The 53,603-nt window shown below is 54.7% G+C and carries 49 protein-coding genes and 1 tRNA gene; 27 read left to right on the forward strand and 23 right to left on the reverse strand.

What is annotated here, in order from left to right:
- Window positions 1–164 precede the first annotated feature (164 nt).
- The 5 genes from ACN0RL_RS16670 (at window position 165) to ACN0RL_RS16690 (ending at window position 5,568) form a co-directional block, all read left to right on the forward strand.
- Window positions 165–932, forward strand: a complete 768-nt coding sequence (locus tag ACN0RL_RS16670) for an SDR family NAD(P)-dependent oxidoreductase (protein ID WP_417518850.1) — start codon at window positions 165–167, stop codon at window positions 930–932.
- Window positions 933–1,099: 167 nt separating this feature from the next.
- Window positions 1,100–2,164, forward strand: a complete 1,065-nt coding sequence (locus ACN0RL_RS16675; protein ID WP_417518852.1) for a phosphotransferase — start codon at window positions 1,100–1,102, stop codon at window positions 2,162–2,164.
- Complete coding sequence (gene surE / locus ACN0RL_RS16680; RefSeq protein ID WP_417518854.1) at window positions 2,161–2,940, forward strand: 5'/3'-nucleotidase SurE; 780 nt, start codon at window positions 2,161–2,163, stop codon at window positions 2,938–2,940. Before ACN0RL_RS16675 ends, surE begins: the two co-directional genes overlap by 4 nt.
- A 25-nt stretch (window positions 2,941–2,965) precedes the next feature.
- Window positions 2,966–4,636: a long-chain fatty acid--CoA ligase gene (locus ACN0RL_RS16685; protein ID WP_417518856.1), complete on the forward strand. Its 1,671-nt coding sequence runs from the start codon at window positions 2,966–2,968 to the stop codon at window positions 4,634–4,636.
- Complete coding sequence (locus tag ACN0RL_RS16690) at window positions 4,633–5,568, forward strand: ketopantoate reductase family protein (RefSeq protein WP_417518858.1); 936 nt, start codon at window positions 4,633–4,635, stop codon at window positions 5,566–5,568. The genes ACN0RL_RS16685 and ACN0RL_RS16690 overlap by 4 nt, the downstream gene beginning before the upstream one ends.
- 41 nt (window positions 5,569–5,609) lie before the next feature.
- Here ACN0RL_RS16690 and ACN0RL_RS16695 read toward each other — a convergent pair whose 3' ends face one another.
- The 4 genes from ACN0RL_RS16695 to ACN0RL_RS16710 all read right to left on the reverse strand — a co-directional run bounded on the left by ACN0RL_RS16695 (window position 5,610) and on the right by ACN0RL_RS16710 (window position 10,033).
- Window positions 5,610–6,371 carry a class II aldolase/adducin family protein gene (locus ACN0RL_RS16695; RefSeq protein ID WP_417518860.1) on the reverse strand — a complete coding sequence of 254 codons (762 nt, stop codon included), beginning with the start codon at window positions 6,369–6,371 and terminating at the stop codon, window positions 5,610–5,612.
- A 111-nt stretch (window positions 6,372–6,482) separates the two neighbouring features.
- Window positions 6,483–7,625 carry an acyl-CoA dehydrogenase family protein gene (locus ACN0RL_RS16700; protein WP_417518862.1) on the reverse strand — a complete coding sequence of 381 codons (1,143 nt, stop codon included), beginning with the start codon at window positions 7,623–7,625 and terminating at the stop codon, window positions 6,483–6,485.
- Between the two features lie 10 nt (window positions 7,626–7,635).
- Window positions 7,636–8,832 carry an acyl-CoA dehydrogenase family protein gene (locus tag ACN0RL_RS16705; RefSeq protein WP_417518864.1) on the reverse strand — a complete coding sequence of 399 codons (1,197 nt, stop codon included), beginning with the start codon at window positions 8,830–8,832 and terminating at the stop codon, window positions 7,636–7,638.
- Window positions 8,833–8,863: 31 nt separating this feature from the next.
- Window positions 8,864–10,033 carry an acyl-CoA dehydrogenase gene (locus tag ACN0RL_RS16710; RefSeq protein WP_417518866.1) on the reverse strand — a complete coding sequence of 390 codons (1,170 nt, stop codon included), beginning with the start codon at window positions 10,031–10,033 and terminating at the stop codon, window positions 8,864–8,866.
- Window positions 10,034–10,225: 192 nt separating this feature from the next.
- Here ACN0RL_RS16710 and ACN0RL_RS16715 point away from each other — a divergent pair, with 192 nt between their 5' ends.
- From ACN0RL_RS16715 to ACN0RL_RS16740, 6 genes are all read left to right on the forward strand, one after another.
- Window positions 10,226–11,587 carry a hypothetical protein gene (locus tag ACN0RL_RS16715; RefSeq protein ID WP_417518868.1) on the forward strand — a complete coding sequence of 454 codons (1,362 nt, stop codon included), beginning with the start codon at window positions 10,226–10,228 and terminating at the stop codon, window positions 11,585–11,587.
- 243 nt (window positions 11,588–11,830) lie between these two features.
- Window positions 11,831–12,658 carry an IclR family transcriptional regulator gene (locus tag ACN0RL_RS16720; protein ID WP_417518870.1) on the forward strand — a complete coding sequence of 276 codons (828 nt, stop codon included), beginning with the start codon at window positions 11,831–11,833 and terminating at the stop codon, window positions 12,656–12,658.
- A gap of 181 nt (window positions 12,659–12,839) precedes the next feature.
- Entirely contained in the window at window positions 12,840–14,933 is a 2,094-nt protein-coding gene (locus ACN0RL_RS16725; protein WP_417518872.1) for a 3-hydroxyacyl-CoA dehydrogenase NAD-binding domain-containing protein, read from the forward strand.
- A gap of 217 nt (window positions 14,934–15,150) precedes the next feature.
- Window positions 15,151–16,335: an acetyl-CoA C-acyltransferase gene (locus tag ACN0RL_RS16730; protein ID WP_417518874.1), complete on the forward strand. Its 1,185-nt coding sequence runs from the start codon at window positions 15,151–15,153 to the stop codon at window positions 16,333–16,335.
- A 158-nt stretch (window positions 16,336–16,493) separates the two neighbouring features.
- Entirely contained in the window at window positions 16,494–17,603 is a 1,110-nt protein-coding gene (locus ACN0RL_RS16735) for a zinc-binding dehydrogenase (RefSeq protein ID WP_417518876.1), read from the forward strand.
- A 1-nt stretch (window position 17,604) separates the two neighbouring features.
- Window positions 17,605–18,585 (forward strand): NAD(P)H-dependent flavin oxidoreductase, encoded by a 981-nt coding sequence (locus ACN0RL_RS16740; RefSeq protein ID WP_417518878.1) that lies wholly within the window; start codon window positions 17,605–17,607, stop codon window positions 18,583–18,585.
- A gap of 19 nt (window positions 18,586–18,604) precedes the next feature.
- On the opposite strand, the gene ACN0RL_RS16745 is transcribed toward ACN0RL_RS16740, so the two are convergent.
- From ACN0RL_RS16745 to ACN0RL_RS16755, 3 genes are all read right to left on the reverse strand, one after another.
- Complete coding sequence (locus ACN0RL_RS16745) at window positions 18,605–20,086, reverse strand: fibronectin type III domain-containing protein (RefSeq protein ID WP_417518880.1); 1,482 nt, start codon at window positions 20,084–20,086, stop codon at window positions 18,605–18,607.
- 177 nt (window positions 20,087–20,263) lie between these two features.
- Window positions 20,264–21,010, reverse strand: a complete 747-nt coding sequence (locus ACN0RL_RS16750) for an SDR family oxidoreductase (RefSeq protein WP_417518882.1) — start codon at window positions 21,008–21,010, stop codon at window positions 20,264–20,266.
- A 59-nt stretch (window positions 21,011–21,069) separates the two neighbouring features.
- Entirely contained in the window at window positions 21,070–21,423 is a 354-nt protein-coding gene (locus tag ACN0RL_RS16755; RefSeq protein ID WP_417518884.1) for a potassium channel family protein, read from the reverse strand.
- A 393-nt stretch (window positions 21,424–21,816) separates the two neighbouring features.
- Here ACN0RL_RS16755 and ACN0RL_RS16760 point away from each other — a divergent pair, with 393 nt between their 5' ends.
- The 4 genes from ACN0RL_RS16760 (at window position 21,817) to ACN0RL_RS16775 (ending at window position 27,240) form a co-directional block, all read left to right on the forward strand.
- Window positions 21,817–22,779: a polyamine ABC transporter substrate-binding protein gene (locus ACN0RL_RS16760; protein WP_417518886.1), complete on the forward strand. Its 963-nt coding sequence runs from the start codon at window positions 21,817–21,819 to the stop codon at window positions 22,777–22,779.
- Window positions 22,780–22,811: 32 nt separating this feature from the next.
- Window positions 22,812–23,879: a polyamine ABC transporter substrate-binding protein gene (locus ACN0RL_RS16765; RefSeq protein ID WP_417518888.1), complete on the forward strand. Its 1,068-nt coding sequence runs from the start codon at window positions 22,812–22,814 to the stop codon at window positions 23,877–23,879.
- Window positions 23,880–23,927: 48 nt separating this feature from the next.
- On the forward strand, window positions 23,928–26,375 hold the full coding sequence (locus tag ACN0RL_RS16770) for an EAL domain-containing protein (RefSeq protein ID WP_417518890.1): 2,448 nt from the start codon (window positions 23,928–23,930) through the stop codon (window positions 26,373–26,375).
- A gap of 100 nt (window positions 26,376–26,475) precedes the next feature.
- Window positions 26,476–27,240, forward strand: coding sequence for an IclR family transcriptional regulator (locus tag ACN0RL_RS16775; RefSeq protein WP_417518892.1), 765 nt, complete (start codon window positions 26,476–26,478; stop codon window positions 27,238–27,240).
- 169 nt (window positions 27,241–27,409) lie between these two features.
- Here ACN0RL_RS16775 and ACN0RL_RS16780 read toward each other — a convergent pair whose 3' ends face one another.
- From ACN0RL_RS16780 to ACN0RL_RS16845, 14 genes are all read right to left on the reverse strand, one after another.
- Window positions 27,410–28,048, reverse strand: coding sequence for a PASTA domain-containing protein (locus ACN0RL_RS16780; RefSeq protein WP_417518894.1), 639 nt, complete (start codon window positions 28,046–28,048; stop codon window positions 27,410–27,412).
- A 1-nt stretch (window position 28,049) separates the two neighbouring features.
- Window positions 28,050–29,192 (reverse strand): PASTA domain-containing protein, encoded by a 1,143-nt coding sequence (locus tag ACN0RL_RS16785; RefSeq protein ID WP_417518896.1) that lies wholly within the window; start codon window positions 29,190–29,192, stop codon window positions 28,050–28,052.
- 3 nt (window positions 29,193–29,195) lie between these two features.
- Window positions 29,196–29,819, reverse strand: a complete 624-nt coding sequence (locus tag ACN0RL_RS16790; RefSeq protein ID WP_417518898.1) for a hypothetical protein — start codon at window positions 29,817–29,819, stop codon at window positions 29,196–29,198.
- A complete protein-coding gene (locus ACN0RL_RS16795; protein ID WP_417518900.1) occupies window positions 29,812–30,549 on the reverse strand; it encodes a hypothetical protein in 738 nt (245 codons plus the stop codon). The genes ACN0RL_RS16790 and ACN0RL_RS16795 overlap by 8 nt, the downstream gene beginning before the upstream one ends.
- A gap of 3 nt (window positions 30,550–30,552) precedes the next feature.
- A complete protein-coding gene (locus ACN0RL_RS16800) occupies window positions 30,553–31,104 on the reverse strand; it encodes a hypothetical protein (protein WP_417518902.1) in 552 nt (183 codons plus the stop codon).
- Window positions 31,105–31,119: 15 nt separating this feature from the next.
- Complete coding sequence (locus ACN0RL_RS16805; RefSeq protein ID WP_417518904.1) at window positions 31,120–31,977, reverse strand: hypothetical protein; 858 nt, start codon at window positions 31,975–31,977, stop codon at window positions 31,120–31,122.
- 21 nt (window positions 31,978–31,998) lie between these two features.
- On the reverse strand, window positions 31,999–32,478 hold the full coding sequence (locus ACN0RL_RS16810; RefSeq protein ID WP_417518906.1) for a hypothetical protein: 480 nt from the start codon (window positions 32,476–32,478) through the stop codon (window positions 31,999–32,001).
- Complete coding sequence (locus ACN0RL_RS16815) at window positions 32,475–34,226, reverse strand: OmpA family protein (protein ID WP_417518908.1); 1,752 nt, start codon at window positions 34,224–34,226, stop codon at window positions 32,475–32,477. Before ACN0RL_RS16815 ends, ACN0RL_RS16810 begins: the two co-directional genes overlap by 4 nt.
- Window positions 34,213–34,746, reverse strand: coding sequence for a hypothetical protein (locus tag ACN0RL_RS16820; RefSeq protein WP_417518910.1), 534 nt, complete (start codon window positions 34,744–34,746; stop codon window positions 34,213–34,215). Before ACN0RL_RS16820 ends, ACN0RL_RS16815 begins: the two co-directional genes overlap by 14 nt.
- On the reverse strand, window positions 34,743–35,786 hold the full coding sequence (locus tag ACN0RL_RS16825; RefSeq protein WP_417518912.1) for a hypothetical protein: 1,044 nt from the start codon (window positions 35,784–35,786) through the stop codon (window positions 34,743–34,745). Before ACN0RL_RS16825 ends, ACN0RL_RS16820 begins: the two co-directional genes overlap by 4 nt.
- Window positions 35,787–36,042: 256 nt before the next feature.
- Complete coding sequence (locus tag ACN0RL_RS16830) at window positions 36,043–37,467, reverse strand: FG-GAP repeat domain-containing protein (RefSeq protein ID WP_417518914.1); 1,425 nt, start codon at window positions 37,465–37,467, stop codon at window positions 36,043–36,045.
- A gap of 435 nt (window positions 37,468–37,902) precedes the next feature.
- Entirely contained in the window at window positions 37,903–39,108 is a 1,206-nt protein-coding gene (locus tag ACN0RL_RS16835) for a Fic family protein (protein WP_417518916.1), read from the reverse strand.
- A 389-nt stretch (window positions 39,109–39,497) separates the two neighbouring features.
- Window positions 39,498–39,574, reverse strand: a tRNA-Arg gene (locus ACN0RL_RS16840).
- Window positions 39,575–39,662: 88 nt separating this feature from the next.
- Window positions 39,663–40,214 carry a YaeQ family protein gene (locus ACN0RL_RS16845; RefSeq protein WP_417518918.1) on the reverse strand — a complete coding sequence of 184 codons (552 nt, stop codon included), beginning with the start codon at window positions 40,212–40,214 and terminating at the stop codon, window positions 39,663–39,665.
- Window positions 40,215–40,289: 75 nt separating this feature from the next.
- On the opposite strand from ACN0RL_RS16845, the gene ACN0RL_RS16850 reads away from it, so the two are divergent.
- From ACN0RL_RS16850 to ACN0RL_RS16905, 12 genes are all read left to right on the forward strand, one after another.
- A complete protein-coding gene (locus ACN0RL_RS16850; RefSeq protein ID WP_417518920.1) occupies window positions 40,290–40,655 on the forward strand; it encodes a CidA/LrgA family protein in 366 nt (121 codons plus the stop codon).
- Window positions 40,648–41,370 carry an LrgB family protein gene (locus ACN0RL_RS16855; protein ID WP_417518922.1) on the forward strand — a complete coding sequence of 241 codons (723 nt, stop codon included), beginning with the start codon at window positions 40,648–40,650 and terminating at the stop codon, window positions 41,368–41,370. The genes ACN0RL_RS16850 and ACN0RL_RS16855 overlap by 8 nt, the downstream gene beginning before the upstream one ends.
- 168 nt (window positions 41,371–41,538) lie before the next feature.
- Complete coding sequence (locus ACN0RL_RS16860) at window positions 41,539–43,101, forward strand: ABC transporter substrate-binding protein (RefSeq protein ID WP_417518924.1); 1,563 nt, start codon at window positions 41,539–41,541, stop codon at window positions 43,099–43,101.
- A gap of 83 nt (window positions 43,102–43,184) precedes the next feature.
- On the forward strand, window positions 43,185–44,234 hold the full coding sequence (locus ACN0RL_RS16865) for an ABC transporter permease (protein WP_417518926.1): 1,050 nt from the start codon (window positions 43,185–43,187) through the stop codon (window positions 44,232–44,234).
- Complete coding sequence (locus ACN0RL_RS16870) at window positions 44,231–45,163, forward strand: ABC transporter permease (RefSeq protein ID WP_417518928.1); 933 nt, start codon at window positions 44,231–44,233, stop codon at window positions 45,161–45,163. The genes ACN0RL_RS16865 and ACN0RL_RS16870 overlap by 4 nt, the downstream gene beginning before the upstream one ends.
- Window positions 45,164–45,177: 14 nt before the next feature.
- Window positions 45,178–46,176, forward strand: a complete 999-nt coding sequence (locus tag ACN0RL_RS16875; RefSeq protein WP_417518946.1) for an ABC transporter ATP-binding protein — start codon at window positions 45,178–45,180, stop codon at window positions 46,174–46,176.
- Window positions 46,173–47,183, forward strand: coding sequence for an ABC transporter ATP-binding protein (locus tag ACN0RL_RS16880; protein ID WP_417518930.1), 1,011 nt, complete (start codon window positions 46,173–46,175; stop codon window positions 47,181–47,183). The genes ACN0RL_RS16875 and ACN0RL_RS16880 overlap by 4 nt, the downstream gene beginning before the upstream one ends.
- A gap of 85 nt (window positions 47,184–47,268) precedes the next feature.
- A complete protein-coding gene (locus ACN0RL_RS16885) occupies window positions 47,269–48,183 on the forward strand; it encodes a LysR family transcriptional regulator (RefSeq protein WP_417518932.1) in 915 nt (304 codons plus the stop codon).
- Window positions 48,176–49,468 (forward strand): Xaa-Pro dipeptidase, encoded by a 1,293-nt coding sequence (gene pepQ / locus ACN0RL_RS16890; protein ID WP_417518934.1) that lies wholly within the window; start codon window positions 48,176–48,178, stop codon window positions 49,466–49,468. Before ACN0RL_RS16885 ends, pepQ begins: the two co-directional genes overlap by 8 nt.
- A 98-nt stretch (window positions 49,469–49,566) precedes the next feature.
- Window positions 49,567–49,773 carry a bacterioferritin-associated ferredoxin gene (locus ACN0RL_RS16895; RefSeq protein WP_417518936.1) on the forward strand — a complete coding sequence of 69 codons (207 nt, stop codon included), beginning with the start codon at window positions 49,567–49,569 and terminating at the stop codon, window positions 49,771–49,773.
- Between the two features lie 180 nt (window positions 49,774–49,953).
- Window positions 49,954–50,430 (forward strand): bacterioferritin, encoded by a 477-nt coding sequence (gene bfr / locus ACN0RL_RS16900; protein ID WP_417518938.1) that lies wholly within the window; start codon window positions 49,954–49,956, stop codon window positions 50,428–50,430.
- 8 nt (window positions 50,431–50,438) lie between these two features.
- On the forward strand, window positions 50,439–51,791 hold the full coding sequence (locus tag ACN0RL_RS16905) for a phosphomannomutase (RefSeq protein ID WP_417518940.1): 1,353 nt from the start codon (window positions 50,439–50,441) through the stop codon (window positions 51,789–51,791).
- 184 nt (window positions 51,792–51,975) lie between these two features.
- Here ACN0RL_RS16905 and ACN0RL_RS16910 read toward each other — a convergent pair whose 3' ends face one another.
- Both ACN0RL_RS16910 and ACN0RL_RS16915 read right to left on the reverse strand, forming a co-directional pair.
- Window positions 51,976–53,103 (reverse strand): phospholipase A, encoded by a 1,128-nt coding sequence (locus ACN0RL_RS16910; protein ID WP_417518942.1) that lies wholly within the window; start codon window positions 53,101–53,103, stop codon window positions 51,976–51,978.
- 31 nt (window positions 53,104–53,134) lie between these two features.
- Entirely contained in the window at window positions 53,135–53,527 is a 393-nt protein-coding gene (locus ACN0RL_RS16915; RefSeq protein WP_417518944.1) for a hypothetical protein, read from the reverse strand.
- Between the last annotated feature and the right edge of the window lie 76 nt (window positions 53,528–53,603).

Consider the following 53,603-nt stretch of genomic DNA (forward strand, 5'->3'; position numbering starts at 1 on the left):
GATTCATCGGCCCGCTATGTCGGGTGCATGAACGAGCGGGGAGGTACCTGCCGGGACACGCCGTGAATACGTCCTTGTAGGCTTGAGCAAAACATCCATGTTTTGCACAGTCCCGTCAGGTACCTCCCCGCTCGTTTCTTAAGTTTTGTGAATGAGGTCCGAGTATGAATAACGCGCTGTTCGACATGACTGGAAAAGTTGCTCTGATCACTGGTTCGACCAAAGGTATCGGCCGTTCAATTGCTGAAGAAATGGCCCGGCTGGGAGCGAAAGTTGTTATCTCCAGCCGCAAAGCCGACGCCTGTGAACAGGTTGCGAATGAGCTGAAATCGCAGGGCTATGAGGCCATGGCTATACCCTGCCACGTCGGTAAAAAAGACGACCTCCAGAACCTGGTAAACAAAACCAACGAAGCCTGGGGCACTATCGACGTGCTCGTATGCAACGCAGCCACCAACCCCGTTTATGGCCCGACATCTGAAATGACCGACGAGGCCTGGGACAAGATCATGGACACCAACGTGAAGGGCACCTTTTGGCTCACCAACATGGTGCTGCCGCAGATGGCCGAAAAAGGTGAAGGTGCCGTGGTGTTGCTGTCCAGCATTGCGGGAATCCGCGGTAACACCACCATCGGAACCTACGGTGTATCCAAGGCCGCAGAAGCTGCACTGGCGAGAAACCTGGCTGTGGAATGGGGCCCGAAAGGCATACGCATCAACAGCATCGCCCCCGGCCTGATCAAAACCGATTTCGCCAAAGCGCTTTGGGAAGACCCCGTCCGTGTTAAACGTGCTGAAGACAAAACCCCTTTGCGCCGCATTGGTGACCCGGTAGACATCGCCGGCCTGGCAGTTTTTCTGTCAACCAAAGCCAGTGCCTACATAACCGGCCAAACCATCGTAGCCGACGGCGGCGAAACGATTTGTTAATCGAGTAAGCACCGAGTTCTGCCAAGGGCTGTGGGTGGTGACGCTTTTTTGCAGGAAAAAAATGTCTGAGCGCAGCGAGTTGTTTTTTCCGAAAGAAAAGCGTCACCGCCCGCAGACCGCTGCCCCCAAAACAAAGGCCGCCACCCGATCACTTAAGGCAACAAAAAATGAGCATAACCCCAGAGCTGGTAACCGTCCTCCCAGCCCACAAATTCGATGAAGTTAGGCTCCTTTCCTGGCTCCAGCAAGCCATGCCGGATTTCGGTAACCGCTTGGAGGTAAAACAATTCCAGGGCGGTCAGTCCAATCCCACGTATTTGTTGGACGCCGACAGTGGGCGTTATGTTCTGCGCAAAAAACCACCCGGGAAAACCCTTCCTTCCGCCCATATGGTGGAACGTGAATACAAGGTGATGCGTGCGTTGTCGGAGCACACCGAGGTGCCAGTCCCGAACGTTCGGGTACTTTGTGAGAGTAGTGACATTATTGGCACGCCTTTCTATGTGATGGACTATCTGGAGGGCCGCATCGTCAGCCATTCTGCATTGCGAGAGCTGGATCGTCAGGAGAGGCTGTCAGCGCATTACTCCGCTATCGATACACTGGCAAAGCTGCACGCTGTTGATGTGAACGCCGTTGGCCTTGGCGACTACGGGCGGCCAGAGGGTTACGTAGCACGACAGGTTTCGCGCTGGAGCAAACAGTATTTGGCCGCCAAAACCGACGACATGCCAGCCATGGACAAACTGATGGCCTGGCTGCCCGAAAACCTGCCTTCGACTGACGAGTGCGCCATCGCGCACGGTGACTACCGTTTCGGAAACCTGATGCTGGCGCCGGACAAGCCGGAGGTTATTGCCATTCTGGACTGGGAACTTTCCACCCTGGGGCACCCGCTGGCGGATCTGGCCTACTATTGCCTGCCATACCACCTGCCATCCGATCTGCCCGGAATGCGCGGACTTCTGGGAGAAGACCTTGAAGCATTGGGTATACCGGATGAGCAGGCAACCATCGCCCGCTACTGCGCGAAAACCGGCCGTGAAAGCATTGCAGACTGGCATGTGTATCTCGCGTTTTCGCTGTTCCGGTTGGCGTCTATCCTTCAGGGCATCTACAAGCGGGCGCTCGACGGTAACGCCGCCAACGCCAATGCCCTGGAAGTGGGTAAACGGGCGAGCATGTTGGCCGAAACCGGCTGGGCAATTGCCAGTGCAGGAGAGCGGATATGACGGCTCCCATGGTTCGGCGCATTCTTATTACCAACGATGACGGCATCAACGCCCCGGGATTGGCGCGGCTGGAAAAAATTGCCCGCAATCTGGCGGAAGAGGTCTGGATTGTTGCACCTGAGCACGATCGCAGCGGCGCCGGCCAGAGTATCTCGATACACCATCCATTACGGGTGTATGAAACCGGAGATAAACGCTACGCGGTTTCAGGCACACCAGCGGACTGCGTGCTCTACTCCCTGGCCCAGTGGTTTGGCGAAGCGCCTCCGGATCTGGTGTTGTCTGGTGTCAATTGCGGTGCCAACATCAGCGACTCGGTGCAGTATTCGGGCACGGTTGGCGCGGTGCTCAGTGCTCAGCACATGAATATCCCCGCTATTGCTCTGAGCCAGGCTTTTCTGTCTCGGGAAGGAATCGACTGGGCACCGGTTGAGCAATTGGGCGAAGGGATCATTCGTAAACTTTGGCAGCCGGGTGAAGCACTTGCCTGGAACGTGAATTTTCCTGCCTGTGAGGCTGGCGACATTGTTTCTGCGCGTTGGTGTAAGCAGTCAAGCGGTTCCATTCAGCAAGCCCGCCTGCAAGCAGGCCAGGATTCCCGAAGCCTGCCTTATTGGTGGCTGGGCTTTGATCGCAGCTCCCGGCATATCGTAGCACCGGATTCCGATGTGGCGGTGCTGAGAGACAAGGCGGTTGCCATTACACCCCTGCGGCACCAGGGCACCTTGCCCGGGGCTACCAAAGAGTTTGATCTGTCCGCAATGCTGGCAGGCTGATTTACATCTGGAGAGAACAACAATTATGTTCACACGTCATTATGCGGTCTGGCCGAAAGAGTTGCCCAAGACCATGACTCTGCCAAAAACCAGTGTTTTTACCAATCTGGAAATCTCGGCCCTGCGGTATCCCGACCACACCGCCATTATTTTCTATGACGCGCCCATCACATACCGTCGGTTGCTGGCGGAAGTGGAGGCCATGGCAGGGTATCTGCAGGCACAAGGTGTGAAAAAGGGTGATCGGGTGCTGTTGTACATGCAGAACTCGCCGCAGTATGTGATTTCTTATTATGCGATTCTGCGAGCGGATGCGGTGGTGATTCCGGTTAACCCCATGAACCGGGCCGCAGAACTCGAACACTTCATTGCGGATACCCGTTCAGCTGTCTGCCTGGCGGGCCAGGAGCTGGCTGAATACATTGCACCTATGCTGGAAAGCACCGACCTGGAGCAGGTCGTGGTGGCTTCATATAACACTTATATCAAGCCTGGCACCGACCTGGACCTGCCGGCAGAAGTGGCAAGCCCGGCATGGTCAGGCGAAGTTCCGGGTCTGGTGAGCTGGGAAAGCGCCATGGCGGCAGGCCATAGTCCTCAAGAACACACGGCTGGGCCGGAAGATCTGGCGGTGATTCCCTATAGCTCGGGCACAACCGGTGCACCAAAAGGCTGTATGCACACTCATCGCTCGGTGATGGCAACGGCCGTCCACCGTGTGTTCTGGAACCTGAGTACCTCAGACAGCGTGCAGTTGGCCACTTTGCCGTTTTTCCATGTAACCGGCATGACCGGCTCCATGAACGGACCGATTTTCGCCGGGTCCACATCCGTGATTATGACGCGCTGGGATCGTACCACTGCATCACGACTCATTGAGCGTTACAAGGTCACCGGCTGGACCAACATAGTTACCATGGCTGTGGACTTTCTTTCCAATCCGGATATTGGAAAATACGATCTCTCCAGCCTGAATATGATTGGTGGCGGAGGCGCCGCCATGCCGGTCGCCGTTGCGGAGAAGCTGAAAAAGCTGACGGGCCTGAACTACATCGAGGGCTATGGCCTGTCAGAAACCATGGCAGCAACCCATATCAATCCCAACGCGAAGCCCAAAGCCCAGTGTCTGGGTATTCCGGTGTTTGATGTGGACAGCCGGATTATTGATGTCGATACCCTGGAAGAAAAAGGCCCGGGTGAAACCGGTGAGATCGTTTCCTGTGGCCCGCAGGTAACCATCGGCTACTGGAACCGACCTGCCGAAACCGATGCAGCGTTTATCGAAATCGACGGCAAGCGCTTCTTCCGTACGGGTGATCTCGCCTATTACGACGAAGAGGGTTACTTCTTCATGGTCGATCGCCTCAAGCGAATGATCAACGCATCGGGCTATAAAGTGTGGCCATCGGAAGTGGAGGGCCTTATGTACCGGCACCCTGACATTCATGAGGTGTGCATTATCTCGGCGCCGGATCCCAAACGGGGTGAAACGGTGAAAGCTTGCATCGTGCTGACACCTGAGGCAGAAGGCAGCACCAGCGTTGAGGACATTACAGGTTGGTGCAAGGAGCAGATGGCTGTTTATAAAGTACCTACCATTGTTGAATTTGTGACTGCCCTGCCAAAGTCCCCCACGGGTAAGTTGATGTGGCGTGCGCTTCAGGATGAAGAATGGAAAGGAACGGAGAAATCATGAACGACAAACCCAGCATTCTGATTGTTGGCGCCGGCGCTATAGGCAGTTTCTACGGTGCTATTCTGAAGAAAGCCGGTTGCTCGGTGAGCACGGTATTGCGCTCAGACTATGAAGCGGTGAGAGCTCAGGGTGTTCGCATCACAAGCCCGCTCGGAGATTTGTCCTACGAGCCGGATCATGTATATCGTGATGGTGACTTGCCAGAGGAATCTCCGGACTTTCTTATCCTGTGCGTGAAGGTTTTGCCCGGTGTGGACCGGGTTGCACTGATCGCGTCCTGGATGGGCGAGAAAACCCGTCTGGTGCTGATTGAAAACGGCCTGGATATCGAGAAAGAGCTGGCCGATGCCTACCCGGATAATTCTCTTATAAGTTGCCTCGCCTTCATTGCCGTGAGCCGCACAGAATCCGGTGTTGTCGAGCATAAAGCTTACGGCAAGCTCGTGATGGGGAGCTACCCGGAAGGCATTGATCAGAGCTGCCGGATATTGTCTCAGCTGTTCATAGAGGGCGGTATCAAGGTTGACCTGACTGAGCGTGTGGTGGGTGAACGCTGGCGTAAGTGTCTCTGGAATACACCGTTCAACCCCTTGTCTGTTATTGCTAACGGCGCAGATACCCGAACCATTCTGGACACTGCGGGCGGTGAGGAGCTGATCGGGGCCATGATGCGTGAGGTCATGGCCGTGGCTGCGGCCGAAGGTTATCCAATGGATGAAGCATTAATCGAGCAGAACATCGAAGGCACGCGGAAAATGCCAGCCTACAAGAACAGTATGGCTCTGGATTATCTCAATGACCGCCCGATTGAACGGGAGGCTGTGTTGGGCAACGTGGTGGCCTTGGCGAGGCACCATGGCATTGCAGTGCCTCACCTGAATACGGTACTGGTAACTCTGAAAATGCGCGCAGCCCTGGAAGGGCGGGTATAAAAATTTCCTGAGACTACGCGCCTCTCAGCAGAAAGCCTGTCTTACACTGCGTAGCCGGGGTTTTTGCTGTCGAGCAATCTCAGCAGTGCCGGCCAGGTTAGCGCCGCTGCGCTGCCCAGGGCTTGTGACTGATCGGCAGTTGTCCGAATGGCTTGCTCCGAGGGCATATATACCGGGCCACAACTCTGTGCCTTGACCTGTATCTCGCAGGCTTTCATCAGGAAGTACAGGTATGTAAAGGTTTCCGGTACGTCTTTACCGGCGGTCAGAACACCATGATTGCGCAGCATCATCATGGACTTGTCACCCAGATCCCGTATCAGGCGCTCGCGCTCATCCAGGTTCAGGGCCACGCCTTCATAATCGTGGTAACTCAGGTGCGCGAGGCATAGCATGGCCGTCTGGCTCAGGGGCAGCAAGCCGTCCCTGTGGGCGGAAACTGCCACGCCATCGGGGGCATGCAAGTGCATAACGGCACCGGCATCATCGCGCCCCATGTGCACGGCGCTGTGGATGGTAAAGCCGGCAGGGTTCACCCGGCCAAGGCCGCCGGATTCGACCACTTGCCCGTCTCTGTCCACTTTCACCAGCGAGGAGGCCGTGATCTCGTGGAACAGCAAGCCATAGGGGTTAATCAGGAAATGATGTTCAGGGCCAGGCACCCGGGCGGAAAGGTGGGTGAACACCAGGTCATCCCACCCAAACAGGGCGACAAGACGATAGGCCGCAGCAAGCTGGCTACGTACCTGCCATTCTGCCTCTCTCAGGGCATTTTTTTCAGTACTTGAGGTGTTTGTTGTCATGCGTTGTTCACCTTGTTTTTCATTGCGCATAAAAAAGGGAGTGGCAAGCCACCCCCTGAAGAAGACCTCTTTCTGATCAGTCAGAGGTCTCAGGCTCACCGACCAACGAGTTTAGCTTGCCTGCAAAAGAGATGCGTAGCGCTCCAGATGAAAATCATCATCGCCCAGTTGGTGGTTGATCATGATCAGGCGCTTGGCGTAATGGGCAAAGTTGTATTCCCATGTCATGCCAATACCACCGTGGGACTGTATACCCTGTTCCGAAATGAACTGCCCGCTACGGCCGATAACGTTTTTCGCCGCAGATAGCACGCGACGGCGCTCATCACTCTGCTCTTCATCAGCCACGCTGGCGGCCAGAGTCGCCATGGAGCGAGCCTGCTCCAGTTCCGACATCATGTCGACCATGCGATGTTGCAGTACCTGAAACTTGCCGATGGGTACGCCAAACTGTTTGCGCTGCTTGAGGTAATCCAGAGTCAGCTCGTTAGCGACTTCCATAACCCCGATAGCTTCAGCACACAGTGCCGCAATGGCGCGGCCGGCCTGATACTCGATCACCTCGGCGGCCTTGCCTTCTTCGCCCAGCAGGGAATCGGCACTTACCTGAACGTTGCTCAGGGTAAGGTCGCAGCCTTTAGCACCGTCAATGGTTGGATAAACCCGGCGCTCAATTCCGGCGGTATCTGCCTTCAGTGCAAACAGGCTGATTCCGTCTGCATCGCAGGATTCACCGGAAGTGCGCGCTGACACCAGAATAACGTCAGCGCAATGCCCGCCAATGACCACAGCCTTGCGACCGTTGAGCAGGTAACCGCTGCCTTTCTTCTCGGCTCGGGTCTCTACATCGTTCAGATTGTAAAAGCTCTGGGGCTCCTGAAGCGCAACGGCAGCTTGCAGTTCGCCGCCGGCGATACCACCTAACCAGGCTTCTTTCTGGCTATCGTTTCCAGCCTGGCTGATAAGGCCTCCGGCGAAAATGACAGACTGCAGGTACGGCTCCAGGCACAGACCGCGCCCCAGTTCGGTCATGACCGACTGCACTTCTACACCGCCACCACCGAAGCCACCCAGCTCTTCCGGGAAGGGCACGGCTGTCAGACCCAGCCCGCTGAGCTGCTTCCAGAAATCCACGCTGAAACCGGCATCGGTTTCGCTGTATTCCAGGCGTTTTTCAAAACTGTATTCACCGCGCACAAGGCGGGCCACGGTGTCCTGCAGCATTTGCTGCTCTTCGTTGAGTCGGAAATCCATGGTCGCCTCCTTAAAGCCCGAGAATCATTTTCGACACGATATTTTTCTGGATCTCATTGGATCCGCCGAAAATCGAGAGCTTGCGGTTGTTGAAATACTGAGCTGACAGGGGTGCAGCGTTCTCGTCTGACAGGAACTCGCCGTCGTAATCGAGGTTCAGCTCCTCTTCCACAAACGGAATGGCATAGGGCCCGATGGCTCTGCGTGCCAGGTCGTTAATGGCCTGTCGAATCTCTGTGCCTTTTACCTTCAGCATGGAGCTTTCCGCACCTGGCATGCCGCCGCCTTCAACCGATGCAATAATCCGCAGGTTGCTTATTCCTGCGGCCATCAGGTCGATCTCAACCTTGGCGATACGCTGGCTGAATGTTGTGTCCTCAATCAGCGGTCGGCCATTCTTGATGCGGCGTGAGGCCAGAGCTTTCAGGTGAGACAGTGCAGCTTTGGACAGGCCAATGCCGGCCAGCCCTGTGCGCTCGTAGGTCAGCAGGAATTTTGCGTAGGTCCAGCCTTTGTCTTCCTCACCCACCAGGTTTTCGACCGGCACTTTTACATCTTCGAAGAAGACTTCGTTCACCTCATGCTCGCCGTCAAGCGTAATGATCGGGCGCACGGTAATGCCTGGCGTATTCATGTCGATCAGCAGGAAGGAAATGCCTTCCTGAGCTTTCACCTCGGTGTTGGTGCGCACCAGACAGAAAATCATGTTGGCGTGCTGGCCAAGGGTGGTCCAGGTTTTCTGGCCACTTACAATGTAGTGGTCGCCCTGCCTGACGGCCCGGGTCTTGAGGGAGGCCAGATCAGAACCGGCGCCCGGCTCGGAATAGCCCTGGCACCACCAGTCTTCACCGCTGAGGATGCGGGGCAGATAGGTCTGCTTCTGTTCTTCGTTACCGAACCTGATGATAACCGGCGCCACCATGTTCACGCCGAACGGGACAGAACGGGGCACGCCGTAGCGGCAGGATTCTTCATCCCAGATGTGCTTCTGGACCGGTGTCCATTTCACGCCGCCATACTCTTCCGGCCAGTGCGTGGCGTACCAGCCTTGCTTGCAGAGAATCTGCTGCCAGCGCTGGTGGTCTTCTTTGGAGAGGTGACGGAAACCCTTCACCTTGGCAGCAATATCTGCCGGAAGTTTCTCATCCAGGAACGCTCTCACTTCATTGCGGAAAGCGAGCTCCTCGGCGGTGTAGTTCATGTTCATGATTAGCCTCGTCGTGTTGGGCTTTTTGGTATCAGCTAAACGCTGCGATTCCCGTCTGGCCACGGCCAAGAATCAGGGCGTGAACGTCATGAGTGCCTTCATAGGTATTTACAGCTTCGAGATTCATGACATGACGGATTACATGGTATTCGTCGGAGATACCGTTGCCGCCATGCATGTCGCGGGAAACCCGGGCGATGTCCAGGGACTTGCCACAGTTGTTGCGTTTGAGCAGAGAAATCGCGTCCGGAGTGGCGTCGCCGTTATCCATCATGCGGCCCAGTTGCAACGCGGCTTGCAGGCCCAGAGTTATTTCGGTCTGCATATCCACGAGCTTTTTCTGAATCAACTGGTTAGCGGCCAGCGGTTTGCCGAACTGCTTGCGCTCAAGGGTGTAATTACGAGCGGCGTGCCAGCAGAATTCAGCAGCACCCAATGAACCCCAGCTAATACCAAAGCGGGCCTTGTTAAGGCAGCTGAAGGGGCCCTTAAGGCCTTCTACGTCCAGCTTGTTCTCTTCCGGAACAAACACCTCATCCATAAAAATGGATCCTGTGTCGGAAGCACGCAGTGAGAACTTGCCTTCAATCTTCGGAGTGTCCAGGCCTTTGGCGCCTGCGCGCTCGATAACAAATCCGTTCACCTTGCCATCCAGCTTGGCCCACACCACAAAAATATCAGCGATGGGGGAGTTGGTAATCCAGGTTTTGGAACCGCTCAGCAGGTAGCCGCCGTCTACTTTCGTGGCGCGGGTTTCCATGCCTGCCGGATCCGAGCCGTGGTTGGGCTCGGTCAGGCCGAAACAGCCCACCATTTCGCCAGAGGCCAGCTTGGGCAGAATGCGCTTCTTCAGAGCTTCCTGGCCATACGCATGTATCGGGTGGATGACCAGTGAGGATTGAACGCTCAGGGCGGAACGATAGGCAGAATCGACACGTTCTACCTCGCGGGCGATCAGACCGTAACAAACGTGGTTCAGGCCCGGGCCGCCATATTCTTCCGGCAGGGTGGCACCAAGCATGCCCAGGTCACCCATGTCGTTGAAGATAGTGCGATCGAACTTTTCATGGCGATTGGCCTCGGTGATGCCCGGCATAAGGCGCTGATCACAGAAACTGCGAATGCTGTCCCGAACCTGGCGCTCGGTTTCATCCAGTTGTTTGTCAAACTGCAGAAGGTCATCCCAAGGTGCAGAAGCCATGTTGTTTCTCCTCAGTAAAGAAAGAGCACCCGGAGATAAAAGATTCCGGGCTGCTTTGTCATTTGTGCTAGCATAGTTTCATTAAGCGAAACTGAGTTTTGTATTGACTTTGCAAAAGACTAATCCGGGTGTGTGTGAAATGCAAGCAGAGACCATCTCTGTCGGCGTGATCCTGATAAGGGCAGTGCAGGCATGAATACTGCGGATCGCTGGCTGTTACCTGTTGCGGTTCTGGTTGAGCTGATGGCTATAGGTTTTTCCAGCACTCATCTCAGTGCAATCGCAGGCGTGTTGTTCATTTTCTGTTTTCTGTGGGCAGGTGGCCGACTGCAGTCGTACTCCCGCATTCTGTTGCTGATTTCTCTGGCAGTTACGGCGTGGTTTCTGGTGCGCGGGCAACTGGGTATGGACAGGTTGCTCAAAGCGTCTTCTGATGCAGCGTTTTACGCCGCATTTCTTGGCAGCCTCGGGATGATGCAATGTCTGGTCAGGCGCTTTGAAGTACTGCGCAGGATTCACGACGTCCTGCTGGGTGGTCGCGCGGTCTGGTTATACCCTAAATACGCTCTGGTCAGCTGCGGCATCGCCTCTGTTCTGAGTTTCGGCATGATGAATCTGCTTTGTGGCAGTCTTTCGGAAACCCTGCGAGAGCGTGGGATTACCGGCGAGTCCCGTTTGCAATGGTTGCGCAGTGTTCTGATCAGCGCGCTGCGTGGTTTTGCGCTTGTTCCTCTGGTGGCTCCCACGAGTGTCGCTGTGGCCATACTGACCCGGGAGCTGCCTCAGTTGAGTTGGTTTATGCTCTTGCCGTTCGGCCTTGCGGCCTCCGGAGTTCTGATTGCAGTTGGCTGGTTGCTGGAACAGCGCCGTTTCCGACAGGTCAGTAGCGAGCGTGTGGCTCTGGATCAGTGGCCTCCGGGTACCTTGCGGCTGCTGGGGCTGGTTTTGACCGTATTTGTCATAATGGCGGTTATCGTCGCTTTAACGGATTTCAAGGTATCCGTCGCCGCCATGATGGCTGTCCCATCCGTTACGCTTCTTTATATGATCTGGCAGGAGAGGTCCCCGGGGGTTGTATTCAAGGAAAGCGCAACTCAGATTTCAACCATGAATAATGAAATGGCGATTTTTGCCGCGTCAGCGATTCTTGGCGTATCAATTTCCAGCGTGATTCCAGAGGATGCGTTGAGAGGTCTTGTGAGCTCAGCGGGAGGAATGTGGATACTTGCCGTGGCCGGTATGCTGAGCCTGCCGCTGTTATCGACCATCGGCATTATTCCGATTACGGTCTTAAGCGTTCAGGCAGGCCTGCTGCCGCAACTGATAGCCGAGGGCATGGATCCGATACTGATATCCGTAGCCTTGGTTATCGGCTTTTCCCTGGCGATGATGCTGTCGCCTTTTGGCCCGTCTGTCATGCTACTTTCCCGGTTTGGCCAGGTGCCGCGATGGGTTGTCGCTTTTCGCTGGAACGGTGTGTTTGTATTGATTGCAGTGCCGCTTCTGCTGGCGCTTCTGGCTTTCGAGATCCTTGTCTTGCCAGCAATTCAGTAAGAGCGCTTTCGCGCGTCCTTTATTCTGTCTGGCAGAACGTTATACCAATTACTGCCCCGGGGATCCTGTTTTTCGGGCTCCGAATGCAGCCATCAACATGAATGTTTCATTTTTTAATGCGGGTTTTGAACTGAGTTTGTGGTACTTGCATTCATCAACGATTAAAATGCTTCATACTTTATATACACGGAATTCATAGCCCGGAACATTGGAGCTGGCGACGTTGTTGGAGGACGCCACATTATGCCAAAAGCAAAAACCACTTCACCGGAGCTGATGGCTGCATCTGGTGACGGCGAACCGGTGAAGCCGGAGAAGGATCGAAAGTTCGTCGAGGCGCTGTCCCGTGGTCTGGATGTGTTGCGGGCCTTCAGTCAGGGCTCGGTGATTCTCGGTAACCAGGATATTGCCCGGATTACCAACCTCCCCAAACCCACCGTATCCCGCATGACCTATACTCTGACCAAATTGGGGTATCTGAGTTACAACACCCAGCTGGAGAAATATCAGCTCAGCTCCGGCGTGCTGGCGTTGGGTTATGCGTATGTCTCCAACCTGAAAGTCCGTCAGTTGGCAAAACCCTATATGGATGAGTTCGCGCGGCAGAATAATATGTCTATCGGCCTGACCTGCCGTGATCGCCTGCATATGATTTATGTGGAAAATCGTCTGCCGCCCGAAGCCTCTCTGCTGCGCATGGATATCGGTCTCAAATTACCGATGGCCACAACGTCGGCGGGCCGGGCCTATTATTGTGCAATTTCAGACAAAGGACGAAAGGTAATTGATGATGCCATGGCGTTAAAATATGGCCCGGAAGCCTGGCCTGAGAAAAAAGAGGGCCTGGATCGCGCCATGGAAGACTACAAAAAATATGGTTTCTGCCTGTCACTCGGCGAGTGGGATCGCAACATCAACTCCGCGGGTGTTCCCGTTCATTTGCAGGACGGCACGACTATGGCACTGACCTGTGCTGCACCGTCCTACCTGGTTCCGGCTGAAAAGCTACGCGAGTCTATTGCTCATCAGCTGGCGATGCTGGCCAGTGACATTGAGTCGCTTGGCGTTTAGCCCGGTTTCAGGACGCAGTGCTTGCCGGGACAACTCCGGGCTCTATAAAACCGCAGGATTCGTCCTGCGGTTTTTTTTGCCCGGTTTTAAATGGTGGTTGAAACCCGGAGAGAACTTGTATTAAATCGTATGCATGTTTCGCTTGTTAAAACTACATTTCATATAAAGCGAGGGAGAGAATATGTCTGAGGTCGTAACTTACAGTCGTGAAGGCAATATTGGCGTGATTACAGTGGATTACCCGCCGGTTAATGCCCTCAGCCATGCGGTGCGTTCAGGCCTGGTTGCCGCGCTTGAGCAGGGCCAGAAAGATTCGGGCGCCAAGGTGCTTTTGCTGGTGTGTGAAGGCCGTACCTTTATTGCAGGTGCCGATATCCGTGAATTTGGCAAGCCCATGCAGGATCCTGGCTTGCCTGCGGTCGTTGAGCAGTTCGAGAACAGCGACAAACCCCTTGTTGCCGCGATCCACGGCACGGCGCTGGGCGGCGGGCTGGAGACAGCTCTTGGTTGCCATTACCGGGTTGCGCTGAGCAGCGCCAAAGTGGGTCTGCCGGAAGTAAAACTGGGCCTGTTGCCCGGTGCCGGCGGCACTCAACGCTTGCCGCGTCTGGCTGGCGCACAGAAAGCGCTGGAGATGATTACAACAGGCCAGTTTATAGCAGCCAAAGATGCGCTGACCTTCGGCATTGTCGATGCCGTTGACGATGGCAAAGACGTGAAAGCGGCAGGTATGGCCTATGCACAGAAAATTGCAGATGAGGGCAAGCCGGTGCGCCGGGTTCGTGATCTGACAGACAAGATTGCGGCGGATAAGGGCAGCGACGTGTTTGAGCAGTTCCGTGCCACGTTGAAAAAGACGGCCCGTGGTCAGTTTTCTCCGTTCAAGTGTGTGGACGCCGTTGAGGCGGCCTTTAACCTGCCGTTCCCGGAAGGTATGAAGCGCGAGCGCGAGCTGTTTGTGGAATGCATGAACTCGCCTCAGCGGGCGGGCCAGATCCACTCGTTTTTTGCCGAACGTGAAGTGTCGAAAGTCAAAGGGTTGTCGAAGGACACGCCGGTACGTGATGTGAACAGCGTTGGCATCATTGGCGCAGGCACCATGGGCGGTGGCATCGCCATGAACTTCGCCAACGTCGGTATTCCTGTCACCATCGTGGAAATGAAGCAGGAAGCTCTGGATAAAGGGCTGGGCATTATCCGCAAGAACTACGAAAACTCTGCGAAAAAGGGCCGTATCACCGAGAAGCAGGTGGAAGACCGGATGGCTCTGATTACCGGCAGCCTGAACTATGACGACTTCAAGAATGTAGACCTGGTGATTGAAGCTGTGTTTGAAAACATGGCGGTCAAAAAAGAGATTTTCGGCAAGCTGGACGGCGTGTGCAAGCCCGGAGCCATTCTGGCCTCCAATACGTCTACGCTCGATATTGATGAAATCGCCTCTGCGACCAAGCGCCCGGAAGACGTTGTGGGTATGCACTTCTTCAGCCCGGCCAACGTGATGCGATTGCTCGAGAACGTTCGCGGTAGCAAGACGTCTGATGAGGTGAAAGCCACCGTGATGGCTGTTGCCAAGAAGATCAAGAAAGTAGGTGTGTTGGTGGGCAACTGCCACGGTTTCGTGGGTAACCGCATGCTGCACAAGCGCGGCACTGAGGCTATGGCGCTGGTTAACGAAGGTGCTACACCACAGCAGGTCGACAAGGTGCTGACGGATCTGGGTTATCCCATGGGTCAGTTTGCCATGTCGGATCTGGCGGGTATTGATGTGGGTTATCGCATCCGTGAAGAGTTGCGTAACTCTGGTGAAGATGTCGCGCCCAGCTGGATGGACAAGCTGGCTGAACAAGGTCGCCTGGGCCAGAAGACTATGGCGGGCGTTTACAAGTACGAAGAAGGCAGCCGGGCGCCGATTCCGGATCCTGAGGTGGAGCGGATTATTGAGGATTTCCGCAAGGAGCAGGGTATTGCTTCCCGTGAGATTTCGGATCAGGAGATTCTTGAGCGCTGCATGTATGTGATGGTGAATGAGGCGGCGAAGATTCTGGAGGAGGGTATTGCTGACCGGTCTCTGGATATTGATGTGGTCTGGATTTATGGCTATGGCTTCCCGGCTTATCGTGGTGGGCCTATGTTCTGGGCGGATCAGGTTGGGCTGGATGTGATTCTGGCTGCGGTGGAGAAGTATCACGCTTCGGTTGGCGGGGATCAGTGGGAGCCTGCTTCGCTTCTGAAGCAGTTGGTTGCTGATGGTCGGAAGTTTGGCGACTTGTGAGATTGCTTTAGTTTCGAGCTGGCCTCTGATTGATTGACCTTGGGGGCTGGCTCGGCGCGGGTTGTCTTTTCTTCTGGAAAAAACAACTCGCTGCGCTCAGACATTTTTTTCCGGCAGAAAAGACAACCCGCACCAAGCCGGCTTGGCTGGGGCATTTTGATCCTTGCCGTATTCTGTTGAGGGTTGGCACTTCACTTTTTATTTCGAGGCAATTTTTATGTCAGACGCGCTTATTGTTTCTACTGCTCGTACCGGTCTTGGGAAGTCTTACCGTGGTGCTTTGAACGCTACCCACAGTGTGGATCTTGCAGGGCATGTGATTAAACACGCGGTTGCCCGTGCGGGCATTGATCCGGCGATTGTTGAGGATGTGATTCTGGGGGCGACGTTCCACGAGGGTTCCCAGGGCAAGAACATGGCTCGTTTGGCGGCTATTCGTGCGGGTTTGCCGGTGACCACGGCGGGGCTGTCGATTAACCGTTTTTGCAGTTCCGGTTTGCAGTCGATTGCTATCGCAGCGCAGCGTGTGGTTTCCGAGAAGGTGCCTGCGATGGTGGCGGGTGGTGTTGAATCTATTTCTTTGGTGCAGAACGATAAGCTGAACAGTTTTCATGCGACCAATGAGTGGTTGATGAAGAACAAGCCCGAGCTGTATATGTCGATGATTGAAACGGCGGATATCGTTGCTCAGCGTTACAACGTCAGCCGTGAGTCTCAGGATGAATACGCGCTTATCTCCCAGCAGCGCACGGCGGCGGCTCAGGAAGCAGGCAAGTTTGACGATGAGATTGTGCCTTTCGATGCGACGATGATGGTGAAGGACAAGGAAACGGGTGAGGTCAGTAAGAAAGACGTCACTCTCACACGTGATGAGTGCAATCGTCCGAACACGACGCTTGAAGGTCTGCAGAGCTTGAACGCGGTGCGCGGCGAGGGCAATTTTGTGACGGCGGGTAATGCCAGCCAGTTGTCTGACGGCGCGTCTGTTTGCACGGTGATGAACAGCACTTACGCTGAGAAGCACAATATTGAGCCCATGGGTATCTTCCGTGGCTTTGCGGTAGCAGGGTGCGAGCCTGATGAGATGGGTATTGGCCCGGTGTTCGCCATTCCGCGTCTGTTGGAACGCAACGGCCTGACCATGGATGACATTGATCTGTGGGAACTGAACGAAGCCTTTGCGTCGCAAGTGGTTTACTGCCGTGATCGCCTGGGGATTCCCATGGAAAAACTTAACGTAAACGGCGGTTCCATTTCCATCGGTCACCCCTACGGCGTAACCGGCTCCCGCCTGGCAGGCCATGCCCTGATTGAAGGCAAACGCCGCGGTGCCAAGTACGTTGTAGTCACCATGTGCATCGGTGGCGGCCAAGGTGCAGCGGGACTGTTTGAGGTCGTATAACTGGCGTTGAGCCGGCCCCGGGGTGGGGTGCCTTTTCTTCTGGGAAAAACAACTCGCTGTGCTCAGACATCTTTTTCCCGCCAGAAAAGGCACCCCACCCCGCGTCCAGCACCGTCAAAGGTGTTAGCTATCCAGATTACTAACAGGAAGCACTTACCATGGACAGAAAAGCCAAAGCTGTTGTTTGCCGTGAATGGGGCCAGCCCGTTCAGGTGGAGACCATTACTGTTGAAGGCCCAAAGCGGGGTGAAATCACCCTGAAAATCGCTGCCTGCGGCGTATGCCACAGCGATCTCTCCGCCACCACCGGCAAAATCCCGTACCCACCACCTTTGGTACTTGGGCACGAAGCCGCTGGAGTGGTCATTGAAGTTGGCGAGGGTGTAACCGAATTCCAGGAAGGTGACCACGTCGTCAGCTCCTTTATTTCCATGTGCGGCAAGTGCCGCCAGTGTGTGCGCGGCCGGCCAGTGCTGTGCGAAAACGCCCGCAAGGCCATGTTTACATTGCCCGATGGCACCGTGAGAACCAAAGACGCCAACGGCGAGCCTCTCAACGTATTCGGAGCCTGCGGTGTGATGGCGGAATACGCCACCATGCATGTGGATAACTGCGTGAAAGTCGACAAAACCGTGCCCATGCAAAATGCAGCGCTTGTGGGTTGTGCAGTGATGACCGGTGTGGGTGCCGTTTTTAATACCGCGCAGTTGGAACCAGGCTCCCGTGCGGCAGTCTTCGGGATTGGCGGCGTTGGTCTCAACGCAATTCAGGGCTGCGCAACGGCAGGAGCCGAGATGATCGTGGCCGTAGACAGCAACCCTGCGAAGCTGGAAATGGCTAAAGAATTTGGCGCTACCCACACCATTAACATCAACGACGTAGAGGATGCAGCCAAAGCCGTTAAAAAGCTGACCGGCGGCGTAGACTATGCCTTTGAATGCGTTGGCGCAGGCGCTGTTGTAGAGCAGGCATATAAAAGTCTGGGGCGAGGAGGCACAGCTGTTGTTGTCGGCGTGTCTGACCCGAAAGACAAAACCTCAATAACCACACTGACGTTGCCGGCAGACGAGCGCACCCTCAAAGGAAGCTGGCTGGGTTCGGCCCGCCCGCAATACGATTTTCCGCGCATCATCGGGTTGTACAAAGCCGGCAAGCTGAAACTGGATGAACTGGTTACGCGCACCTACCCCATTGAAGAAGCTGCTCAGGCTTTTGACGACATGGTGGCAGGCAAGAATGCACGCGGCGTAATTGTGATGGAGCCCTGAAATGAAAACCCGAATTACTGAAATGTTTGGCATTCGCCACCCGATCATTCAGGGGGGCATGCACCACGTCGGCTATGCCGAGCTGGCATCCGCTGTATCCAACGCCGGTGGTCTGGGTATTATTACCGGGCTTACCCAGCCTACGCCTGAGGATCTTGCGCGGGAGATTGCCCGCTGTCACAAGATGACCGACAAACCCTTTGGCGTGAATCTCACTTTCCTGCCTTCATTCAACGCGCCGCCTTATCCCGAGTATATTGACGCCATTATTGAAGGTGGCGTAAAGGCGGTGGAAACGGCGGGCCGTAGCCCGGAAAAGTACATGCCTCAGCTCAAGGCTGCCGGCATCAAGGTGATTCATAAATGCACCTCCGTGCGCCATGCCCTGAAAGCGGAAAAGATCGGTTGTGATGCTGTCAGTGTTGATGGCTTTGAATGCGGTGGTCACCCCGGTGAAGACGACATACCGAACTTTATATTGTTGCCCCGGGCAGCTGACGAACTGAAGATTCCGTTCGTTGCCTCCGGCGGTATGGCCGATGGTCGAAGCCTTGTGGCAGCCATGGCTTTGGGTGCGGAGGGTATGAATATGGGCACTCGCTTTCTCGCCACCAAAGATGCACCCATTCACGACAACGTCAAACAGGCGATCGTGGAGGCGGACGAGCTACAGACCCGCCTGATCATGCGTGACCTACGCAACACCGAAAGGGTTCTGAAAAACGCCGCGGTTGAGGAAATCATCCGCATCGAAAAGGAAAAGGGCAAAGCGGTGACCATTGACGATATCCGCCACCTGGTCACCGGCGCCAAAGGCCGCCTTGTTCTGCAGGAAGGTAAAATGGACGAAGCCGCCTGGAGCTGCGGCATGGTGGCAGGCCTGATTCACGATATCCCGACCTGCGATGAGCTGATACAGCGCATCATGGTGGAGGCTGAGGCCATTGTGCGCCAGCGCCTGGCAAAGTTTCTGGAAGACTAGTGCCTGCGATTTCCCGGCCTTACAGGGAAATCGTTTTGCTGACGGTCCCGGACCAGTCGCTCTCAAGACCAGTGGTATCTATGGTTTTGATGGCGAAATACCAGGTACCCGTTCCAAGTCCCGTTATTTCGAATGCGTCCTCTTGACCATCGACCGTAATTTCTTGGTTCGATGTGTTTTCAATGTTTTGTTCAGTGCCATATCGAACGATATATGTGGCAATTTCACCCGGGGCCATCGACACCCCGTTGACTCGCGTCCATGGTGCCTGCCAAGTCAATTTTGCAGACCCGGTGATCGGTGCCGGAGCAGGTTGAGGCTGTGGTTCAGGCACCGGGGCGGGCTCAGGCTCCGGCATTGGCTCTGGCTCCGGCATTGGCTCTGGCTCTGGCTGAGGCGTGGGCTCAGGCTGGGGTGTGGGTTCAGGAGCTGGCTCCGGAACAGGCTGCGGCGCAGGTTCGGGGGTCGGCTCGGGTTGAGGCGCTGGTTCTGGAGCGGGTTCAGGCTGGGGCGAAGTGATGTGCCCTGTTGATCCCAGAGTCTCTTCAAGGCTCGCGACTGCCTCAGCAAGTATATTGTCCCGAACACCCGCATCCGCCAGTTGAGGCTGCAAATACTCGGCCTGAAGCATGCCTGCCAGTGCCAACAGTTCAACGCTCAGCTCAAGATCATCTCCGGCGCCAAGCGGCAAGTCGCCACTTGCACCGGCGCTCTCCCGGGCGGTTTCAAGCACATCACCCAGCGTGCGCCAGCGGTCACCATCTACCAGGCTCAGAAACGCGATATTCAGCAACGCGGTCTTCAGATCCGACGCTTGAACGCTGCCTAAATCAGATGCTGAGAGATCTACAGGCCTCCTGGACAGAGCGCCAGCATCAAGCCCGAAGCGCTCTTCCTGATCGCCGAGCGATTCGATAAATTGAAGATATTTGCCATCGGAAGACTTGAGGAATTTTTCGAAAGCCAGAGTTGCCAGTGGGGTTAAAGCTACAGATCTGCTGGAATCAGAGGGGTTCACAAGCGATTTCAAAACCAGGTTGTTGCCCGGCCAGAACCACTCGCCAAAGCCGACGTTGACGCCGGATGGCGTGTTGCACGCGGGTTGCGCGTCACAGCGCATGCGAGTTTGGGTATCTGACTGCAATATCACTTTAAGAGGTTGGTCTGAATAGCTTTCCGGTACTGAAATGCGGAACCCACCGTTCTGGTTAGTTCTTGCGGTTTCCCCTATCTCTACCCAGCCGCTGTCCATAGCGCCGGCCTCATGGCGCCAGATAGATACCAGCCCGCCTTCAATGGCGCCTTTGACGGCATAGCCTTCTACCCAAACCTTCTGGTTTTCGCTTTCGCCAGATGAAGCACTGTTATCGGGAGTGCTCACCGATACGTCGGGTACTTCAGCTTTCGAGTTTGATGAATCACCACCGCCGCAAGCCGAAAGCAGAGAGCTTAGCGCTATGGCGAAGAGACCGAGCCGTGTGCGTGTATGGAAGGTGAACATTGCAACTCCAGGGAAAGTGGACGATGCAATGCTACCGCTCGAAGGTGTTAAATGGTGTTAATTATGGCGCTATTTGGTTACTTAATGCGTCAATTTATCGTCATATAATGTTGGTCAAACCCTGCTCCCCCTTTCGTTATCTATGGTAGCCAAGGCACGGCCAGCTCGTTGGCTGCGTTACATAGTTCGCGCAAACAGGCCAAAGGGCATGGCCTTCAGCACATAGCTCAAGGGTGTCCACGGCCACCAGGGTACGTAGGCCCGGCGTTTTTCCTTGTTTATCGCGTGCACAAGGGCGCGCACGCCGGTGTCCAGATCTACCCGGAAAGGCGCATTTTTGGTGTCCCGGTTAATGTCGGTGAGAATGTAGCCTGGCATTATGTTGCTCACTCGAATTGGCGTATTCCTCGTGTCCAGCTGCAAACCTTCTGCCAGCGAAGCAACGGCAGCCTTGGTTGCAGCATATACATTCAGAGGTCCACGAAAGCCTCGTACGCCGCTGACTGAAGACATCAACACCAGGTGGCCGCTGTTCTGCTCACGGAATATTTCCATGGCGGATTCACATTGGGCGATGGCGGCTACAAAGTTGGTTTCAGCAGTCTGGCGATTGGCCGAGAACTGTCCCCGGCCGATGGCAGCTGAGCTTCCGATACCCGCATTAACAACTATCCGGTCCAGACTGCCGAGTTCTTTCCGGAATGCCCGGAAGACCTCAAACACCTGCTCGTATTCACACACATCGAGAGGGAGTACCAGTACGCGGATACTCGGGTAGCTGGTTTGTAACTCGTGTTGCAACTCGCTCAGCTTTTCGGAGCTGCGGGCGCACAATGCGAGATTACAGCCCTGCGCCGCCCATTCCCGCGCCATTCCCTCACCTAAACCGGTACTTGCTCCGGTAATCAGGATGTTTTTTCGCATAAGTGCTTTCCTTTGATTGGTATCTTTGAAGCGTGGGGTTCGGCGCAGGCTCAGTGCAATTACTCCACATTTTTCAATAGATGCTCGATTTCGTTTGGCGCTGTATGTGCTTTGAACGCATTGGATGCGGCTTCAACGGTGATGGCAACGAGTATTCCGGCGAGCATAAGGCCAATAAACGTGATGATTATTGATAGCACTTTCGAGATTTTTTTCAGCGGCAATATATCCCCATAACCAACGGTTAGTGCGGTAATGAAAGCCCAGTAAAGAGCATCGAACTTTCGCCATGACTCTATGCGGCCAACGATTAACCCGAGTATCGAAATTATGGCCCCGAGCATGAGCAAAACAGGAGATACCAGAAGGAGCCCCAATAGAAGTATTTTTATGAAGGTAATCGAAAATTCCATAAACAGCTCTCAGGTGGCTTGCGCAAGGTGAAAGAATTCTGTCTGTCAGGCGGCATTTTACTGTGGAATTGACCTGGTGGAGCGACACTGTGGTTCGGCAGTAAGCTATATTGCCATTTCTGCGTATCAAGAAGGTAGCCATGGAGTCAGTGGTCGCAACAAATTCTGTACGATTGAGAGGAATGGTATTACCGTTGATTCCGGATTTTCTTAAAGCTCCATCTCTGTCCGCCGATTAATAAGGAAAGGGCTGGAGTTCAGTATATAGCGGGCTGTCGGTGTGATCGCCGGCAATTGATGGGAAATACTATGCGATCTGGTAAAACAAAAGGGGTAATGCTTTTATTACTCTTCACTGTTTTTTTTGCGCAAGCGGCGGGATCAAAGGAGCTGGTGTTCCTTAACTGGCCAGATTACATGGATCCGGACATTCTTGTGGAGTTCGAGCAGCGTACCGGTATTACGGTAAAACAAAGCTATTTTGATTCCGATACCAGCCGGGATGAACTGCTACTCGAGACCGAAGGTAAAGGCTTCGATGTGGCGCTTATCAATGGCGCCTCGCTCAGGATTCTGGCGAAGCGCGGTTGGCTCGAGCCTCTTGATGAGTCGGCGATTCCAAATCTGAAGCACGTCGACCCGCGCTGGCGCACTGCATTTGAAAAAGCCGAAGATTTTGGCGTTCCCTATTTCTGGGGTACGGTCGGCATCGTCTACCGACAGGATCTTGTTCCGTTCAAGGTTTCAAGCTGGATGGATCTGTTGCGGCCAATAGAGGAGCTCCGTGGCAAAATCAGCATGATTGGTGATAGTGCGGATATGATCGGCGCGGCCCTCAAGGCGCTGGGCTACTCGCTCAACAGCACCAATGAGGATCAAATGAATGAGGCAGAGGCGTTGTTGCAAGCTCAGGCTCCCGCAGTGAACACCTACCGATATCTTTCTCTGAACGAAGATTCCGCGCTGTTAACCGGTGAGGTAGTTATGAGCATGATGTACAACGGCGATACCCGGATGTTGCAGGAGTACAGCAATAATATTGCTTTTTTACTTCCGGAAGAGGGCGGCAATATCTGGACCGACTATCTGAGTGTGCTCAGCGCCTCGCCCAGAAAGGCTGACGCGAAACGTTTTATCGATTTCCTTAATGAGCCGGAGATCGCCGCGCGGCTGGCGCAGTACGTTTATTACGCTACGCCCAACCGGGCCGCCGAGGCATTGCTGCCGGCTGAGTTCAAGAGCGATCCGGTTATTTACCCGAGTGGGAAGGCTCTTGAAAACTCGGAAGCGTATAGTCGATTGCCGCCTCGGGCTCAAAAAAATCGCGCGGCAATATTTTCGCGTATTGTCCATTGAACGCCGAACTCTGATCTTGTGGGCTATTTACGATGAATGACAACAAAGCCTTCATCAGCAAATGCAACGCGTTCTGGCTGATGCTCATTCTGATTGTTTCCAGTTTTCCGGTGCAGGCCGCAGGGCCGACGGAGCTGGTATTTCTCAATTGGTCTGATTACATGGATCCCGAGATTCTGGAGGAGTTCAGGCAACGCACCGGCATCGCGGTAAAACAAACGTATTTCGAGACTGATGCTGCCCGGGATGAACTTCTGGTCGAGACTGGGGGTAGAGGTTTCGATGTGGCGGTTATCGATGGCACCTCGATACGGATTCTCGCAAAGCGTGGCTGGCTTGAACCAGTTGATGAAACTGACATTCCCAACCTGAAGCACGTTGATCCGCGCTGGCGGGCTGTTCACGAGGATGCCGAGGTTTACAGCGTGCCCTATTTCTGGGGTACGCTGGGCATCGCCTATCGCAAGGACCTGGTTCCGTCTCCGGTTTCAAGCTGGATGGATTTGTTGCAGCCAGCCGAGGAGCTGTATGGCAGCGTGGCGATGATAAGCGATACAAGAGATTTGATTGGCGTGGCGCTGAAGGCTTTAGGTTATTCGCTCAACAGCACTGATCAAAAACAGCTCCATGAAGCCGAGGCGTTACTTCAATCCCAGGCGCCGGCTGTCAAAACCTACAAATACGTTTCCCGGGGTGAAAGTTCTGCGTTGGTGAACGGCCAGGTTGTCATGAGCATGATGTATAATGGCGGCGCTCTGGAGGTTCAGGAGTATCACGATGAGATCGCGTTTATTCTTCCTGAGGAGGGCAGCAATATCTGGGTCGACTATTTAAGTGTTCTCAGTGCCTCCACCAACAAGGCTGCTGCTAAACACTTCATCGACTTTCTTAACGAGCCAGAGATTGCAGCGCGGCTGGCGCAAGCCGTTCATTTCGCGTCGCCGAACTTGTCTGCCAATGCACTGCTGCCGGCAGAGTTCAAGAGTGATCCTGTTATCTATCCGAGCCAAGAGGCGCTGGAAAAGTCGGAAACCTATCGTCGTCTGCCGGCCCGGGCGCAGAAAATTCGCGCAGCGATTTTTTCGCGCCTCGTCAACTGAACCGCCTATACGCATATGCGCCTCCACGCCAAGGTTCTGTTAGTTGTCGTGCCCTTAGCGGTCATTCCACTGTTGATGCTGGGCTGGCTAGCCTATGATCAACTGCGATCGAGTGCGTTAGAGCGCAGCTCGAGCCAGATGACGACGCTGATGGACCAGATATCGCGCAATTTTCATATGCATCAGGATGTTGCTGAAGCGAATGCCAAACTGTTTGCGGATGCGTCGTTGATGCGCGCTTACGCACTGACCAAAGATGAAGAAGAGCGGTATGTTCTGATGCTGCCTTCTCTGCTGAAGCTTTTCTCCAGCTATTTGCGAGCTTATCCTGATTATACGGAAATACGCTTCCTGCTACCGGATGGTTACGAGGATGCTCGTACGACCTTGATGCCGATACCCAATGTCACCGAAGATGAGGGCGATACTCCTTTTTTTCAGGAACTCAGCCGGTTCGAGGGTGAGACATTTGTTCAGGTTTCCACGCCCCCGGACAGCCATGCGATATCGCTGCAGATTGCCCGGCCTATCCGGCTGATCGACTTGGCCACCCAGGACCCTCTCAACGGTACGCCGACACTAAGGGGTTATCTGGTGGTCACCATGGCGCTGGATTTCATGGCGGAGCAGATGGCTGCCAGCCGAATTGGCGAAAACGGCCATACGCTTATCGTCGATGCAGACGGCAAGATTCTCTTTCATCAGGACCCAGCCCGGCTGGGCCAGCAACTGCCAATGCCGCTGTTAGATAAGGCTTTGGAGATGGTGAAAAGTGAGCAGCTTGTACCTGCGTACTATCAGCAGACGGATAGTTTGTTAGCGACGCGGCGTTTGCACGAAGGCCTGCTGCTGGTCGGCATACTGCCGAAGGAAGATCTGCTCAAAGAAAGCCAGCGGCTTGGTAATATTGTTGCCTGGATCATACTCGGTACCGTGGCGTTGTTGACCATTGCTTTATTGAGCGCCATGAATTTGCTCATGGTTCGTCCACTCAAACATTTAATGGGCGCCGTCCGCGAGATTGGTCGTGGAAACCTGGCACCTGATATCGCGTTATCGACCAATGATGAGCTCGGGCAGCTCGCGCTGAGTTTTCAGGAGATGGCGGGCAACCTTGAAAAATCACGTGTCAAGATCGAGCGCTTGGCCTATCACGACAGCCTGACTGGTTTGCCCAACCGGTTTCAGGCTCATGAAGATCTGCGCCATATGATCTCTCTCGCCCGTCGCGAGAATGGCAAGATGGCGGTGCTGTTTCTGGATCTGGATAACTTCAAGCGAGTCAACGACACGCTGGGACATCAGGTGGGTGATCAACTGCTCAAGGAAATGGCGACCCGTCTCAGCTCCGTCCTGCGGGCGGAAGATGTCATCCTTCAGGATCCCCCTCGAGATACTCTGGATGTTCTCGCTCGCCTGGGCGGAGACGAGTTCGTTATTCTGCTGCCCAGGGTTCATGGCTCCCAGGATGCGGCGAAGGTTGCCTTACGCATTCTCGAAATCATGAAAGAGCCGTTTCATTTGGATAGTAAGGAAATATATAGCGGTAGCAGCATTGGCATCTCGCTGTTTCCCGATGACGGTACCGATGTGGATGATCTGATAAAGAGCGCCGATGCCGCCATGTACCAGGCGAAAGAGCAGGGTCGCAACAATTTCCAGTTCTACTCCGCTTCGTACAATCGTGCGGCTTTTGAATATATTTCGCTGGAAGGGAGGCTGAGGCGCGCAATAGAAAACAACGAACTGGAGCTTTATTATCAGCCGCTGGTGCAGGCCAGTACAGATAAGGTCGTTGGGTTAGAGGCGTTGCTGCGCTGGAATGATCCGGTTGAGGGTGTTATTCCGCCAGACAGGTTTATTCCAATCGCCGAAGACAGCGGGTTGATTCTGCCGATTGGTGAATGGGTTCTGCATGAAGCCGGGCGCCAGCTAAGTGTCTGGCAGGCTGCGGGGCTTGCCGATGCCTCTGTCTCCGTCAACGTCTCTGCAATTCAGCTTCAGCGCCAGGATCTTGTAACTATTGTCGATGAGGTATTGGAGGAAAACGGGCTGCACCCCTGGCAACTGGAGCTTGAGATTACAGAAACTGCGCTGATGAAAATCAGGCCAGAGGTTATCGGTGACCTGAATGCGATGCGTCAAAAAGGTGTGGCCATTTCACTGGATGATTTTGGTACGGGCTATTCATCTTTGAGTCTTCTGCAAGAGCTTCCCATCAGTAAATTGAAAATCGACAAATCTTTTGTTCGGGACATGCTTGTTGATTCCAAAGATGCAGCCATCGTCTCAGCCGTTCTGTATATCGCCAAAAGCCTGGGGTTAAGCTCAACCGCAGAGGGCGTCGAAACGCCGGAACAGGCAGCCCATCTTGCGAGCGAGGGCTGTGACCAGCTGCAGGGTTACCTGCTAAGCCGGCCATTACCGGTAGCTGAGATGACAAGGTTACTGAAGAGCAAAAAAGTAACGAGTCTTCTCAGGTCGAATATTGCGTAATATGGAATAATTTCGGATTATGGAATTCCTGCTCCGCGTTGTAGAATTTTCCGAGCCTGGCCATTTTAGTTCGTTTTTGCCATTAAACCCGGAGAGCCTCATGAGCGATTCCAGAACAGAACCCAGAATTCAGGTGATTGACCGGGCAGCGCAGCTGCTGGATGCCATAGCTCGCTATTCAAAAGCGGTTTCGCTGAAAACGCTCAGCGCCGAAACCGGCCTGGCGCCCTCCACGACCTATCGGATCCTTCAGTCACTGATCAGTAATCGTTTTGTTGAACGGGATGCGAACGGCGATTACCGGTTGGGGCAGCGGTTGCTGCAGCTTAGTAATCGTGCGCATTCGGACATTGATCTGCGCGCGGTGTCCCTGCCTTATATGCAAAAGCTATGTGACCGGTTAGGTGAAACCATCAATCTCACCATTCGCGAAGGGGATGTGGTGATCTATTTCGAAAAAATTACGCCAAATCGCATGATGCACGTTAACCAGATAGTGGGTAGTCGCGCGCCGCTGCACGTGACAGCGGTTGGTAAACTGATGCTGGGCCTGGAAGGGGCAGAGGAAATAGCCAGCTATGCCCAACGCACCAATCTGCCGGCCTACACACGCAACACGCTGTCGTCGATTGAAAGGCTGGAGGCCGCCTGTCTCGCCAGCGTGCGTCAGGGCTACGCTCTGGATAACGAGGAAGCGGAAATCGGTGTTGGCTGTATTGGCGTCTTGCTGCGGGAGACCTCCGGAACGGTGTGCGCTGGCCTGTCCGTGTCGGCGCCCATCGAACGCAGAAAGGATGAGTGGATTCATGAGCTGAAGCAGGCCGGTGAAGCAATTTCGCTACAGTTGGGATACCGGCCGGATTGATCCTCTTCTCATTATCATGGCCGGAACCAAACGTTTTGTGTGATTGAACCGCCCCGGGTTTTGAGTGCGGCATTGGAAGAGCGAAAGCATGGTCTGCAATGCGAGATGTTGAATGCTTCAGGCTGTTTGTGACCAGGCCGTAGCGACGTCCACCTGCCTTGGCACGTCATTAACCCGTGGTAACCGCAATCGAACTGTCTTCTCGAACGACGGCGCCGGGCGTGGGGTCTTGTGTGGCTATTTTGGCATCTGCATTCGCTTCGTCGACTCCTTCAAGAACCAGATCGAAACTCTCTGCCAGGATTGTGGCCTGGGCGCTCGTCATACCGGTGAAGTCAGGAACAACGCGGGCGGCTTCCGCGCCGCTTGGGGCTGGAACGGCAACGATACGAAACTTGATTTTGGCACCCACCGTGCCGGTGAAACCGTAGCTGTTGCGATAGCCGCCATCCACCGGCGCCGCATAGATGCGAGGCCTGGCTGCCACTCTGCGGTTGAGCATTTTTGTGCCGAGCGGGGCGAGGGGAGCTGCACTGGGAGTTGGTTGTGGCGCTGAGTTTCCGATAACCGTCAGGGACAGGGTTAACTCGCCTTCGGTTTCGGGAATCGCATAGAACGTTGGCCTATAGCCCGTCTCGCGCATAATGCGCGTAAGGTCGTCGCCGTTTTCATACAGCGCCAAACACTGTTCCAGGGAGCCAGCATCCAGTGCAGCCTGGGCTTCCGCAACACCCCGGCCTACCGACGCAATCAGATCGCCTAATGGAGCTGCGCCAATATCCTGTGCAAGTTTTTTTAAGTCTGACATGTCAGCTTTCCTTTTGAGGCCCGGTAGCGACCATCAGGCGGATGATTGTCTCGCGCGGAAGATTGCCGCCTGCGGCGGGATTCTGCGTAATAACTGCACCCACGGGTTTACCTGGGACCTCGATCACTTCAACACGGCGGCCGAGCGGGCGTAGGATGCGGGTGGCTGAGGCCGGTGTCAGGCCAACGACGTCAGGCATGGCCTGGCCGCCAGAATCTGAGGCAGACGACTTGGGCCGGACACCGAAGCTGATCTCGCTGGCGGCCTTGGAGTCAACGCGTGACAATTCGGCGGCATCGAACGGCTTGAACCGGTTGCCGCCATCGGCCAGATAGCCTTTCAGCGTGATGCGTGCGTCAGCAAGCTCAACGCCCTCGGCTTCCATTCCACGTAACGAGTTAGCGATTGTGGTGGCCAGGGTACCTATCTGAGGGGCAGCCGCTTCGGCGCCGCGCAGCTCGTCCAGTTCGGCTTTTAAATTATTGCGTTCAGATGTCAGCCCGTTGAACCGGGTGTTCAGGGTGTCCTCACGCGCCTTGTGTTCTCGCAATGCAATTTCGGAGCTGAGCAGTTGAAGTTTCAAGCGAGAAACTTCCTGGGTTGCAACATCGTTCAGAGGGCCGGGTTGTGGCGCTTTGGTTTTTTCAAGCTGGGCCTGCAGGTCAATCAGGTTAACGTCCTTTTGTGCAATCTGGGCAGCAAGTTCATCGCGGTTTTGTTCCAGAGCCACGGTAGTCTGTTTGGCGTCGAGAAACCGCTGCATCAGAACGTCTTTTTCTGCCTTGAGAGTCTGCGATTCGCGCTCGGATTTTGCCAGGCGGTCTATGAGCGGATTGGCCTGGCCGCCGCGCACTGCCTTGCCAAAATCCACAATGAGCGTGGTTCTGCTCACTTCTATTAACGGGTTCTCGGCCAACACTTCGCCCCGGCCGCCCGCAAGGCGAAAATGAGGCATAACGTTCAGGTTCTTCAGCTCGTTTCCATCCATGCTCAGCTTGAAACTGCCGGCCTGGGTCGTTCGTGATTGCGCAACCGTGTCCCAACCGCCTTTCAGTGTCTGCAGTTGTAAACTTACAACCAGATTAGCGGCGGGTTTTCCGTTGGGGTCCAGAAGAGTGCCTGTCCCGACGATGGCTCTGATCATAGATCACGCTTCCTTTTTCAAGCTGATACGCGTTTCAGCGCCCGCCGCGCGCACCAGAATAATGGCGCTTTCGCCGGTCTTTAATGCGCTGGATCCTATACCGATGATGGCTATTCCGGTCTGGTCGGTCTGGGTTTGCTGCTCAGCAAGAAGTGCCAGCCGCCGAGCTGATGTCAGCGTCGTTCCATGCATAGCGCTGCTTGCCTCCGCGTCATACTCCAGCTCCACAGGAGTCTGTGTCAGAATTTCGCCAGCGCTGTTAGATAAGCGCACTTCAACTGAGTTACCGCGCTGGATTGCGGCAATCAGGGTTTGTGGCAAGCCACCGTTGGGTGGCACGGCGACGATTTTACCGCTGATGGTCGAACTGATCGTATTTCGGGATGACGAGGTTCCAGAGGGCTGTAACAGCCATCTTTTTCCGCTACTGCTGCTGTTGTTGGCCTCTACTGTTTCTATTTCAAAGGTGAAGTCCAGCTCGGGAATGCGGTAGCTCGGCAGTGGCCGGCCAAATGAGTCTGCAGGCGGCAGTTCTGCCATTGTCTGTTGTGCTTCGGTCAGGGCGCTGGCCAGCCCGCCCAGAAGGGCCGCTATGGCGTCGGCTGAAATATTGGCTGGGTCAGACATTGTCTGTTCTCGCTCCTTGTGTGCCTCGTCTGTCTAGTCGGGCGGCGTCTCTGCCCGCGTCAGGATCCTGCGGTCTGCGATGGCGCTCGAGTTCACGTGCTTCATCAAAGCGTGCAGTGCGCCGCGAAAGCGCCAGCGCGCGTAATTTGTCAAGATCGCCGGAACCGCCGCGTAGAATATCCAGTCGTTCAGACGCTCGTTCCAGTGCTCCAGGCCTCTCGGGTAAGCGTGGCTCGGGCAGGGCGGTTGTCAGATCACGCAGGTCTGGCGACTCGCGCAAGCGCATCATCCGCTCCAGAGGGTCTGATTCGGCCTGAGTTGCCGGATTTCTCAAATTGCGTAATCCGGTTCTGTCCGCGAGATCTTGAATTGCACGCTGCCCGGTTCGTTGTGGTGGTTCCGAGGCACTTGTCTGGGTTGCTTGCAATACTTGTCTCAACCCGCCCTCACTCAGTTCATCCTGGGGCGAACCGGGAGCGTGTCGCCGATCTCTGGCTGCCGCCCAGGCATCGTCGGCCGCCCGGCGAACCGAGAGGGGGGTGATGGGGAAACGGCTGTCGCCGTTATCCATCGGGCGCCCGGTCAGAGCCGCCATGCGCGCTTCCAGCGCCTCCCGCTGATGCAAAAGCGCTCGCAGGTCCGCCGGCAGCATACCTGCGTTTATTCGCGGCGCTTCGGTCGCTGCATTTGCGCTTCTCGTGCTCAGATTGCGAAGAGAGTTACGGGCCATGGTTTAAGTGACCGCTGGTGGAGTAGAAAGAGCGCGCAGGCGCTCTTCAAGAATTGCCGGTGCCGGCACGGTAACCAGTTTCGTGCGGAGTAGTGATGAACCCTCTGCGCTGTATTGGTACTTGCTGGAATAGCTGGCAGAAACCGTGGACACATTGGCCTTGGCCGAGGCTGAGAAGAATCCCACTTTGCCCGATACGGAGGCGGCGACTTTTGTCGACGATGTCTTATCGGTGTCTTCCTGGCTCATGGTGATTGAGATTTTCACCTCGATCAAGGTGTCGACGAATTGGTAAAAGGTTGGGGTGAAACCCAACTCCAGCAGCGAATAGCTGTCATTCGCCTTGCTGGGGCCAATCTGCACGAGATTGTTGCGCCCCGCATCAAAACCGGTTCCTCTTTCATCGTCTTCTTTTTCGGGGCTGAAGCCCGCCATAAGACGAGCGATTTTCATCGACACTATGTCCAGTTCATACTGCGCTTCGGCAATGGCGAGCCCCATCGACCGAATCATCGCGGGGAAGGGAACGTTGAGCAGGTCCTGTCCGATGGCCATCTGTTGATCCTCCGATCAGGTGTTGTCGTCAGTATCCAGAATTTCTGCCAGACGTGCGCGGCGGGTTTCTTCCTCAATGTCCACGAAACCGCGAATACGTTCTTCAAGAATCGCGGGTGGCGGCACCGGAACCAGTTTGGTGCGAAGCAGGCTCGCCCCCTCGGCGGAGTAGGAATACTTTGATGAGTAGGTCGCATCCACCTGAGTTGTTTGCACCGACGATTTGCCCGCATAACTGCGCGAACGTTTACCCCCGAACAGCCCCATCAGCCCGCCGCCGCGTTTTGAGCGTTTTGATGATGAACTTCTGTCGCGCGATGCCTCGGTGCGGGTGCGTGTGGACTCGTAACTGCGGGTCATCTTGATTGCAATTTTTACTTCGATGATTGTGTCTACAAACTGATAGAACGTGGGGGTAAAGCCCAGTTCCATCATCGACAGGCGGGTAGGCACGCGAATGATTTCGTCCAGCAGTGGTTTGCCGTCAACCTGCGCACTGGCGATTGCAGATTCGCCGTTACTAGCCAGGTCTTTGCTTTGAGTGGCGCTAAGTTGACCCAGTTCGCTGACCAGGTTGAGAACCACCTCTGTCAGTTTGACGGAATCGGCGTCCAGCGCGCCGGTTAAACTATCGTCGAAGATTGCGTAGGCCAGTGCCGCGCGCACGCTCATGTACTCGTAGCCGAAAAAGATGCGGCTGTCGTCGAAGGTCTGGTTGCCTTCATCGTCGAAAACCGATTGCAGGCCACCCATCATTTCGGCGGTTCGCATGCCCGACTGATCAAGTTGGAACTGGCTGTCGGCAATTGCGAAAGCCATGTCCCGGATCATCTCCCCCATGGGAACGTTCAGAAGGTCCTGTCCGATTGACATGTGTCTAATCCTCTTAAGCTGTTACGGATTTGCCGGTTTTGGCAATGTGGGTGTTGCCGCCCGAAGTACCTCTAAAAAACGTTCAGGTGGTGGCAGTGAGACCAGTTTTGCGGCTATGGATGACGCACCCTCAGCCGAGACAGAAAACTTGCGTTCGTAACTGGCGGAAACAGTCGCTGCAGCCATAAAGAAAGGCGTTCCGCCCGAGGCGGAAATTTCGAGGCTGCCGCCATAGCTTGTGCCTTCGCTCATGGTGTAGGAAAGCTTCGCTTCGACTGTGGCTTCTGTGAATGCGTAGAAGGTTGGGGTGAAGCCGAGTGAGAGCAAATTGTAGTTGTTGCCGCCGATCTCGACGTTGGTTTCAGCCATGGTTTTGGCAAGATTGGCCGAGTTTATATCCAGCGCAAACTGCGCACCTGCGATGGCCAGGCCCAGTTTTTCAACAATATCGGGCAGTGGCGCCTGGGTTAGTGCCTTTGTGGTTTTAACGACGCTGCTCATTTGTCTAGCTCATTTTGATAAGCGCGTATTTGCTCCAGAAACTCTGGCGGTGCGGGAATCGACACCAGGCGCGCTGAAATCGCTGAATTTCCGGTGACCTCCTGGTTAAACTGTCGCGAAAAACGGGCATCGATGGAAACCCCCACGGCCGTGGTTCGGTTGGCGCCCTGTTTTTGAGATTTTACGGTGCGTTGGCTGCGGGAGAATTGCGACGTGATCGTGAAATTGCTGCTTTCGGAAATACTGATTTCGCGGTTGTCTTTGGTGAACAGCTGCACCTGAAATGCGTCCTGCGCCCGCGCTACCTGAACCACGTTGCCGGTTGCCCAGGCGCTGAGGTTGGCGGCGGCGTTGATGTCGCGGGCCAGGTTGTTGGCGTAAGAAATGGCCGTTCCGGGGCTGCTCTGATTTGCCGCGCCGCTGAAACCGAATGATGTGCCTTCTACGGTGACGCCGTTGCCGGCTAACACCGATGACAACTCGACGACGTCATAAAGAGACACGTAGGCATTGCCGGGCCCTGTCGGGGTGCCGATATTGTTTGGTGCGATTTCCGCCAGCACGAAATCAGATTTATTGCCGGCTGTTATAAGGTAATAGTCAAGATCCAGAATCGTGTACGAAGTTTTTCGGTAATTTGGGTTATCTTCCAGCCCCGTCGGATCATCCGCGCGGTGCTGGGCTTCGCCGCGACTGAGCGGGTTTGAGTAGGTAACCTGGGTGGTGGGAACTTGGCACTCGTGGACCAAAAATTCCCCAACGCTCTGCGCTCTGGCAATGCCAAGTGCTACGTTACGTGTTTGCGAGCCTTGGCGATCAGTGAACCCCTCCAGTTCAATGCGCAGTCCGGTGTCTTTTAAAATTTGCGCAATCTTGCCCAGTTTAGAGATGTCTTCTGCGCTTAGGATTGAAATTCCGATTCCGAACTTTGCTTCGCCGGCAGCGCATCGGGCGCCCGGATTGATGCGCCCCGTGCCATAACCGGCGGCCTGTAACTGAGACTCAAAATGGGCAACATAAGCTGGTAGATCTGCCTGCGCGGTTGTAACCACCGTCAAGGTACTGTTAACGATGAAATCTGTGTCCTGATTCTCGCGAATACGGAATGCAGCGTTGTCAAAATCCGGACTCAAAAATAAGATCGTTGGCGAGTTAACCAGCACTTTGTCGGTTGGGGTATTCAGGGCCATTGCTGGACGTTCGATCGGGTCGCGTTCTATCAGCGTGTCGATGCCGCTGTCGCCCGCGGTCAGCAGGCGCCGCAGGTCGGCGAGTCTGGCGATGGGATTGTCACCGGCCGGCGTAAAGCTCTGTCCATTGCTCAGAACCAGCGCGCCCTGGCTGTCGGCGCGCATGGTCATTTTTGCGCTTTTGATCTCGGAGCTGTTGCTGCTTTGGTTAATGACCTCCTCCATGTCGAGGCTTCCGCTCTCGCTGTCCTCGCTGCTGTACTCCGCCTTGGCTGAAAACCCGAATTCATCACTGCTGCCGACCTCCATGCGCAGCTGCATGGAGCAGCTGATGTCTGCATATTGGTAGTGGTAAAAAGCGGGTGACAGGCCCAAATCAAGCAGTGATCGCCCACCAAGGTCGTCGCGCCGCGTGGTAAATGCTTCGATCTGTCGAATCGAGTTGTTGTCCAGGTCTACCTGCGCAGCGGCAATGCCCTTTCCGAGTTCTGAAATAAAAGTGGCGACGCTGCTGTCGGCGAGTATCTCGCCCGGGGTCATATCTTTAAGATCCGGCACAGGCGTTCTCCTTCATGAAATGAACTTCACCGGCTTCGGCATCTGCGTGGCGCAGTGCCTCAGGATTTATGATGCTTTTGTTGTGCTGCCGCAGTATTCCGGAAAGCCAGCTCGGGGTGATGGTTAACTGGCGTCGCCGGGCTTCCTGCAGTGCATTGAGAATGGGGCCACCCAGCCCTGCGGCCTCGGCCAGCGCGGCGTCGGCTTCTTGCTGTTGCTCCAGGGTGAACAGTAAAACGATGCGCCTTTGTAACAAGCCGGCTCGCACCCGGCTGCCCAATTCGCCTCCTTTTTCCTGTTGCTCCTCAAGGGCTCGCTCGGTGAGCGCCAAGGCTTGCCGGGCTTCGCCTGCGGCCTCTAACGCGTCCAGAATGCATTCGGTGTAGTGATACAAAAACACCGGATTCGCTCGCTGTTTTAACGCAAGTTGAAGCGCATGACGATAACGTTCCAGCGCGGCAGGGTGATTGCCCTTCAGGCTATGTTGCTTTCCGGCTTCGGCAATTTGTAAGTGGATCATGGCGCGACTTCCTCGAAGCGGATTTGGGCGCCGGCTTTTTCGATACTGTAGGCCAGCCATCGGGCATCCAGGTCTGGCAAATCGGTGCCTACCCGCGCGGGTAGATGCTCTGGCAGGCTCTTGCCTGCTGCCGCCAAAACGTTGGCCAGAGCGTTGCGGTCGGGGGCGTCTTCGACGACCAGGTCACAGCGTTCGAAACCTGAAGCCTCAAGGGTTACCGGCAAACCTGCGGCAACGCACCGGCTGACGGCTGCGGATGCCTCATCAAAAGGCAGGCGTTCAGCAAGAGCCAGAGGAGCATGAGCTTGTAACAGGGGTATTTGATCGGTCGTCACGTCGAACAGTTCTGCTAGAACGGGTGCAGCGAGACAGGAAAGGGGCGGCTTGGAGGCAAGCACCACGTCAAACCGCAGCAAGCCCCGCGGAATCAGGCGCGCGATGCCTTTGGGAATGCGTTGATACAGAGCTTTCGCCTGCTCCGGCGCTAATCCCAGTGGAATCAGTCCTTTTTTGCTGCCGGCCAGTTCACGAATAGCCGGCAGTGAGGCCATGCTCTGGGTTAGATAAAGATCGAAAAGTCCCTCATCTTCACTGGCTATCATCAATTCGATGCCTGGACCAAGCCGCTCCCGCAGGGCTTCGACGGCGGCATGACTAACATTGCCGAGAACCAGCCCGGGCGGTATCGCCAACATCCTGAAAACCTGATCTGGAGCAACCCCGGTTACCCGTGCAATGGTCTCGACGGCATGTGGAATGCGGGCAGAATCTGCAATGTATACAGCCAGCTGAAAAGTCTTTACGGTCTGGGGAACCGTCGCATCGTTTGCAGCACTTGTGACATCAAGCCCGAGTCTGGCGCAATGGCTCAGCAGCTCTTGCAAGTTGTCGGCCGGGATATTGCGAGCAAGTACACTTGGCGCACGGTATATGTCTTGAGAGAGTGATCGCACAGGAACACCAAGGGCAGACGCCATCACCGTTATGCCCGCCATATCAACCTGGCCAGGTGACTGGATAATTAACGCGTAGGTTTCCACATAAGAATCCTCTTGCCAGCGTTCGAAGCGACATAACTTCATGGCAGTCGTCGGACTTTTTTAGAACTGTATATGCGACACTTTCAAATTAGTTTGTTTTTGTTAATTAGCGAGAAAATAGTTGATTTAATTAGAAATTATGTCGTTTCGAGCGACGCGTCTGAAAAGGCGACTGGATTTGATTTGCGGACTGGACGTGTTCCATCAAAGCCAAGATCGACCGTTGCACTTAGCGGACGGATCGCTGTGGCCTAAACTAAAGACGTCGGTAGATATGGAGGAAAGTCTCTGGATCTGGCTGCGAGTAATCTGTTGTCGATGTAACGATGTCCTTGCGCCCATCACCGTCAGCATCAAAAATGACGAATGCCGGATTGAAGTTAGGATATTGGCTCTCCGGCTGCGGCGTGAAATGTCCTTCGCCGTCGTTCAAATAGATCCAGGTTATGAAAGTTTGCCAAGTCGGATCTTCGCTAACGTTATATCCGCGGGCTATAAAATCCAGGTGCCCATCCCCATTTAAGTCGACCAACTGCGCACTCGGGATGTTAGTTTCGAGAGGGCCGAAGGATTGCCCGGGCAATCGCAACTCCGTTTCTTCACTCAGCGTACCGTCGCCCTGGTTGATGAACACCGAGTAGTAGCTGCCAACGAACGCGCCGTAGCGATCAAAAGTAACGAGATCAGTCAGGCCATCGCCCGTTATGTCTCCAGTGAGTATAGTCTCTGGATAACCAACGGGAGGATCAAACTCCGGGAAGAATCGCGGCATAGGTAACGTTTCCGGATCAGCCAGTTCAAAGGCACCGCTTCCGTCATTAATCAGGACGGAGAGGCCATATCCCGGCCCTTCTGTCCGCGGCATATCAAGTGGTCCGCGAAACAAATCCATTAAGCCAGTGCCGGTGAGATCTACAAACTGTGAGAAGAAAGGTCGGCCTATCTGCTGTATTTCGGCCGGAAAGATGTCGCCAGGATTATCGATACTGGCGATTACTTCGAACTTTCCTGACTCGTTTGCGCCCATTAGATAGTTGCTGCCGCCGTAGCCTGCTTCACCTCCTCCGAGGTTAACGACGTAGATTTCCGAAATTCCATCGCCATCAATGTCACCTGCCGTGCTTCCGTGGGAGAAGTCCCGAATCTTCGGCAAATGAGTTTGAGTAGCGTCAAACCATTGCCCGTTGCCATCAGACAGGTACAAACGGTTTTGCTCACCCGGGAAAGGCGTTATTGCTTCGGTGCCGTGATTGTCCAGAAAGAGATCGCTCAGTCCGTCACCATTGAAATCCGAGATAAGTAACCTTCGGTTAAAGATCGCTGATGGTGAACCGCCCGGGAAAAGTTCGTCCGTTATATTGAGTAGCTTACCTTCACGCAGTCCGAAAACCACAAGCGGAGAGGGATCCTGCTGCTGGAGACCGTCGAACGATGCATAGATTATTAGCTCGTCACGGCCGTCGCCGGTTAGATCAGCGACGTAGGCCTGATTCCAGCCCATGGCCTGTCCTCCCGCTGCACGACCGAGCGAGCCACCTTGAACCAGGGTTTGGCCATTGTCGTAGAGTTGGATGGCAGCTGGGCCACTACCTTCACTACCTCCGTCACCACCACAACCTACAAGCAGGATGAGTGTCACTGCTGCACCCAGTGATGTGGAAGTAATGTGTCTTCTATTCATCGTTTTCTCCCAGTTCGCTTGATACCGATAATGCCCCAATTCGGCATTAAACCTTCAGGCTCTTTTTATTGCGATGCAGCAATCAATATTGTATCAGCGTAAAAACAGGTCAACTGTTTGTTACTCGTACTATTTCCGTTGGTTTCTCGTTATCTCTTGTCGCTGAGACCCTTATAAGAAACACTGATTTATTTGTTTTTGAAACTTATTGGTTAGCTGTGTTTCGAAAGTCGGAGCAGCCCTATCGAGACTTGGAGCGCGCTTTGGAATCCCTTTTTTTCGGGCTTTTACGATGTCTGAGTTTGATGCCAAGAGCCGACTTGAAGCGGAGCGCTAGCCGAGGGCGTGTTACCAGCAACGAGGAAACTTCAGGCGTGCGTCTTTCTTATTGCTGTTGCGGAATCACAGACTCCCGTTCAGCGAAAACTCAGATGCTCAGATGCCCGGAGCAAGCTGAGGAAAATAAAATGGCTCCGCATGCTCCGGAATCTCCCATTTCAATGGAGACCGACTGCTGGTCTCGCTTAGCAGGCCGTCATCTTTCAGCTGTTTGATGAGCCGCCTGGCCGTTCGATCCTCTTTGGAACCGGTCATTTCAAGTGCTGTTGAGCGTTCGAGATTGCCCTGTATAAACGCCTGAAAAAGAATCTGAGACGCCTCGGGCTTCAGCCCACCATCAAAACCGTGGATACGGCTGTCATTACGAGCCTGCACGTAGCTCCTGATTCGTTTTTGCATCCCACCAAGGTCCAGCAACTTTGAAATATAGTCGACTTGATCCAGTGCGGTCTCCAGCATAAATTTGCAGAACAGGGCCAACTCCGTTTCGCTGAGATAGCCTCGACCGTCGTGATTACCTTGCCGAGGAAAATCCGCTCGTGCCAGTTTTGACTTATAAGCTTCTGATTGCTTCGCCAGGCCCCGACTCAGACACCAGACTCCGACGCTCTCTAATCCGGCGGCAGCCCACGCGGCGTCTGTCCACAGCCGGATAACACGGCCGTTTCCATCGAGGAAAGGGTGGATCCATAGCAAGCGATGGTGAGCGCATGCCAGTGCAACAAACCGCTTGTCCCCTGGATAGAACTGACCTGCATAATGATCGCAAGTCTGGCCAACCAATTGACTGATGTCTTCAGCAGCAGGAGGTTGATGTCGGCCAACCGTCACGAGCTGTCTTCGAAAAGCACCTGGCTCAACAAAGCTCTCGCCGCCATCCTCTAATTTCATAATGCGTAGAGTTTCTGGCAAATCCTGGTAGAAGCGCTGATGCAATTCGAGAAGAAATTCTGGCGAACAGACTCGGGCCAAGTCAGGCTTTTCATCTTGAATCCAATCCTGCACATCAATATGTGCGACTGATTCCAACTGGTGATCACGGGCGACGGGATCTTGGCTGAAATCTCCGCGCTGGGCTTCACGAATCTGATGTGGGAGTGTTCGATTTCCCTCGATAAGGTTTGAGTAGTATGAGTTGATGACCGCCATATGCTGACGAATGGTTTCGGCGGTCTCATCGGCCAATCTGCCCGTCAGTTTTGCTGCCTCGCGGTTGAGTGTGCTTGCCAGATCAAGAAGACCGTGGCGAAGCATAGAGTCCTCGCGTGGGACGAAAGGTGCCATATCGAGAAATGCCGTCATGTCGAGGCCTTGGTGAATAAAAGAGCCATATTTGATCGAAGAGTGTCCGGTTCGATGTCCGATTCTGACGCTGCTTTCTAAAAATAAAATTCAAGTATATGCAAAGGGTTATAGGTATTATGAGAACAGTCTAGCCTAAATTTATTGTCTTGGCATGTCCGTTTCCATGTCCGCTTTGCCTGACGGCCTTCTAGACCTGCCAAGATGAAACTTGGTAGCTGTTTACTCGGGGCTCCTTACGCCAACATTGACCACGGGCTCTACCCCCATTTGCACCGGTCTTCAGAAGGCGTAATTTGGTTTTATATTATGTGGCTACAGATGTGGTTGATTTTTCAGGGTTAGAAATTAAAAAAGCCCTACGCTCTCACGTAAGGCCTTGAAGAATATGGCGCGCCCGACAGGATTCGAACCTGTGACCCCTGCCTTCGGAGGGCAGTACTCTATCCAGCTGAGCTACGGGCGCATTCGAGTGTGACGGCTATGCGTCAATTTCGAGAGCGCAATCTTACGTGTGCAAGCGAGCACTGTCCAGCCCGGAATCCGTTGCAGGGCTAGCCTGTCCTTGCGGGAAAAAGGTGTTCAGGGGTAATGCTCACCAGTGCACCTTCATTACTGAAAGACACCTCACCATCCTGAATGGTTACCTGATAATTCATGTTGCGTTCTGCCAGTCGGGCAAGTGCTTCAGTGGATTCGTCGGGCAGGCTGATAATGGTGAGATTATTGAAGCGGCTCAGCTTGTTTTGGTGCTTCTCCATCCATACCGGGACAGCTCTGGCGCCGTAGGCGTAAAGGATCACCTGGCGTGAACGGTTACAGGCTTTACGCAAGCGGCTTTCGTCGGGCAGGCCCAGCTCAATCCACAGCTCAATCTCGTCACTCAGGCTTTTTCTCCAGAGCTCCGGTTCATCGTCGGTGCTCAAGCCCTTGGTGAACTCCAGTTCCTCACTGGCGTTAAGTGCAAAAGCCAACAGGCGAATCATCATGCGCTCGTCGTTTTCTGACGGGTGCTGAGCGATCGTGAGCTGATGGTCAGCATAATAGTGCCTGTCCATGTCGGCGATATTGAGCGTGGCTTTAAAAATGGTTGCTTTGAGCGCCATGGCCGTCCTGCAGTGGTATCAAGATGTTGGTTTGCGCTAGTGTAATGCAATTCTCCGGATGATGAGCATGACGGCATGTCGATGTTGCGCGGTTTTCTGATACTGGTTCTGTTTTTTTTGTTTGGCGAAGCTTTGCGGCTGGTGTTTCTGATCCCGGTCAGCGGCGGTGTGCTGGGTATGATTTTGATGACGTTCACACTGATGCTGCGGGGCAGGGTAAGCGATGCCCTGGCTTCGTCCAGCCAGGCGCTGATCTCTGTGCTGGTGTTGCTGATCATGCCGGGTGTGGTAGGGGTATTCTTTATGGCGTCGCAGTTCTCCGGGCAGTGGTTGGCTGTGGGAGCGGCGCTGCTTCTGGGCACTTTTCTGAGTGTTTTGAGCACGCTGATGTTAATGAAAGGCGTGGTTCGTGTGTCTGCGCGGAGCCAGGCGAATGACTGAGCTGGCTGAACGCTTTATCGCTATCCCTGACATTCTCTCTGCCAGCCCGATATTCGCAATCGGGCTGACCCTGAGCGCATTTTTTGCCGGAAACTGGTTATTTGCCCGCATTGGCAGACCCTTGTGGATGCCGCCGGTAGTGCTCTCCGCTGTTATTCTGGCAACTGTGATTGCTGTTCTGTCAGTCGATTATGTGCGTTATCAGGAGGGCGCTCTGTGGATAACCGTGTTGCTCGGCCCAGCTACGGTGGCTTTGGGTATTCCCCTGTATCAGCAGATTCATCATATCCGGGCCATGTGGATCCCGATTGTGGTCACGCTGCCGCTGGCGGCGACAATGGCGGCGGTGTATGCGGTAGTAATCGCCTGGGCGCTGGGTGCTACGCCAGAGGTATTGGCATCGCTGGCGCCCAAGTCTGTGACCGCCCCGATTGCCATAGGCATCACTGAACAGTTGGGTGGGTCTGTGCCGCTGATGATGGGCGGGCTGCTGGTCACCGGTGTGGTTGCGACGCTGTTTGTTGATCTGCTGGCGAAGTGGTTACCCGTTGACGACGAACGCATTCTGGGCTTTGCTCTTGGTCTCAATGGTCATGCTATTGGCACCGCCAGAGCGTTTGAAATCAGTCATACCGCGGGTGCTTTTGCCTCCCTGGGTATGGGGCTGACAGGCGTTTTTACCGCACTTATATTGCCTCTGGTATTTCGTCTTTAACGAAAGATGGCGGCGGCCGATGCACGCCGTCATTCAGTTCACGAATAGCCGCAAGTTGTAATTTCGATTGCCGTACGTAGTTTCCGGGACTAATTTCTACTGCAGACGTTCGGGGCGTCCGTGCCCCGGTGTGCCTTGAAAATTCCTAAAACAACGACGGAAAACGCAATGAAAAAACTACTTGCAGCTATAGTCGGGACCATGGCGCTGGCCACTGCTCCTGTTGCTCTGTCTGCCGAGGCGACAAAAGAGCTCAAGATGGCGTATGACGCCGATCCGGTTACCCTCGATATCCATGAGCAACTCTCCGGGGGCATTCTGCAGTTGTCCCACATGTCGTTTGATCCGCTGGTACGCTGGACGAAAGATCTTGGTTTCGAAGGCCGTCTGGCTGAGAGCTGGGAGCGCGTGGATGATAAAACCATGCGGTTCAAGCTCCGTGAAGGGGTCAAGTTCCATTCTGGTAACGAACTCACCACCAAAGATGTGAAGTTCACATACGACCGTCTGAAAGAAAGCCAGGACTTCAAGGCCATCTTCAAGCCGTTCAGTGGCATCAATATTGTTGATGATTACACCTTTGAACTGGTCACCAGTGAGCCGTTCCCGCTGCTGCTCAATACCGCTACCTACATCTTCCCTCTGGACAGTGAGTTCTATTCCGGCGAGACAGACGATGGCAAGAAGAAGGGCGAGATTCTCAAGCACGGTAACTCGTTTGCTTCTGATAACCTTTCCGGCACTGGCCCCTACAGGGTCACCTCACGTCAACAGGGCGTGCGCATGGAGTTTGAACGCTTTGCGGATTACTGGGATGAAGAGTCCCCGGGTAACGTAAAGAAAATCGTGCTTACTCCGATCAAGGAAAACAATACCCGGGTGTCGGCTCTGCTGTCTGGTGGTGTGGATTTTATTGCCCCGGTACCGCCAACAGATCTTGATCGCATCAAGCGTGACAAGAACTCGGATCTCGTCACCATGAGTGGCACGCGCATTATTCTGTTCCACATGAACCAGGAGCGGGTTGAAGCTTTCAAAAATCCGAAGGTTCGCCAGGCCGTTGCCTATGCCATCAACCAGGAAGGCATAGCCGCCAAAATCATGAAAGGGTTTGCCACGCCTGCGGCTCAGCTATCACCAGCAGGTTACCAGGGCCATAACGAATCCCTGAAGCCACGTTATGATGTAGAGAAAGCTCAGCAACTGATGAAAGAAGCCGGTTATGAGGATGGCTTTACCATCACCATGATGGCGCCGAATAACCGTTATGTGAACGATGACAAGATTGCTCAGGCTGCTGCAGCCATGCTGGCCCGCATCAACATCAAAGTGGATCTCAAAACACTGCCCAAGGCTCAGTACTGGCCCGAGTACGACAACCGCTCGGGAGACATGATGCTGATTGGCTGGCACGCAGATACAGAAGATTCCGCCAACTTCTACGAGTTCCTGACTTTCTGTCCGGAAGCCGACAGCGGCGCTGGCCAGTATAACGCTGGTAATTACTGCAACCCTGAAATCGACGCGCTGGTTGCTGAAGCAAACGTAGAAACTGATGTGGACAAGCGCACAGCCATGCTGCAGGAAGTGGAGCAGCGCCTCTACGACGATGCCGCTTTCGTTCCTTTGCATTGGCAGGATCTGGCCTGGGCCAGCAAGAAGAACGTGAAGATTGAACCGATTCTGAACGTGATGAACTTCCCCTACATGGGCGATCTGGTCGTAGAGTAAGGGGAATCCGCTTCCCCCCTCTCTCCAACCTCTCTCCCGTAAGGGGAGAGAGGCTTTTAAGCCTCCATCATCGGTAAATTTTCATGTTAGCGTTTTTGGTTCAGCGGATATCCCAGGCCGCGTTGGTCATGTTCGTGATCAGTGTGATCGCGTTTGCCATTCAGGATGGCCTTGGCGATCCGCTTCAGGAAATGGTGGGCATGTCCGTTTCCATGGAAGAGCGGGAAGCTCTGCGTGATGAACTCGGGCTGAATGATTCCATGGTGGTTCAGTACCTGAGGTTTGCGGGTAAAGCCGTTCAGGGGGATCTGGGCAACTCGTATTTTTATGGCAAGCCGACTCTGGAAGTCATTGCAGAACACCTGCCTGCTACTCTGGAGCTGGTGATCGGAGCCAGCCTTATAATCATGCTGTTGTCGGTACCTATCGGTGTTTATGCTGCCATCCGGCCGCAGGCCTTGTTGTCCAAGATCTTTATGGGTGTGAGCACCGTTGGGATATCCATCCCGGTATTCCTGACGGCCATCGTACTTATCCAGATATATTCCATTGGTGTGACCATTGACTGGTTTCCTGCAGATACTGGCTGGGGCCAGTGGCTGAACGGCGCGTTAACAACGGAAGGCGGCTTGCCGTCTTACGGCCGCGGCGATGAACTGACGCACCTTTTCGGCACCTGGTATTCCGGCTTTTTCTCGAAAAGCGGGCTGATGCATCTGGTGCTGCCCTGCGTATCGCTGGCTTCCATCATGCTGCCGCTGTTTATACGCCTGATTCGTGCGGAAATGATGGAAGTGCTGCAAAGCGATTATATTCGCTATGCCCGGGCCAAAGGCTTGAGCGCAGTGCGGATCAACTTTCTACACGCTCTCAAGAACACCATGCTGCCGGTTATCACCGTGGGTGGTGTGCAGGTTGGCGTTATGGTGGCCTATACGATTCTCACAGAAACCGTTTTCCAGTGGCCCGGTGTCGGGCTCATGTTCCTGGAGGCCATCACCCGCAGCGATATTCCATTGATTGTTGCCTACCTGATGGTGGTGGGCCTGATTTTTGTGATCACCAACACGCTGGTGGATCTGGTTTACGGGCTGGTGAATCCCACGGTTAAACTGACAGGTAAGAAAGCATGACAACAGCGACTCTTTCCCGCTGGAATCGCTTTCGCGAGTCCTTCTTCTGGTATAGCTTCAAACGCGACAAGGTGGCGATTGCAAGCTTTATCGTTTTGCTCTTGATGGTGTTGGCGGCTGTTTTTGCGCCCTTATTCGCGCCCACGAACCCCTATGACCTGGCGCAGATCGATATCATGAACTCGGAACTGCCGCCGGTGGGTATGCCGGGCGCAGATCCCGCATTCCCTCTGGGCACAGACGCTCAGGGTCGGGACATGCTCTCCACCATTCTCTATGGCACTCGTGTGTCCCTGCTGATTGGTTTTGGTGCGGTTGTGTTGCAGGCAGCGTTGGGTATTCTTTTCGGCCTGCTGGCGGGTTACCTGGGTGGCCGGGTGGACTCCATTCTGATGCGGATTGCCGATGTGCAGCTTTCCTTCTCCACTTTGATGGTGGCGATTATTGTGGGTGCTGTTTTCAAGGCCAGTTTTGGTAATCTCATGTTTGGTGAAATTGCCATTTACATGTTGATTTTTATCATCGGTGTAGCCGAGTGGCCGCAGATTGCCCGCACCGTGCGTGCGTCGGTGCTGGCGGAGAAAAAGAAAGAGTACGTGGACGCGGCAAAGGTAATGGGCTTTCGCACCAACCGCATCATGTTCCGGCACATTCTTCCCAATACCCTGTCGCCGATTTTTGTTATTGCCACCGTACAGATCGCCAACGCGATTATTTCCGAGGCGGCCCTGTCGTTCCTTGGGCTAGGCATGCCGGAGACCCAGCCGTCTCTGGGCTCGTTGATCAAATCCGGCTTTGATTACATTCAAAGCGGTTCCTGGTGGATTACGCTGATTCCCGGCCTGGTGCTGGTCGTGCTCGTGCTTGTTATCAACCTGTTGGGTGACTGGTTACGGGATGTTATGAACCCACGGCTGTACAAGGGCTAGATATGAAAAGCGACATACCATTACTGGAAGTAAAAGATCTGGATGTGCGGTTTGCGGTTCGCGGCGGCGATCTCACAGCCCTTCGTGGTATAAGTTTCAGCCTCGACAAAGGTGAGCGGCTCGGCCTGGTGGGGGAGTCCGGTGCCGGCAAATCCGTAGCGGCTTTCTCCATTCTTAACCTGATTGCCCGGCCGGGGTACATCGCAGGTGGGCAGATTTTGTTTGAAGGGAAAGATCTGGCGGCCATGAGTGAGCGGGAGCTGCGAAAAATTCGAGGTAACCGCATCGCCATGATTTTTCAGGACCCCATGATGACGCTCAACCCGGTGCTGAGTATTGGCACCCAGATGGTTGAGGCCATCAAGGCGCATCGTCGGATCAGCACAAAGGCGGCGCGAGATATTGCCTTGAGCAAACTGCAAAAGGTTCAGATTCCCTCGCCGGAAAAACGGCTCGACCAGTATCCGCACGAGTTATCGGGCGGTATGCGTCAGCGGGTGATTATAGCCATTGCTTTGCTGCTGGATCCGGAAATCATCGTTGCCGATGAGCCCACTACCGCACTGGATGTGACCATACAGGCGGAGATTATGGCGCTGCTGCTGGATCTGTGCGAGCAGGAAAATGTCGCGCTGATGCTGATTACTCACGATCTGGGCGTTGTCTCCCAGGTTACTCAGCGCATGCTGGTGATGTACTCCGGTCGTATTATCGAGCAAGGGCCCACGCGCGAGATCATTAACGACGCTCAGCACCCGTATACGCAAGGGCTGATTAATGCGTTGCCGCAAATGGGCGAGCCGGGTGCGCGGCTGTTCCAGATTCCCGGCTCCATGCCGTCCCTGAAAAACGTACCCACCGGCTGCCCTTTCCACCCGCGTTGTGATTTCGCCACCGATCAGTGCCGGCAAACCATGCCGGAGTATGTGCGCTCCGGGAACGTGGATGTGGCGTGTTATGAGGTCAGTAATCTGATTGAGCAGGAGAAAAACATGCAGGAGGCGGGATCATGACCTCCCCCCTGGTAGACATTCGTGGGTTGGAAAAGCGGTTTGATTTGTCTGGCAGTCTGCTGGAGCAGATTACCTTCAAAAACGGTCGGTTCCAGCGAAAGCAGGAAGCTGTTCATGCCATCAACGGTGTGGATCTGCAGGTGTACAAAGGTGAGGCATTGTGCGTGGTGGGCGAATCCGGCTGCGGAAAGTCCACGGTTGCCCGCACTGTTATGGGGCTGTTGTCCCCCAGTGCAGGCGAAGTGCACTATGATGGCCAGCGTATTGATAATCTGAAAGGCGGGGCTGTACTGCCTTACCGCCGCAAAATGCAGATGATCTTTCAGAACCCATATGCCTCTCTGAACCCGCGTATGACGATTCAGCAGACACTGGAGGAGCCAATTCATTTTCATCGCCCGGAGTTATCCGCCAGCGAGGTGCGTGGAAAGGTTCAGGAAGTGATGGAATCCGTGGGGATAGACCCGGATTGGGGCAGCCGGTTTGGCCACGAGTTCTCCGGTGGTCAGCGCCAGCGCATTGCCATTGCCCGCGCTCTCGCGGTAGACCCGGAGTTTATTGTGGCCGATGAGCCGATCTCGGCACTGGATGTATCCATTCAGGCGCAGGTGCTGAACCTGCTGATGGAGGCACAGGAAACACGAAACCTTACCTACCTGTTTATCACCCATGATCTGGCGGTGGTCGAGCATTTCGGTACCCGGGTGGCGGTGATGTATCTGGGGCGGGTGTGTGAGCTGGCGGATACCAAAACCCTGTTTGCCGAGCCTCGTCATCCTTATACCCAGGCGTTGCTTTCTGCGATCCCCAAACTGGAAGACGACCGGCCCAATTACATTCGCCTGCAGGGGGAGGTGCCAACCCCGGTAAACCTGCCTTCCGGCTGTGTATTCCATGGCCGTTGCCCCTATGCCAACGAGCGCTGTCGCCAGGAAATACCCCGGCTGATCGCCACCGATGGTGGCGCGCAGGTTGCTTGCCATGCGGTGGAAGAAGGGCGGTTGTAAGACGCTGGCTATAGGCTATGATGCGCGCAGTTGAGTAGCCTTTAAAACACCCGTCAATCCTTACCTGTCATTCGCTGGGGAGCCCATGGAAATACGCTGGCTGGAAGATTTCGTGGCTTTGGCACGCACGCGCCATTTTTCACGTGCGGCCGAGCTGCAGCATGTAAGCCAGCCTACGTTCAGCCGCCGTATCAAGCTGCTTGAAGAAGCGATGGGTGCCACGCTGATTAACCGGCAAACCCTGCCGTTGTCCCTGACGCCTGCCGGCGAACGGTTTTTTGATCTATGCCAGCGGGTGACCCGGGATGTTCGGGATGTCCGTGGCCAGATTGCCGAGTTGGAAGCGGAAGTTTCCGCCCGTATAAGCGTGGGTTCTACTCAAGGGCTTTTCTCGCATTTTTATCAGGGGTGGGCTGGTGAGGCAGGTGTTGCAGAGCGCCTGCAGCTCAATCTTAAAGCTACAAGCTGGGTAGGAGAGCAGTTTCTCGATGCCCTGGACAGCGGCGAGTGTGATCTGGTGTTGTGTTACTGGCATCAGGACTTACCCTGGGGCGACCGGTTTGGCCGGGGCGATTACGAATCAATAACGCTTGCCCGCGAGTGGCTGGTGCCGGTGAGTGTTGCGGGGGATAACGGCCAGCCCCGGTTTGCTCTGCCGGGAGCAGCAGGCCAGAGCGTGCCGCTGATCGCCTACCATTCACGGGGGTTTTTGCAGCCTGCCATTGAAGCGCATCTGGCGCGCAGCAGTGAACCCGTAAATCTGTTGCCCCTGAATGAGAACACTCAGTCGGCAAGCATCAAGGCATTGGTAAAACAGGGCTTTGGTATGGGTTGGCTGCCCAGCCGGATGACTGAAAAGAGTGAGCACTTCGGAAGCCTTACCCGGGCCGGAGATGAGCGCTGGGATGTTCCGCTGGACATCCGCTTGATCCGCCTGCGTGAACCACGCTCTGATGATCTTCTAACCCTCTGGAAAAAATTGGAAAACCAACATGCCTGACACCGACCTCTTGGCTCTCCAGACTGATCACGTGGGCATTCTGCAGAGTCGCTATGAGCAGGTTCTGGAAGATCATGGTTATGACAGCCTGCTTATAAGCTCCGGTGCCGCCCCTTTGCGTTTCGGTGATGATCAGTCCTGGCATTTTCAGGGCTATGGCCCGTTCTTGCACTGGACGGGACTGACGGGTTTTGAGCATGCCTGGTTGCTGATTCGCAAAGGCCGAAAACCACTGCTCTCCCTGCACCAACCGGTAGATTTCTGGCACGCGAGCCTTGAGCTGCCGCAGGAGCCCTGGCTAGCAGAATTCGACATTCGCTTCAGTGAAAGCCGCTCGGCGCCAGAGCTGGGCGGCTTGAGTGAACTGGCAGTCATCGGTGATCCGTCTTTGCTGGCCGACTTGCCCGGTGACGAAAACCCGGGTGCCCTTTGCGCTGCGCTCGATGAGACGCGGGTGCACAAGACTGCCTACGAAATAGCCTGCCTGGCCCAGGCTAACAGGCTTGCAATGGCAGGTCACCGCTCTGCCCGGGATGCTTTTCTGGCTGGTGCCAGTGAGTTCGAAATCAACCTGGCCTTCCAGCGAGCAACGCAGCAACGCGAGGCCGATGCGCCTTATCACAGCATTATCGGTGTAAACGAACACGCAGGCACACTGCATTATCAATACTACGACACGGCCGCACCCGCCAAATCACGCAGTTTGCTGATTGATGCCGGAGTGCGTTACCGGGGGTACTGCTCCGACATCACCCGCACCACTGCGGGCGTTGGGGAAGGGAGGTTTGCGGCACTGGTGCAGGGTCTTGAGCAGTTGCAGTTCCGTCTTTGCAAGATGGTGGCCCCTGGCGTGGATTACCTGGACATCCATCGCAAAACGCATCTGGGCATCGCCGCCTTGCTGGGCGCAGCAGGGCTGGTCAGCGACCTGAGCGATAAAGAGATGGTAGCCGAAGGCGTGACGCGGGCCTTTTTTCCTCACGGCATCGGGCATTTCCTGGGTGTTCAGGTACACGATGTTGCCGGCAAGCCCGTTCCATCCCCCGCCGATGCGCCTTTCCTGCGCCTGATGCGAACGCTGGAGCCCGGCATGGTAGTGACCATCGAGCCGGGATTGTACTTTATTCCTTCCCTGCTGGAGCCTCTGTTGTCTGGCCCTCTGGGGCGCCACATCAACCAGGCATTGCTTGATGAGCTGCAGGGATGTGGCGGGATTCGTATAGAGGACAACGTGGTTGTGACAGATTCAGGCTACCGAAACCTGACCCGGGAGGCCGAGGCCTGAAACAATCCGTTGCACGAAATTAATACAAGAGGCTTGCAATCCGTGATGCTAATGACAATAATTATCACTAACATTATTGTCGTTGGTGGAGTCGCGTTATGTATGTATGCCTTTGCCACGGAGTCACAGACCGGGACATCCGTGAAGCTGCAGAAAACGGTGTTTCTTCGATGCGTCAGCTTGGTAAAGAGCTTGGCGTAGGCACCCAGTGTGGGCGCTGCGCTTCCATGGCGCGCGGCATTCTGCGCGAAAGCCGAACACCGGATTACCTGGCACTGGCGAACATGTTGGCAAGCCCTGCCTGACGAGTCTGGTGTTTATTTCCTTTCCGCAATTTTGTAATGCGTCTTTAAGCGCTATCCTTGTCGGGTGACGAGAGAACCACTGAGAGAGCTTTGATAGCTCACCGAACCCGAATCAATCAGCCGGGAGAGCCTTTCTTCAATGAAGGGTTAGTTAGCCGGTTATGATCAAGGAGTGCTGCAATGAAAGGCGACAAAAAAGTCATCCAATTCCTGAATAAAGTTCTTGCTAACGAACTGACGGCCATTAACCAGTATTTCCTGCATTCGCGCATGTACAAGGACTGGGGCATCACCAAGCTTGCGGCCAAGGAATACGAAGAATCCATTGATGAGATGAAGCACGCCGATCAGTTGATCGAGCGCATCCTGTTTCTGGAAGGTCTGCCTAATCTGCAGGATCTGAACAAGCTGATGATTGGCGAGAACGTTGAGGAAATGATTGCCTGCGATCTCAAAATCGAACATATCGCCCATGTTGACCTGAAAGAAGCCATTGCGTACTGCGAAGAAGTTCAGGATTACACCAGCCGCCAGCTGTTCCGCAGCATCCTCGACAGCGAAGAAGAGCATATCGATTGGCTGGAGACCCAGTTGCAGATGATCAACCAGATGGGCATCCAGAACTACATCCAACTGCAATCTGCCGCAGCGGAGTGAAACCGACAATGGATCTGTCCTGTTTTAAAGCCTACGACTTGCGCGGCAGTGTGCCGGAACAGCTGAACCCGGCTCTGGCCGAGCTCATCGGGCGTGCCTATGTGGAAGTTACCGGCGCGAAAAAAGTCATTGTCGGATATGACATCCGCCTGTCCAGCCCGGAAATCACCGAAGCCCTGAGTTCCGGGCTGATGGCTGCAGGCGCCGACGTGTTTGATATAGGTTTGTGTGGCACAGAATATGTGTACTTTGCCACCAGTCACTATGGCATGGACGGTGGCATTATGGTCACCGCCAGCCACAACCCCAAGAACCACAACGGCATGAAAATGGTTGGGCCCGAATCTCGCCCCATCAGCTCTGACAACGGCCTGAACGATATTCGTGACAGAGTGCGCGAACCGTTTGCCGATGCGCCGGTGCAGGGCAGATATGAAACGCTGGAAGTCACCAGCGCCTACATAGACCACCTGCTGGGTTACATCGACGCTGCTGCACTTAGCCCCATAAAGATCGTCGTTAATGCCGGCAACGGTGGCGCGGGTTTGGTGATCGACGAACTCGAAAAGCACCTGCCTTTCGAATTCATCAAAGTGCATCATCAGCCTGACGGAAACTTCCCCCATGGCGTGCCCAACCCCATCCTTGAAGAAAATCGCGCGGCCACAGCCGACGCAGTGATCGAGCACGGCGCCGCCATGGGCATTGCCTGGGATGGCGACTACGACCGCTGTTTCTTCTTCGACGAAAATGGCCGGTTTATTGAGGGCTACTACATTGTGGGCCTGCTGGCGGACCAATTCCTGCGCAAAACCGGGCCCGGAAAAGTCATCCACGACCCGAGACTGATCTGGAACACCCAGGACCTGGTAGAAGCCGCCGGCGGTGAAGCCATCGAAAGCAAAACCGGCCATGCCTTCATCAAACAACGCATGCGCGACGAAGACGCCGTTTACGGCGGTGAAATGAGCGCACACCACTACTTCCGCGACTTCGCCTACTGCGACAGCGGCATGATCCCCTGGCTGCTGCTCGCCGAACGCCTGTGCCAGTCAGGCAAGCCGTTCTCATCCCTCATCGACGCCCGCATCGAAGCCTACCCGGCCAGCGGCGAAATTAACCGCACCATCGCCAACCCCCCTGAGGTTATTGCCGCCATCGAGGAAAAATACGGCGCCGATGCAAAAAGCGTCAGCTACGTAGACGGCCTCAGCGTGGAATTCGACAACTGGCGCTTCAACCTGCGCATGTCCAACACCGAGCCCGTCGTTCGCCTGAACGTGGAATCCCGTGGTGACATACCCTTGATGAAAGCGAAAACCGAAGAGCTGCTCGCAGAAATGGAGCGGTTGAATAAATAACTGCTTCAGACGAAGTGGCTAGACCAAAAGACGGCGCTAGCTACTTAGTTTGGGGCCGGGGTGGCGGAAGGGTGTTCGGAAACTGTGCGTAGCCATGGATGGCGGAGCCAAGCGTACATGGACGTATTCACAGCGTGTTTCCGAACACCCTTCCGGCATCCCGGTCTTGCGCAGAACCAAAAGCTCAGAGCCAGTCGTTCAGCATAATCCCGAGCCCGAACCTCTCAATCCGATGATTGTAATCAATCAGACTCTCACCATACCCGTTGTAATACTGGACAAACCCCTTGATCGTATCGCCAATCGGGAAGCTATAACCAAATTCCACAGAAGTACGGTTATCCGAGCGTAAATTATTCATAAGCTGCAGGGAAAATGTCCGATCCTCTGCAAGCTTGTAAACAACGTTGTAGTTGGCGTACCCCAGATAACTCTCAATGTCTGCATTGTCGTCCTCATTGGCGCTCTCCGGAATCCGGTACCAGGGCCGAACCGCAAACAGCCAGCGATCATAAGTAACGGCGGCGCCTGCCACAACACGGTTCCAGCTCCGTGACCGGGGTTCAGATTGGCCATTGGACTGGTGATTAAAGCCAATCGTCAAACCACTCAGCGTCATGGGGCCCAGATTCCAGTTTGTCTGATGGCGGAGGAAAACCTCTGGCTCGTAGTTGGTCTCGCGGAACGGCGCAGACTCGTCCTGGTTATAAACCTGCCAGAATGAACGTTGGGTGTAGCCGAACCACAACGTGGTGCGATCATCCAGCCAGCCTGTCAGCATTGGAACCTTGAAGCTGATCTGATACTTGGCCTCCTCATTTTCAAGTCCGTAATCGTAGCTTGTCGCACCCAGCCTGGGGCTAATCGGTGTTGTATTAGGGTCGTCCACCCAAGTGATCGGCATAATGTAAGTAGGGCGATGGCTAATAAAACTGCCCGAGAACGAAAACAGGGCTTTCTCGGCGCTTAAAGATTGATCCACTATATTGGTCATCACGCCGCTGTCGGGGTCATCCTCGTCGGTGACCTCAGCCAACCGCTCCTGGCTCTCCTTGTTCGGAGCAATGGTGTCGGCTGCCTGCTCGGCATCTTCGACATCCTGCTCGCTCGCCTGGTCGCGGGCGGTTTGCGGATCGTTGAAAGAGTCGTAACAGGCCAGACGCTGCACGCCTTCACGGATCAGGGCGCAATCCTCGGGGGAGGTTGCCGGGCGGTCGGCGTCCGGTATGGATTCCTGCGCAACTGCCAGCGCCGGCCATAGTGTTAGAAACGCAGTGGCGTTCAGAACCCGGGCGTTGGGGCGTTTGTTCATACTACGGCTCTCTCTAGGTTGACTATGATGGCTAGGCTGCATTGAGGCTGAGCCAGGTACTGGCAATGCCGTAAACCCAAACGCTGATAAGGGTGATGGCCAGTAATGAAAAAACGATCTTGTGCCTGAGTTGGTTGGCTGCGCTCGCGGCTATAATCCAGCGCTGGTACATAAGGCCAATAAAACTCAGGAAAACCGCAAGGCTTGCAAACGCGGGTATCAGGAGCCACGCCGGGTTGATACTATGGCCGGTGTCCGTTTGGCTCGAGAACCAGCCCATGGATGCCAATAGCACTGCCAACGCACTGAACTCTATGATCAAAAGCGTTTTGCGCAGTGGGTGCGCGGGGGGTTTCTCCGGGTTGTTCATGAATCGAATCCTGGAAGTTCCGGTGTAAGCTGCGACATGGTAACCGGATGTCATGAAAGAGTCTCCACGCTTACGTAATGGCAATAAAAATGGTGGAAATCAATTTATGATTTTGCTATTCGGTTTTTTT

Origin of the sequence: Marinobacter sp. (assembly GCF_048259445.1) — a bacterium.
Lineage (GTDB): Bacteria > Pseudomonadota > Gammaproteobacteria > Pseudomonadales > Oleiphilaceae > Marinobacter.

Coding starts and splice junctions, on each gene's coding strand:
- ACN0RL_RS16670 (WP_417518850.1), top strand. CDS start 165: ATGAATAACGCGCTGTTCGACATGACTGGAAAAGTTGCTCTGATCACT.
- ACN0RL_RS16675 (WP_417518852.1), top strand. CDS start 1,100: ATGAGCATAACCCCAGAGCTGGTAACCGTCCTCCCAGCCCACAAATTC.
- surE (WP_417518854.1), top strand. CDS start 2,161: ATGACGGCTCCCATGGTTCGGCGCATTCTTATTACCAACGATGACGGC.
- ACN0RL_RS16685 (WP_417518856.1), top strand. CDS start 2,966: ATGTTCACACGTCATTATGCGGTCTGGCCGAAAGAGTTGCCCAAGACC.
- ACN0RL_RS16690 (WP_417518858.1), top strand. CDS start 4,633: ATGAACGACAAACCCAGCATTCTGATTGTTGGCGCCGGCGCTATAGGC.
- ACN0RL_RS16695 (WP_417518860.1), bottom strand. CDS start 6,371: ATGACAACAAACACCTCAAGTACTGAAAAAAATGCCCTGAGAGAGGCA.
- ACN0RL_RS16700 (WP_417518862.1), bottom strand. CDS start 7,625: ATGGATTTCCGACTCAACGAAGAGCAGCAAATGCTGCAGGACACCGTG.
- ACN0RL_RS16705 (WP_417518864.1), bottom strand. CDS start 8,832: ATGAACATGAACTACACCGCCGAGGAGCTCGCTTTCCGCAATGAAGTG.
- ACN0RL_RS16710 (WP_417518866.1), bottom strand. CDS start 10,033: ATGGCTTCTGCACCTTGGGATGACCTTCTGCAGTTTGACAAACAACTG.
- ACN0RL_RS16715 (WP_417518868.1), top strand. CDS start 10,226: ATGAATACTGCGGATCGCTGGCTGTTACCTGTTGCGGTTCTGGTTGAG.
- ACN0RL_RS16720 (WP_417518870.1), top strand. CDS start 11,831: ATGCCAAAAGCAAAAACCACTTCACCGGAGCTGATGGCTGCATCTGGT.
- ACN0RL_RS16725 (WP_417518872.1), top strand. CDS start 12,840: ATGTCTGAGGTCGTAACTTACAGTCGTGAAGGCAATATTGGCGTGATT.
- ACN0RL_RS16730 (WP_417518874.1), top strand. CDS start 15,151: ATGTCAGACGCGCTTATTGTTTCTACTGCTCGTACCGGTCTTGGGAAG.
- ACN0RL_RS16735 (WP_417518876.1), top strand. CDS start 16,494: ATGGACAGAAAAGCCAAAGCTGTTGTTTGCCGTGAATGGGGCCAGCCC.
- ACN0RL_RS16740 (WP_417518878.1), top strand. CDS start 17,605: ATGAAAACCCGAATTACTGAAATGTTTGGCATTCGCCACCCGATCATT.
- ACN0RL_RS16745 (WP_417518880.1), bottom strand. CDS start 20,086: ATGTTCACCTTCCATACACGCACACGGCTCGGTCTCTTCGCCATAGCG.
- ACN0RL_RS16750 (WP_417518882.1), bottom strand. CDS start 21,010: ATGCGAAAAAACATCCTGATTACCGGAGCAAGTACCGGTTTAGGTGAG.
- ACN0RL_RS16755 (WP_417518884.1), bottom strand. CDS start 21,423: ATGGAATTTTCGATTACCTTCATAAAAATACTTCTATTGGGGCTCCTT.
- ACN0RL_RS16765 (WP_417518888.1), top strand. CDS start 22,812: ATGAATGACAACAAAGCCTTCATCAGCAAATGCAACGCGTTCTGGCTG.
- ACN0RL_RS16775 (WP_417518892.1), top strand. CDS start 26,476: ATGAGCGATTCCAGAACAGAACCCAGAATTCAGGTGATTGACCGGGCA.
- ACN0RL_RS16780 (WP_417518894.1), bottom strand. CDS start 28,048: ATGTCAGACTTAAAAAAACTTGCACAGGATATTGGCGCAGCTCCATTA.
- ACN0RL_RS16785 (WP_417518896.1), bottom strand. CDS start 29,192: ATGATCAGAGCCATCGTCGGGACAGGCACTCTTCTGGACCCCAACGGA.
- ACN0RL_RS16790 (WP_417518898.1), bottom strand. CDS start 29,819: ATGTCTGACCCAGCCAATATTTCAGCCGACGCCATAGCGGCCCTTCTG.
- ACN0RL_RS16795 (WP_417518900.1), bottom strand. CDS start 30,549: ATGGCCCGTAACTCTCTTCGCAATCTGAGCACGAGAAGCGCAAATGCA.
- ACN0RL_RS16800 (WP_417518902.1), bottom strand. CDS start 31,104: ATGGCCATCGGACAGGACCTGCTCAACGTTCCCTTCCCCGCGATGATT.
- ACN0RL_RS16805 (WP_417518904.1), bottom strand. CDS start 31,977: ATGTCAATCGGACAGGACCTTCTGAACGTTCCCATGGGGGAGATGATC.
- ACN0RL_RS16810 (WP_417518906.1), bottom strand. CDS start 32,478: ATGAGCAGCGTCGTTAAAACCACAAAGGCACTAACCCAGGCGCCACTG.
- ACN0RL_RS16820 (WP_417518910.1), bottom strand. CDS start 34,746: ATGATCCACTTACAAATTGCCGAAGCCGGAAAGCAACATAGCCTGAAG.
- ACN0RL_RS16830 (WP_417518914.1), bottom strand. CDS start 37,467: ATGAATAGAAGACACATTACTTCCACATCACTGGGTGCAGCAGTGACA.
- ACN0RL_RS16835 (WP_417518916.1), bottom strand. CDS start 39,108: ATGACGGCATTTCTCGATATGGCACCTTTCGTCCCACGCGAGGACTCT.
- ACN0RL_RS16845 (WP_417518918.1), bottom strand. CDS start 40,214: ATGGCGCTCAAAGCAACCATTTTTAAAGCCACGCTCAATATCGCCGAC.
- ACN0RL_RS16850 (WP_417518920.1), top strand. CDS start 40,290: ATGTCGATGTTGCGCGGTTTTCTGATACTGGTTCTGTTTTTTTTGTTT.
- ACN0RL_RS16855 (WP_417518922.1), top strand. CDS start 40,648: ATGACTGAGCTGGCTGAACGCTTTATCGCTATCCCTGACATTCTCTCT.
- ACN0RL_RS16860 (WP_417518924.1), top strand. CDS start 41,539: ATGAAAAAACTACTTGCAGCTATAGTCGGGACCATGGCGCTGGCCACT.
- ACN0RL_RS16865 (WP_417518926.1), top strand. CDS start 43,185: ATGTTAGCGTTTTTGGTTCAGCGGATATCCCAGGCCGCGTTGGTCATG.
- ACN0RL_RS16870 (WP_417518928.1), top strand. CDS start 44,231: ATGACAACAGCGACTCTTTCCCGCTGGAATCGCTTTCGCGAGTCCTTC.
- ACN0RL_RS16880 (WP_417518930.1), top strand. CDS start 46,173: ATGACCTCCCCCCTGGTAGACATTCGTGGGTTGGAAAAGCGGTTTGAT.
- ACN0RL_RS16885 (WP_417518932.1), top strand. CDS start 47,269: ATGGAAATACGCTGGCTGGAAGATTTCGTGGCTTTGGCACGCACGCGC.
- pepQ (WP_417518934.1), top strand. CDS start 48,176: ATGCCTGACACCGACCTCTTGGCTCTCCAGACTGATCACGTGGGCATT.
- ACN0RL_RS16895 (WP_417518936.1), top strand. CDS start 49,567: ATGTATGTATGCCTTTGCCACGGAGTCACAGACCGGGACATCCGTGAA.
- bfr (WP_417518938.1), top strand. CDS start 49,954: ATGAAAGGCGACAAAAAAGTCATCCAATTCCTGAATAAAGTTCTTGCT.
- ACN0RL_RS16905 (WP_417518940.1), top strand. CDS start 50,439: ATGGATCTGTCCTGTTTTAAAGCCTACGACTTGCGCGGCAGTGTGCCG.
- ACN0RL_RS16910 (WP_417518942.1), bottom strand. CDS start 53,103: ATGAACAAACGCCCCAACGCCCGGGTTCTGAACGCCACTGCGTTTCTA.
- ACN0RL_RS16915 (WP_417518944.1), bottom strand. CDS start 53,527: ATGACATCCGGTTACCATGTCGCAGCTTACACCGGAACTTCCAGGATT.